This window comes from Glycomyces buryatensis (genome assembly GCF_004912275.1).
GTDB lineage: Bacteria > Actinomycetota > Actinomycetes > Mycobacteriales > Micromonosporaceae > Glycomyces > Glycomyces buryatensis.
In genome coordinates this window covers 1-57,671 of record NZ_STGY01000028.1, presented here as the reverse complement: position 1 = coordinate 57,671, position 57,671 = coordinate 1, and the positions used below count along the sequence as shown (strand labels likewise).

Annotated in this window: 40 protein-coding genes and 7 pseudogenes (1 of these 47 running past the window's edge); 24 read left to right on the top strand and 23 right to left on the bottom strand. The window is 67.1% G+C overall.

Annotated features, from left to right (window positions below):
- Together FAB82_RS07510 and FAB82_RS07505 are read right to left on the bottom strand one after the other, a co-directional pair.
- Nucleotides 1–790, bottom strand: the 5' portion of a protein-coding gene (locus FAB82_RS07510) for a tetratricopeptide repeat protein (RefSeq protein WP_136533927.1). Its footprint begins 569 nt before the window's first position; only the first 790 of its 1,359 coding nucleotides appear in the window; the start codon lies at nt 788–790; its stop codon lies beyond the left edge, outside the window.
- Nucleotides 777–2,120 carry an NB-ARC domain-containing protein gene (locus FAB82_RS07505; RefSeq protein WP_136533926.1) on the bottom strand — a complete coding sequence of 448 codons (1,344 nt, stop codon included), beginning with the start codon at nt 2,118–2,120 and terminating at the stop codon, nt 777–779. The genes FAB82_RS07510 and FAB82_RS07505 overlap by 14 nt, the downstream gene beginning before the upstream one ends.
- A 333-nt stretch (nt 2,121–2,453) precedes the next feature.
- On the opposite strand from FAB82_RS07505, the gene FAB82_RS07500 reads away from it, so the two are divergent.
- Nucleotides 2,454–3,908, top strand: coding sequence for a PQQ-dependent sugar dehydrogenase (locus tag FAB82_RS07500; protein ID WP_136533925.1), 1,455 nt, complete (start codon nt 2,454–2,456; stop codon nt 3,906–3,908).
- Between the two features lie 81 nt (nt 3,909–3,989).
- Here the strand turns inward: FAB82_RS07500 and FAB82_RS07495 are convergent, their stop codons facing one another.
- From FAB82_RS07495 to FAB82_RS07455, 9 genes are read right to left on the bottom strand one after another with little or no spacing between them, the layout of a single operon-like run.
- Nucleotides 3,990–4,649, bottom strand: a complete 660-nt coding sequence (locus FAB82_RS07495) for an HAD-IA family hydrolase (RefSeq protein WP_136533924.1) — start codon at nt 4,647–4,649, stop codon at nt 3,990–3,992.
- Nucleotides 4,624–5,496, bottom strand: a complete 873-nt coding sequence (locus FAB82_RS07490; RefSeq protein WP_136533923.1) for a sugar phosphate isomerase/epimerase family protein — start codon at nt 5,494–5,496, stop codon at nt 4,624–4,626. Before FAB82_RS07490 ends, FAB82_RS07495 begins: the two co-directional genes overlap by 26 nt.
- Entirely contained in the window at nt 5,496–6,251 is a 756-nt protein-coding gene (locus tag FAB82_RS07485) for an SDR family NAD(P)-dependent oxidoreductase (RefSeq protein ID WP_136533922.1), read from the bottom strand. Before FAB82_RS07485 ends, FAB82_RS07490 begins: the two co-directional genes overlap by 1 nt.
- Entirely contained in the window at nt 6,248–7,408 is a 1,161-nt protein-coding gene (locus tag FAB82_RS07480) for an alcohol dehydrogenase catalytic domain-containing protein (protein WP_168801471.1), read from the bottom strand. The genes FAB82_RS07485 and FAB82_RS07480 overlap by 4 nt, the downstream gene beginning before the upstream one ends.
- The gene (locus tag FAB82_RS07475) at nt 7,405–8,487 is read right to left on the bottom strand and encodes an ROK family protein (RefSeq protein WP_136533920.1); all 1,083 of its coding nucleotides are present in this window, start codon (nt 8,485–8,487) and stop codon (nt 7,405–7,407) included. Before FAB82_RS07475 ends, FAB82_RS07480 begins: the two co-directional genes overlap by 4 nt.
- 1 nt (nt 8,488) lies before the next feature.
- Nucleotides 8,489–9,700, bottom strand: coding sequence for a sedoheptulose 7-phosphate cyclase (locus FAB82_RS07470; protein WP_211116437.1), 1,212 nt, complete (start codon nt 9,698–9,700; stop codon nt 8,489–8,491).
- 52 nt (nt 9,701–9,752) lie between these two features.
- Entirely contained in the window at nt 9,753–10,934 is a 1,182-nt protein-coding gene (locus FAB82_RS07465; protein ID WP_136533919.1) for an MFS transporter, read from the bottom strand.
- A 19-nt stretch (nt 10,935–10,953) separates the two neighbouring features.
- Nucleotides 10,954–11,724, bottom strand: coding sequence for an SDR family NAD(P)-dependent oxidoreductase (locus FAB82_RS07460; protein WP_136533918.1), 771 nt, complete (start codon nt 11,722–11,724; stop codon nt 10,954–10,956).
- The gene (locus tag FAB82_RS07455) at nt 11,721–12,971 is read right to left on the bottom strand and encodes a glycosyltransferase (RefSeq protein WP_168801470.1); all 1,251 of its coding nucleotides are present in this window, start codon (nt 12,969–12,971) and stop codon (nt 11,721–11,723) included. The genes FAB82_RS07460 and FAB82_RS07455 overlap by 4 nt, the downstream gene beginning before the upstream one ends.
- Before the next feature lie 558 nt (nt 12,972–13,529).
- On the opposite strand from FAB82_RS07455, the gene FAB82_RS27900 reads away from it, so the two are divergent.
- Nucleotides 13,530–14,228 (top strand): hypothetical protein, encoded by a 699-nt coding sequence (locus FAB82_RS27900; protein ID WP_246039491.1) that lies wholly within the window; start codon nt 13,530–13,532, stop codon nt 14,226–14,228.
- Between the two features lie 128 nt (nt 14,229–14,356).
- Here the strand turns inward: FAB82_RS27900 and FAB82_RS28820 are convergent.
- Nucleotides 14,357–14,503 (bottom strand): annotated as a pseudogene (locus FAB82_RS28820) (helix-turn-helix domain-containing protein); the annotation flags it as partial.
- 103 nt (nt 14,504–14,606) lie between these two features.
- Between FAB82_RS28820 and FAB82_RS07445 the strand changes: the two are divergent.
- The gene (locus FAB82_RS07445) at nt 14,607–15,152 is read left to right on the top strand and encodes a glyoxalase superfamily protein (RefSeq protein ID WP_136533915.1); all 546 of its coding nucleotides are present in this window, start codon (nt 14,607–14,609) and stop codon (nt 15,150–15,152) included.
- Nucleotides 15,153–15,195: 43 nt separating this feature from the next.
- A pseudogene (locus FAB82_RS27895) lies at nt 15,196–15,411 on the top strand (helix-turn-helix domain-containing protein); the annotation flags it as partial.
- Between the two features lie 222 nt (nt 15,412–15,633).
- On the opposite strand, the gene lacZ reads toward FAB82_RS27895, so the two are convergent.
- From lacZ to FAB82_RS07425, 4 genes and pseudogenes are all read right to left on the bottom strand, one after another.
- The gene (lacZ, locus tag FAB82_RS07440) at nt 15,634–19,389 is read right to left on the bottom strand and encodes a beta-galactosidase, LacZ type (protein WP_136533914.1); all 3,756 of its coding nucleotides are present in this window, start codon (nt 19,387–19,389) and stop codon (nt 15,634–15,636) included.
- 18 nt (nt 19,390–19,407) lie between these two features.
- Nucleotides 19,408–22,260 carry a glycosyl hydrolase family 95 catalytic domain-containing protein gene (locus tag FAB82_RS07435; RefSeq protein ID WP_136533913.1) on the bottom strand — a complete coding sequence of 951 codons (2,853 nt, stop codon included), beginning with the start codon at nt 22,258–22,260 and terminating at the stop codon, nt 19,408–19,410.
- 129 nt (nt 22,261–22,389) lie between these two features.
- A pseudogene (locus FAB82_RS07430) lies at nt 22,390–23,412 on the bottom strand (CE1 family esterase); the annotation flags it as partial.
- 551 nt (nt 23,413–23,963) lie between these two features.
- Nucleotides 23,964–24,539 (bottom strand): DUF3558 family protein, encoded by a 576-nt coding sequence (locus FAB82_RS07425; RefSeq protein ID WP_168801468.1) that lies wholly within the window; start codon nt 24,537–24,539, stop codon nt 23,964–23,966.
- Nucleotides 24,540–24,720: 181 nt separating this feature from the next.
- On the opposite strand from FAB82_RS07425, the gene FAB82_RS07420 reads away from it, so the two are divergent.
- Entirely contained in the window at nt 24,721–25,845 is a 1,125-nt protein-coding gene (locus FAB82_RS07420) for a TolB-like translocation protein (RefSeq protein WP_136533911.1), read from the top strand.
- A gap of 271 nt (nt 25,846–26,116) precedes the next feature.
- On the opposite strand, the gene FAB82_RS07415 is transcribed toward FAB82_RS07420, so the two are convergent.
- The gene (locus FAB82_RS07415) at nt 26,117–27,088 is read right to left on the bottom strand and encodes an MFS transporter (protein WP_246039490.1); all 972 of its coding nucleotides are present in this window, start codon (nt 27,086–27,088) and stop codon (nt 26,117–26,119) included.
- A 291-nt stretch (nt 27,089–27,379) separates the two neighbouring features.
- Here FAB82_RS07415 and FAB82_RS07410 point away from each other — a divergent pair, with 291 nt between their 5' ends.
- Nucleotides 27,380–28,027, top strand: coding sequence for a DUF7019 family protein (locus tag FAB82_RS07410; protein ID WP_136533909.1), 648 nt, complete (start codon nt 27,380–27,382; stop codon nt 28,025–28,027).
- 1,150 nt (nt 28,028–29,177) lie between these two features.
- Here FAB82_RS07410 and FAB82_RS07405 read toward each other — a convergent pair.
- Nucleotides 29,178–29,546 carry a hypothetical protein gene (locus FAB82_RS07405; RefSeq protein ID WP_136533908.1) on the bottom strand — a complete coding sequence of 123 codons (369 nt, stop codon included), beginning with the start codon at nt 29,544–29,546 and terminating at the stop codon, nt 29,178–29,180.
- Nucleotides 29,547–29,831: 285 nt separating this feature from the next.
- On the opposite strand from FAB82_RS07405, the pseudogene FAB82_RS28815 reads away from it, so the two are divergent.
- Nucleotides 29,832–29,972: pseudogene (locus tag FAB82_RS28815) on the top strand (NUDIX domain-containing protein); the annotation flags it as partial.
- Between the two features lie 99 nt (nt 29,973–30,071).
- A pseudogene (locus tag FAB82_RS28810) lies at nt 30,072–30,995 on the top strand (ornithine cyclodeaminase family protein); the annotation flags it as partial.
- 267 nt (nt 30,996–31,262) lie between these two features.
- Here FAB82_RS28810 and FAB82_RS07395 read toward each other — a convergent pair.
- Complete coding sequence (locus FAB82_RS07395) at nt 31,263–31,880, bottom strand: DUF6928 family protein (RefSeq protein WP_136533906.1); 618 nt, start codon at nt 31,878–31,880, stop codon at nt 31,263–31,265.
- Nucleotides 31,881–32,006: 126 nt separating this feature from the next.
- Between FAB82_RS07395 and FAB82_RS07390 the strand changes: the two are divergent.
- Nucleotides 32,007–32,105 (top strand): annotated as a pseudogene (locus FAB82_RS07390) (ISAzo13-like element transposase-related protein); the annotation flags it as partial.
- A gap of 28 nt (nt 32,106–32,133) precedes the next feature.
- On the opposite strand, the gene FAB82_RS07385 reads toward FAB82_RS07390, so the two are convergent.
- The gene (locus FAB82_RS07385; protein WP_211116435.1) at nt 32,134–34,836 is read right to left on the bottom strand and encodes an AfsR/SARP family transcriptional regulator; all 2,703 of its coding nucleotides are present in this window, start codon (nt 34,834–34,836) and stop codon (nt 32,134–32,136) included.
- A gap of 411 nt (nt 34,837–35,247) precedes the next feature.
- On the opposite strand from FAB82_RS07385, the gene FAB82_RS07380 reads away from it, so the two are divergent.
- From FAB82_RS07380 to FAB82_RS07360, 5 genes and pseudogenes are all read left to right on the top strand, one after another.
- Nucleotides 35,248–35,973 (top strand): phosphotransferase, encoded by a 726-nt coding sequence (locus FAB82_RS07380; RefSeq protein WP_168801467.1) that lies wholly within the window; start codon nt 35,248–35,250, stop codon nt 35,971–35,973.
- A gap of 328 nt (nt 35,974–36,301) precedes the next feature.
- Nucleotides 36,302–39,097: an AMP-binding protein gene (locus FAB82_RS07375; RefSeq protein ID WP_136533903.1), complete on the top strand. Its 2,796-nt coding sequence runs from the start codon at nt 36,302–36,304 to the stop codon at nt 39,095–39,097.
- A gap of 401 nt (nt 39,098–39,498) precedes the next feature.
- Nucleotides 39,499–40,866 (top strand): hemolysin family protein, encoded by a 1,368-nt coding sequence (locus FAB82_RS07370; RefSeq protein WP_136533902.1) that lies wholly within the window; start codon nt 39,499–39,501, stop codon nt 40,864–40,866.
- A pseudogene (locus tag FAB82_RS07365) lies at nt 40,863–41,897 on the top strand (hemolysin family protein); the annotation flags it as partial. The gene FAB82_RS07370 and the pseudogene FAB82_RS07365, both read left to right, overlap by 4 nt.
- 337 nt (nt 41,898–42,234) lie before the next feature.
- Nucleotides 42,235–43,263: a sodium:calcium antiporter gene (locus tag FAB82_RS07360; protein WP_136533932.1), complete on the top strand. Its 1,029-nt coding sequence runs from the start codon at nt 42,235–42,237 to the stop codon at nt 43,261–43,263.
- Between the two features lie 170 nt (nt 43,264–43,433).
- Here FAB82_RS07360 and FAB82_RS07355 read toward each other — a convergent pair whose 3' ends face one another.
- The gene (locus tag FAB82_RS07355) at nt 43,434–44,657 is read right to left on the bottom strand and encodes an MFS transporter (protein ID WP_136533900.1); all 1,224 of its coding nucleotides are present in this window, start codon (nt 44,655–44,657) and stop codon (nt 43,434–43,436) included.
- Between the two features lie 171 nt (nt 44,658–44,828).
- Between FAB82_RS07355 and FAB82_RS07350 the strand changes: the two genes are divergently transcribed.
- Nucleotides 44,829–45,302 (top strand): GNAT family N-acetyltransferase, encoded by a 474-nt coding sequence (locus FAB82_RS07350; protein ID WP_136533899.1) that lies wholly within the window; start codon nt 44,829–44,831, stop codon nt 45,300–45,302.
- Here FAB82_RS07350 and FAB82_RS07345 read toward each other — a convergent pair.
- Entirely contained in the window at nt 45,225–46,163 is a 939-nt protein-coding gene (locus tag FAB82_RS07345; protein ID WP_136533898.1) for a LysR family transcriptional regulator, read from the bottom strand. The genes FAB82_RS07350 and FAB82_RS07345 overlap by 78 nt on opposite strands.
- Nucleotides 46,164–46,271: 108 nt before the next feature.
- Here FAB82_RS07345 and FAB82_RS07340 point away from each other — a divergent pair, with 108 nt between their 5' ends.
- The 9 genes from FAB82_RS07340 to FAB82_RS07300 all read left to right on the top strand — a co-directional run bounded on the left by FAB82_RS07340 (nt 46,272) and on the right by FAB82_RS07300 (nt 56,340).
- Nucleotides 46,272–47,126 (top strand): NmrA/HSCARG family protein, encoded by an 855-nt coding sequence (locus tag FAB82_RS07340; RefSeq protein ID WP_136533897.1) that lies wholly within the window; start codon nt 46,272–46,274, stop codon nt 47,124–47,126.
- A gap of 82 nt (nt 47,127–47,208) precedes the next feature.
- Complete coding sequence (locus FAB82_RS07335; RefSeq protein ID WP_136533896.1) at nt 47,209–47,988, top strand: alpha/beta fold hydrolase; 780 nt, start codon at nt 47,209–47,211, stop codon at nt 47,986–47,988.
- A gap of 156 nt (nt 47,989–48,144) precedes the next feature.
- Complete coding sequence (locus FAB82_RS07330; protein ID WP_136533895.1) at nt 48,145–48,819, top strand: type 1 glutamine amidotransferase domain-containing protein; 675 nt, start codon at nt 48,145–48,147, stop codon at nt 48,817–48,819.
- Between the two features lie 59 nt (nt 48,820–48,878).
- Nucleotides 48,879–49,565, top strand: a complete 687-nt coding sequence (locus tag FAB82_RS07325) for a phosphoribosylanthranilate isomerase (RefSeq protein ID WP_136533931.1) — start codon at nt 48,879–48,881, stop codon at nt 49,563–49,565.
- A 5-nt stretch (nt 49,566–49,570) separates the two neighbouring features.
- Complete coding sequence (gene upp / locus FAB82_RS07320) at nt 49,571–50,263, top strand: uracil phosphoribosyltransferase (protein WP_136533894.1); 693 nt, start codon at nt 49,571–49,573, stop codon at nt 50,261–50,263.
- A 123-nt stretch (nt 50,264–50,386) separates the two neighbouring features.
- Nucleotides 50,387–51,049: an NAD(P)H-dependent oxidoreductase gene (locus tag FAB82_RS07315; RefSeq protein WP_136533893.1), complete on the top strand. Its 663-nt coding sequence runs from the start codon at nt 50,387–50,389 to the stop codon at nt 51,047–51,049.
- 135 nt (nt 51,050–51,184) lie between these two features.
- The gene (locus FAB82_RS07310; protein WP_136533892.1) at nt 51,185–55,138 is read left to right on the top strand and encodes a non-ribosomal peptide synthetase family protein; all 3,954 of its coding nucleotides are present in this window, start codon (nt 51,185–51,187) and stop codon (nt 55,136–55,138) included.
- 15 nt (nt 55,139–55,153) lie between these two features.
- Nucleotides 55,154–55,402 (top strand): tautomerase family protein, encoded by a 249-nt coding sequence (locus FAB82_RS07305; RefSeq protein WP_136533891.1) that lies wholly within the window; start codon nt 55,154–55,156, stop codon nt 55,400–55,402.
- Nucleotides 55,399–56,340: a pseudouridine-5'-phosphate glycosidase gene (locus FAB82_RS07300; protein WP_211116432.1), complete on the top strand. Its 942-nt coding sequence runs from the start codon at nt 55,399–55,401 to the stop codon at nt 56,338–56,340. The genes FAB82_RS07305 and FAB82_RS07300 overlap by 4 nt, the downstream gene beginning before the upstream one ends.
- Nucleotides 56,341–56,624: 284 nt before the next feature.
- Here the strand turns inward: FAB82_RS07300 and FAB82_RS07295 are convergent.
- Nucleotides 56,625–57,671, bottom strand: a 1,047-nt coding sequence (locus FAB82_RS07295; RefSeq protein ID WP_168801466.1) for a ricin-type beta-trefoil lectin domain protein, incomplete at its 5' end; no start/stop codon positions are given.

Genomic DNA, 57,671 nt, shown 5'->3' with positions numbered 1-57,671 from the left:
CCAGATTCTCCACAGCGCGCTCGTATCGGCCATAGAGCGCGTGGATCTTCCCGAGGTAGTGGTACGCCTTGACACCCGGTCGTTCATGGCGGCTGCGCGAGAGGCGGTCCATGGCGGACAGCGCTTCGCTGAAGCAGCGCTGCGCGCCGCGTAGTCGTCCCTGCGCGAAGAGCAGGCCACCCCGGCACACCGCCAATTCGGGCAGAAGACGGGCGCCGGAGTCATCCGCCCCGACCAGTCGACCGCATTCGGTCAGTATCCGTTTCGCTCTGCGATTACAGCCGGTGTCCACTTGGAACTGGGCCAGGATTATGCCGACTTCAACGCGCTCCGGACTCGTCGGGCACAACGTGTAGGCCTCCTTTAGTACCTCTCCGCGTTCTGTCACGCGGCCGTCGACTCGGGAATAGACCTGCGCGGTCATGATTCTTGACCTGATCGGGTCTGGGTCATTGTCCGGATCGTCCAGCTCCTCGATCAGTGTGATCACGTCGTCTGATGGTCTGCCCGCCAGCGGTTCCGCGTCACCTGCGGGGTCTCCCACGACATAGAGGTACTTCAGTGCGTTCACCAGCCGCGACCTCAGCGCCTGGTCCAACTCCATACCGAAGTCGCGTGCGATGACGAACAGCTCCGCCAACTTGCCTGCGGTACATGACCCGGAGTGCTGCTCGGCGGCGAGCAGCGCTCGTTCAAGTCGCCGTACGGATTGCTTCCTGGAATGGTCGACGTATCCGTCGGTCCCGCCATCAACCTGCTCGGGCCAATTGTCCTGGTCATCGCCGTTCATATTTCTGCACCACACGGCGGCGGAAATCGTCGTACAGGAGGCTGTGGATCGAATACCGCTCGTTGGTACTCCCACCTTCGACCACCCCCAAGTCTCGTCCGACGTCGAGCGCGTGGCGGACCTGATCGCGGTCCAGCTCGCTCATGGCTTGGAGCTCGCCTGCGGTGTACTCGCCGCCTCGGACTCCTTCGAAGGCGAAGGCATCCATGATGCTGTGGGCTGCCTCAGGTCCGGCTCGGCTCTCGAGAGCTTTGAGCGCCAGGCCGAAGAGATGGTCTTTGACGGTCTTCCTGCCGCCCAGATCCCAGTTGAGGAGCTCCTCGACGCATTCGGCGAGCGAACGGTTCCCGGTGATGAACCGACGTACGACGAGCTTGATGAGCAGTGGATTCCCTTCAACCGTGCTTAGGACCGGTTCGAGCTGCGCGGCGTCCTTGGTGGTGGCCAACCGCTCGTCTCCCGCCCCGAGGTGACGGATCAGGTCGATCGCCGCTTTATTCTCTAGGCCGTGGAGCCTGAACGGGTGGATCAAGTTCGTCGGGACCACGGCGCGGCTGGTGACCAGTAGCTTGTGTGGATTCTTCGCGAACCCGAGGTTGTGCAGCCTCTCCGTGAAACGCCTCATGTCAGTGTCAATCTCGAGGTTGTCCAGCACCGTCAGCAGCCCGCCACCGAATCGCGGGTCGTTGATCGCGTCTCGCAGTTCGCTGCCCCAGGTTGCCGTGCTGGGCCCGAGATCGACGCCGAGCTGGTCCGCAAGGTCTCGTTGCGTCTGTGCCCACGACCGTCGGGTCAGGTTGTTTCCCTGGGAGGGCTCGTCCCGTACCTTCGTCCACAGAATGCTGTCAAAGGCCCCGTCGTGTGCGACCTTGTCGACCGCCTCGTAAGCCGTCGTTGTCTTGCCGATGCCGCCCCCACCCTGCAACGTGATGATCTTCGAGCTCGTGATCAGTGCATTCGACAGATCCTTGGTCATCTGCTGCCGGCCGAAGTAGCCGTCTGGGTCGTGGTCGACATGGGCCCGCTCGCGCCATGTCGGAGCGATAGGCGCTGGCTGACGGTGTTCGTTCGGTGCGGGTCGGTCGGTGGTGTCGGCCATGGCGATCCGGCGGACCTGGTCGAGGGTCGAAGTGACCTGCGGCCGATTCGGTGAGTCCCCCCAATAGCGGATGAACTCGAGGGTCGCCCACACGGCGGCTCCGGCCGCCAGCAGGGCGAGGACCACGAGGCGAGGTGCGTTCGTTGCTAGGTTGGTGAGCAGAGCGACGATGACCGCCATGATCGCTGACAGACCGGCCAGCAGAGCGTAGACAAACCGGCGCTTTCTCACCGCGACCCTCCTCCACTTGGAGTTTTGCTGATCGCACGATTCAGCGGCTTCCCATCGGACGCATCGTCCGCGTCGCAGCGTGTGCGTGATTGACCGCTGACGTCCTCCAAGACTATCCAAGAGCGTCAATCCGAACGGAACTCAACGACCAGGACGGGACCGCCCGCCGGGTCAAGAGTCCCTGAGGCTCCGGCAACCCGACTGACTCGGCCCAAGTCGCAGTTGACATCTGCTCAGACGCCTTGATCGAACGGCATTGTCTGAACTGGACACCGTGTACCTATGCCGCTTAGGCTTGCCAATGTATTGATATTCATCAATTAAGGAGCAATCATGCGACGCAAACTGGCGGCCGCGGCCGCAGCGCTCGCGATCGCGACGCTCGGCGTCGGTTCGGCGGTGGCACATGCCGATCCGGAGGAGCCCGGATCTGCGCAGCAGGTCGGGTTCGACTACAGCAGCGGGCAGGTCCTGGCACAGGGCCTGTCCATTCCCTGGGGGCTCGCGTTCCTCCCCGACGGGAGGGCCCTCGTCTCCGAACGCGACAGCGGCGAGATCCTCCTCTACAGCGGCTTCGACAATCCCGAGGTCATCGGACGTATCGAAGTCCCCCCGCCGGATGGGCCGTGGGACGAGCGCGGGCTGCTGGGCCTGGCCGTATCGCCGAACTACGAGGAGGACGGCTATGTCTACGCCTACCACTCCACCAACGAGGACAATCGGGTCGTGCGCTTCGCCATCGACGACTTCGCGCCCGAGCCGATCCTGACCGGTATCCCCTCGGCGCGCAACCACGACGGCGGCCGGCTCGCCTTCGGACCGGACGGGAAGCTGTACATCTCGACCGGCGACGCGGAGAACACCGCCAACGCGCAAGATCTCGAGAGCCTGGGCGGCAAGATCCTGCGGGCCAACCCGGACGGGTCGGTCCCCGACGACAACCCGTTCGAGGGCTCGCTGGTCTACAGCTACGGCCACCGCAACGTCCAAGGACTGGCCTGGGGCTCGGACGGCGAGATGTACGCCAGCGAGTTCGGCCAGAACACGTGGGACGAACTCAACCACATCGAGGCGGGCGCGAACTACGGCTGGCCCGAGGTCGAGGGGACCGGCGGCGATCCGGCGTTCACCGAACCGCTGATCACCTGGACGCCCGCCGAGGCCTCCCCTTCGGGGGTCGAGATCGTCGACGACGTCGCGTACATCGGCGCACTGCGCGGCCAGCGCCTGTGGACGGTGCCGGTGTCCGGCGGCGAGGCAGGCGAACCCGCGGCGGTGCTCGAGTACGAGATCGGCCGGATCCGGACGGTCGAGGTCGCCCCCGACGGCTGGCTGTGGCTCGCAACCTCGAACGGCTCGGGCGAAGACATCCTCGTCCGCTACCCGCCGCTCGACGGCGGTGGCGGCGGCGACCCGGTCCGTTACCAGGCCGAGGACGCGCCCGCGACCTGTGATGGCACGATCGACTCCAACCACGCCGGGTACACGAGTACGGGGTTCTGCAACTCCACGAACGCCGTCGGCGCGGCCGCGCAGTTCACCGTGAACGCCGCGAGTGCGGGTGCGGCGACGGTGGAGATCCGCTTCGCCAACGGCTCGACCGCCCGAGGGGCCGATGTGGTGGTCAACGGCTCCACGGTCGCGTCCACCTCGTTCGAGAACACCGGTGCGTGGTCTGCCTGGAGCACCAAGACGGTGACGGTGCCGCTGAACGCCGGGGACAACACCATCCGCCTGGTCGCGACCGGCTCGGGGGGTCTACCGAACATCGACTCCCTCGACGCCTAGCCATTGCCGTTCGGTGGGAGTGTCAGTGAGCTTGGGGTCGTGCGGCGATCCAGAGATATGGATGCGTGGTCGGCCCCGCTGTCAAAGCTTGTCGATGAGCCTCACCGACAGCCCTCTGCCTTCCCGCTGAATCCGCACTGGACGCAGATCCGGGATTCTGGTCAGGCCTTCGGCCGCCGGTCCGGCATAGTCGCCTACGACGATCGGGGCCGCGCCGCTGGCGCGGGCTGCCATCAGCCCCGCCTCAGCGTCCTCGAAGACCACCGCCGACGCAGGATCGACACCGAGAATCTGTGCGGCCGAACGGTATCCCTGTGGATCCGGCTTGCCGACAGTGACGTCGTCAGCCGATACGAGGATGCGCGGCATCGGCAGCCCTGCCGCGCCCATGCGTCGCTTCGTGAGTTCCCGATCCGCCGAGGTGACCACGGCCCACCGTTCAGGATCGAGGGTTTCGAGCAGTGCGCGGGCGCCCGGTACCTCGACGATTCCGTCGACGTCGTCAAGCTCTTCGGCCTGCAAGACCGCGGTTTCGGCCGCGACGTGCATGCCCTGGGTGGCGAACCTGGCTACGGTGGCCGCCGTGGGCCGACCGTGCGAGACGGCGAGGATGGATTCGGCGTCGAGCCCGTGCCGCTCCGCGAATCGCCTCCAGGTTCGCTCGACCACCTTCGTCGAATCGACCAGGGTGCCGTCCATGTCGAACAGGACGACCTCAGCTGACAGTGTCTCGTCGCTCATCGGCGCTTCCAATCGGTTGTCGCAGGCGTTCGGCTTGGTTACGTGCCCAGGCGATGTCGGCGCTCAGTCGAGCGTCGTCGCCGTCTCGATAGTCGTTCTCCAACAGCAGGAACCGCACGTCGAGCCGTTCGCGCGCCAGGGCGTCCATCGTGGATTCGAGGTGGCCGTCACCGCTGCCGAGCGGGGCGGTGTTGACCCCCGCCGGGCCGTCCTTGAGATGCACCTGGTCGGCCAGGTACGGGGCCAGATCGGCGATGATTCCGGCCGGGTCCACCCCTGCGGAGGCGAGGTTGTAGTTGTCCAGGACCAGGCGGAAGTTCGGCGCCGCGACGCGCTCGACGAGCTCGAGCGCCCGGCCCGGTCCCAGCGTGTTCTCGTTGGCCAGCAGCAGCCTTCGCGCCGATGCCTCCGCGGCGGCCCAGGACAGCACTTGCGCCGTCCGGTGCAGCGCCTCCGAGTCCTCGATGGCGCTGCGGCGGAAGCTCGGAAGGAAGACCAAAGGGCACCCGAGGGCCGCGGCGGCATCGAGCATGCGCACGACGAGCCGCTCGACCTCGGCAGCGGCCGCGCTGCGAACCGGTGCGGCCAAACCGATGTCGTTCAGGGCGTTCCCGGCGACCGCGAGGAGCGCGATACCGGTCTCGACCGATCGCCGCCGCAGCAGCTCCAAGTGCCGCGGTTGATCGAGCCAGGGGGCGCGGCCGGGCCCACCGAAGTCCAGTTGGACGCCTGCGACCCCGGTTCGGCTCGCCAGGTCCAGGAAGGCCGTGCCGACCGCGGGGGAGCGCCACGACACCAGTCCGATCGAGGGGGCGGTGCCCGGTTCGGCTTCCGTCAGGTCGCCCATCAGGCCAGGGCTCTCGACTGCGATTCCGGGCGGTGTTCGCGGGTCGAACGCCAGTCGCCCCGCGCGTCGACCATGAGGGCGTCGCCGTGCCGGCCGGCGCCGCGGGTGGCGAGGAGTTCGCTCGCCGCCGCGCCGAAATGCTCGGGCCGCATGTAATCGCCGTAATCGAAGTCGGCCGCTCGGCGGCGGCGAATGCCGGGCGTGTCCACCATGCCGGCGGGGAGCACCTGCACGATGCGGACCGCCTCCTCGTTCTCCTCCTGCGCCACCGATTCGAGCAGTGCGGCGGCGGCGGCCTTCGTCGCCGCGTACCCGGACCGCCCGGGGCCGCCGTTGTAGACCACCTCCGACGACACGCCCACGAACAAGCCGGGGGACGCCTGGCGAAGCGCGGGCAGCACCGCGGTGAGGGTGAGCCAGAGCCCGTTCAGGTTCACCTCCAGCTGGCGGCGCCATTCGGCCTCGTCCACCTCTCCTATCAGCGCGCGCCGGTCACCGTAGAAGACGGCCGAGTAGCAGACGGTGTCAAGGCCGTCGGCCGCCGATTCGCGCAGTCGCGCACGGGATTCGGCGGTGTCGGTCAGGTCCAGTGGTTCCCAGGAGAGCAGGTCGGCGCCCGCGCCGGCGGGTGCGGTGCGGCTCATGACGGTCGTCGTGGCCCCCGACCGGGCCCAGGCGTCGGCGATGCCGCGGCCGATGCCGGTCGACCCGCCCACGACCAGTGCCCGGGTCGGCTTGCTGCTGTGCTGTGTCATCGGTCCTCCCATGACGGTTCGGCTTCAGGTTGGATGCGGACGGCGAGTTTGACCAGCCGGGCGCCGTCGACGGTTCTGCCCCGGCCGTGCTGAACTCGGTCCATGATCCGGGCCGCTGCTTCGAGGCCGGTGGTATGCGTGACGAGGTCCCGGTATCGTTCCGGGGCTTCGGAAAGCTCTGCCGCCGCCGCGGTCAGATGGCGGTTGGCGACGCCGCGGTGCCCGGTCAGCCGGACGTTGAAGCCCTCCGACGTTCCGCACTCGGAGGCGCGGCCGGGATCGGGGCTGCCCGCATGATTGGCGGCGCGGATCGAGACCAGGTCGGCCCCGGGCAGGAGCGGGGTGCGGGCCCCGGGCGGCAGGCCGCCGATCAGGTCGATCATCGCCACCTCTGGAAGGTGTTTCAGGACCGACTCGAGGCATTCGATGGTCGCGTCGCGGGGAGTGGCGATCACGACCGCGCTCCGCCGACCGCCGACCGCCGCCGCCACGGCGGCGCCGCCGCCCTCGCGGGGACCGAGCACGGTAGCGGGACCGTAAGGCCGCGAACGGCTCCACTCGGCTCCGGCATCGGAGCGGTGCACCAGTACCGTCTCGACCTCGGGTCCGAGCCAGCGCGCCGCGGCGCGGACGGCGAGATGGCCCACGGTTCCCCCGCCGTACACCACCAATGTCTCCGGGGCGGCCGTTCGCAACAGGGCCAGCGAATACCGGATCACCGCCAGGGGTTCGAGCAGGGCGAACAGTTCGAGTTCCGGCAGCGGCTCGACCGGGAGGACCAGGCCTGCCCGCACCGCGGTGGCGGGGATGAGGACTCGTTCCTGGAGCATGCCGTCAACGTTGTGCCCCAAAAGGAACGAAGGGTCGTGTGGATGGGTCGGGTTCACTGCGACCAGGGTGCCGACGCCGAGATCCGCTGGGACCTCCGCGCCGGCGGCGATCACCCGCGCCACCCCCTCGTGCCCGATGACCGGGGCGGGGTCGTCGCGAAGCCCTTGCAGCATCTGGATATCGGTGCCGCACAGTCCGGCCAGGAGCGGCGCCACCACCAGCTCTCCCGGGCCGGGCCGGGGGGTCGGCACCTGCTCGACCGCCACCCCATCGGCCCGGCGGACCACGGCGGTGTGGGTGCGCGAGGGCGTCCCGGCCGCAGTCACGTCGATCGCTCCTCGGCCGAGACGCGCGCGGCGCCGGACAGGGCCGCCAGTCCTGCGCCGATGAGGCCGTTCGCCTCGTCCGCTCGGCAGAGGACCACGCGCTCCTCGATCCACTCGGGCGCGCGCTTCCCGGTCAGATACGGCCCGGCATTCAGTATCCGGTCGACCAGCGACCGGCGGTAATGATCGCCCAGTCCGGTGGCCACGCCACCGGTGAGCGCGACGCGGTCGATGGTCGGGTCGAGGCACAGTGCCGCGGTGAGCACCTCGGCGAGCGGCCGGGCGGCCGCCGCCAGCAGGGCCCCGGCCACCGCGTCTCCCGAGTCCAGGGCCCGGCGCAGCGCCGATTCGAAGCCGTCGCCGCGGTCGAGACCGGCGGACAGTGCCGAGCGTTTCCATCCTTCCGGGTTTCGCTCCCGCGTCACCTCGGCCATCCGCTGCAGTCCGGGGCCGGAGGAGAACGAGGCGACGTGGTCCGGTGCGCCGCAGTCGCAAGGCAGGTCCACCGCCTTCCCTTCGATCGCGGCCCGGGACGGCAGGTGCCCGATCTCGCCCTGCAGGCCGCAGCCGTCGACCGGGATCTCGCCGGTGGAGCGGTCGATGGTGCGACAGGCGATGCCGGTGCTGACGGTGGTCAGCAGCACCTTGCGGCGGTCGCGGCAGGCATCGGTGGAGGCATAGTGGAGCAGCGCCGCGGTGACGTCGTTGACGATGTGCCACTGGACATCCGGACGCCCCTGGCTGAGCGCGCCGCGGAGGTCGAAGGCATCGTCGTGCGGCCCCCACATTGGAGCCGAGGCGTAGACGGTGCCGGTGCGGTGGTCGAGCGCGGCCCCGAACGAGATGCCCGCGACCGCATCGGGCTCGATCGGGACGGCCTCGCACAGGTCCCTCACCAGCCGCACCCGCAGCTCCCCGACGGTGCTGCCGGGATGGAGGCGGAGAGTCGGCGAGGGCCGTTTCGAGTACTCGTGGAGGCGGTCGGGGTCGCGGGGACGCCATCGGCCCCGTCGTACATACGTGCCGCCGATGTCGAAGACGGTGACCGGACGGTCGGGCGGCGCCTCGATCGTCGGCATGTCAGGCGGTCTCCTCGCGGTGCTCTGCCGCCCATTGCGACACGAAATCCAGGCCGCGCTCGATCTCGTCGTCGGTCAGGTCGTTGACGAACCGCACCGAGCCGATGCCGGTGGTCAGCGGGATTCGCTGCATCCCGTCGCGGTGTTTGACCGCGTCGCGCAGCGCCTCGCTGACCAGTTCGGCGGTGAAGACCGCGTCGGTGACCGGCAGTCCCGCTGCGCACATCAATCGCAAGGCCCGATCGGTGTCCTCTTTGGAAAGCATGCCCCGGTTGTGCGCGAGCGCCACGCAGATCGCCATGTCGACGCCGACCGCCTCGCCGTGCAGCAGTGGGGGATCGGCTCGCAGTTCGAGCGACGGGCTGAAGGTGTGGCCGTAGTCGACCGACCGTTCGAGCACCGACTCCCACAGGTTGGGCTCGAGCTCGCTGAGCATGCCGGCGATCGCGCGGGCGATGATCTCGATGGACAGCGGATTGCGGTCGGCCATCATGCCGGCGTCGACCACCGGCATCGCGATCTCGAGGAGCTCGAACAGGTCGGCGTCCTTGACCAGTGCCATCTTGATGATCTCGGCCATGCCGTTGTTGATGTGGCGGGGCTCGACCGTCCGCAGGAACTCGGTGTCGATCAGGGTGGTGGTGGGGGCGCAGTAGGAGCCGAGCCGGTTCTTGTGGTGGCCGTGGTTGACGCCGGTCTTGACGCCGACGCCGGCGTCGACCTGCCCGATGAGGGTGGTGGGGATGCGGACGTAGGGAATGCCGCGCCGGTACAGGCTCGCGGCGAGCCCGACCACGTCCATGACCACGCCGCCGCCGATCGCGATGACCTTCTCGGTCCGCCTCAGGATGCCCATGGCGGACATGGCCTCGGTGATCGCCACCGCCTGTTCGAGGGTCTTGGCCGTCTCGTCGCCGGGGGCCGGCTGCCAGGCCGCCTCGATGTTCCAGGCGCCGAAGTAGTCCCTGAACCGGTCGCCGTACAGCTCGTCCACCACGTCGTCAACGACGACCAGGCAGCGGACCTTCCGTACGCCGTCGGCGCCGCAGGCTCTGGCGAGCGAGGAGTTGGACGGGTCCAGCAGACCCTGGACCATGCTGACCTGGTAGTCGACCGGCTGTTGGGCCTGGACGCTCCAGCTGTAGTCGGGAGGGTTCGGCATCGTGACGGTGGGAGGGAAGGGACGCATCGTGGTGGTGGCTGAGGTGGCCATACTGATCCTCCATCGAGGGTTCGATGTGGTTGGTGTGGACGAGAAGGGACGCTTATTCGGTCCCGGTGGAGGCTGCGACTCTGGAGCCTCCGATGAAGAGCGCGGTCAGGGTCAGGACCGCCGAGACGGCGGTGAGGCAGGCGAAGGCGATGCGCAGGTCGAACGCGCCGGCGAGCTGGCCGACGATCACCGGTCCGAGCAGCAGGCCGACATAGCCGATGGACGAGGTCGCGCCGATGCTCGCCCCGCGCCGCTCGGCGGCGGCGCGGCGCCCGACCAGGCCGTAGACCGTCGGGGCCGCGACCGAGATCGCCGCACCGGTGACGGCGAATCCGGCGAGTGCGAGCACCGGTGAAGTGGCGACGGCGATCACGACCGTGCCGACGCCCGAGACGGCACCGGCCGTGAGCAGTACGACCCGGTCGGACAGGCGGGTGGAGATCCAGTGGCCGGCAAGCCTGCCGAGGACCATCGAACCGGCGAAGATCGCCGGGGCCAGACCGGAGATCGCGGCGGGGGTCCCGACCTCGTCCTCGAGGAATACCGCGCTCCACTGCTGGACACCGCTCTCGACCAGCAGCGCCAGCGCCACGAGCAGGCCGAAGCCGAGCACGGCGCGGTCGATGCGCTTGCGCCCCTTAGCCGGGGGGCGTTCCCTGGTGACGAAGCGGGGCACGCGGTGAGCGGTGGCGGCGATGCCGACAATGGCGAGGAGACCGGCGGAGGCGAGCAGCATCCAGGGAGCGAGACCTATCGTCCTGGCGGCACCGGTGATCACCGCACCCGCCATGAGTCCGACGCTGAACAACGCGTGCGCGCGGTTCATCACCCGGACGTCCTGCTCGGCCTCCACCGTGGCGGCCATGCTGTTGATCACCACGTCGAATGCGCCGGAGCCGAGCCCGAACAGCAGCAGCGCGACCATGAGCATCGGCAGCGAACCCGCGAGTGCGGGCAGCGCGGCGACGACGGCGAACAGGACCGTCGCGGCGATGACGACGGGCCGGCCGAATCGGTCGAGCAGGCCCCCGGTGAGGAACATCGCCGGGGCGGCGGCGAGGGCCACGCACATCATCGCCGTGCCGAGGGCCCCGTCGCTCGCTCCGGTCTGGTCCTTGATCGCCGGAATCGAGGCGGCGTACAGGCCCCAGAGCATGCCGAAGACCGCGAAGCCGAGGAAGACGGTGGCGGGTTTCAACGAGGCGTGCGATCGCGGTTCCGTTGCGGTGGTCATGTTCGAGCTGGGCTCCGTTTCATCGGGCGGCGCGCACGAGCGCGGCGCCGCCGTCGACATTGATGGACTGACCGGTCAGGTGGGAGGCGTCCGGGGAGCACAGGAAGGCGATGACCGAGGCGACGTCCTCCGGTGTCTGCTCGCGACCGGTTCGCGTCGGCGATCCGGCTTGGCGAAGCGGGACCCTGTCGGCGACGACGCGATCGAATTCCTCGCGCGAGACCGCCTCCCACTGGCGGCTCCAGACGAAGCCGGGGCGAACCGTGTTCACCCGCACGGCGCGGTCGGCGAGCTGGACGGCCAATGAATTGCTCCAATGCTCCAGCGCGGCCTTCGCCGCACCGTACGCCGGCGAGATCACCCAAGGCATGATCGCCGCGATCGAACTGACATTGCAGACGGCGCCGCCCGGGATGAGCCGATCCGACAGGGCCGCGGTCACCCGGTAGACCATCGCGGCGTTGAGCTCGAAGATATCGTCCCAGACCGCGGGCGGCGGCCACGCCGTTTCGGCCACCTCGGCCACCGGCGGCTTGCGCTCGCCGCCGATGATGTTGACCAGCACCGACAGTTCGGAGGGCAGCTCTCCCACAATCGCCGTGAGTTCCTCCGGATTCCCGAGGTCGCAGCGGTGGAATCGGGCGCCTTCGGGCAGGTCCGCGGTCGGTTTCTCGACATCGACGACGATGGCGCTGTCGACGGTTCCCTTGCGCAGCAGCGTCTCGACCACGGCCCTTCCGATGGCGCCGCATCCTCCGGTGATCAGGGCGGTCGTCGCTTCGCTGCTCATGTCGTCTCCTGGAGGTTCAGCGTGGGGTGGACGAGGCGCCGGTAGTCGTGGACGAGCCGCGGCATCAAGAAGTTCGCCCTCGCGCCGGCCGCGGCCGCGAGGCCGAGTTCCCGGCGCCGCGCGGGCTTGCGCAGCAGTCCGGCGACGGCGTCGGCGAAGGCGGCATCGTCCTCAGCCGGGACCAGCAGCCCGGTCCGTCCGTGCCGGATCTGTGCCCGGATCCCACCGACGTCCGATGCCACGACGGCGCGCTCCTTGAGCATCGCCTCGGTGACGGTGAGACCGAATCCCTCCTGGAGGCTCTTCTGGGTGACGACGTCGGCGCGACGCTGCAATGCGTTCACCAGCAGCGCATTGCGTTCGGGATCCGCCATCGACATGGTCACCAGGTGGGCTCGGACTCGCAGTGCATCGGGCATGGCCTCCCTGACCCGCCGCACCTGGGACAGCACCGCCAGACCCTCGGGATCATCCGTGATCTCTCTCGGTTCGGGGCCGGCCAGCACCAGATGCGCTTCGGGAGGGAGCCGTTCGAGACTGCGCAATACCTCCGCCATTCCTTTCAGCGGATCCCAGCGGGACACCTGTAGCACCATCGGGGCCGATTCGGGAATGGGACCGTCCTGCTCTACGGCCGCTTCGGATTCGGCGTATTCGTGCCCGAGCAATCCGATGCCGGACAAGCGCGAGTCGACCTCCGAGTCGGACAGGTCCCTATTCTTCGGTGATTCCGGGGCGATGGCCGGCAATACGACGTGCCGTCTGCTCTCGGGAACCTGTGTCGGGGCGAATTCGGCCCGACTGGTGAGCACTGTGTCGACGTATTTCAGATAGGGCTCGAAGAATTGCCACACCGCCGAATGCGGCGTCGTCTCATCGGGTTTCGAACCGATATGGCAATGCCAGACGACCCGCATTCCGCGACTCGACAGCCCGGGGGCCAGGCCCAGCGTCTGCGGATCATGCAGGACGACCACATCGCCGGCCGCGAGGTGGTCGGCGAACCATTCGGCCTGCGGCCGGAGGGTCGTCCTGTACAGGCTCGCGAGGTCGTCGTCCTGGAGCAGTCCTGCGTCGCCGCTGCCGTGGAGGAGGTGGTGGATCCGCTTGGTCAGGTCGAAGAATTCGGAACTTCCCGAGATCACGCCCCATCCGACCGACAGTCCGGCTGATGCCTGCGACTCGACCAGGTGGGAAAGGAGTTCGGCCACGCCGCCGCCCTTCGCGGTGGCGTTGACATGAATCAATCGAGAAGTGTTCGATTGCAAGGGAAAGTGCACCCATGTGGGCACTGTTCTGTTCTTGGTCATGAACTCTCAAAGGTTTGTAGTCTGCTGTATGAAAATCCAGTGGCAGAGATGGGATGGGACTGTCGGTGGATTCTCCCGCGAACAACACCTTCGTTGAACTCGTGCCGGGAAACCCACCATAAATGATCGACTTGGCCCGCGCATGAAGACAAAATCCACCAACTTGGATATATGCGTGCAATGGGTTACGGACGGTAATTTTCCACATTGCACACGGGTCGACTGTGGCCGCATGGAGGCGATGTTCCGCCTGTGACTACCCTGGGTAATGTAGTGATTTGTACCACTATTGGGGTAAATCTCGACTTGCCTAGAACCCGCAACCTCGACTGCGAATAGTGGACACTCGCTGGTCATGCCCCGTGCTCTGATTGGAAAGAACGCGGACAACTTCCGGCAACGAGACGTAGCCTTGCCGACCGATGCCGGAGAACTGTCGCCGCGGGCACTGGTACAACAGGACTCCCGTGCGGCCCGCTCACGCCTGGAGGTTCCGTGTCCATCGTCGACCCCGACCATTCCGCCCTGCGAACGAACTACGCACAGCAGTGGACCGAGGGCTCCATCGCCTTCCGGGACGGCACCTTCCATCCCGATCCCATTCCGCGCGACGGCGAATCGCGCTTCGGGCTCAGCCTCGTGGTCCGGCTCGAAGGGCCCTTCGGCGAGCGGATCGCCGAAGAGTCCGCGGCCATCGCCGCTCTCTGCCGTGGCGCTCACCTGAACTACGCCCCGAGCGACCTGCATATGACGGTGCGCAGCGTGGAGGGCTTCCAGGACACGGTGCCGCAGCACCAGATCGACCACTACCTCGGCCAGCTCAAGCGCGCCGTCGAAGGGCTCGGCCCGATCGCGGCGAGCTTCAGGGGCCTCGGCGGCTCACGCGGCGGCCTCTACGTCCGCGGCTTCCCGAACCCGGCCCTGCTCGAACTGCGGCGCCGCCTGCGCGACGCCCGCGTCCCCTTCGGCAACCTCGGCCCCGCCGGAGGCGACGGCGACCGCTGCCGCGACAACGCGCACGTCTCCGTGCTGGTGCCGCGCGAGGCGGTCCCCGAACCGGAGGCCGCCGCCTACATCGACTCCCGCACCGACGTCGATTTCGGCTCGATTAGATGCAACGAGGTGTCGCTCGTGGTCTGGCGTCCCGACCTGCGAGCCGCCAACATCGAGGAAATCGAGAGCATCAGCTGGTGAGTCGGACTCGTGTCCATGCCATCCACCAGACTCCGGCCCTGAACCATTGGCTCTGCCTCCGGCGCGTCCGATGGGAACGCCCTGGCGACATCGACCGCGAAGGAGAGCCCGATGTCCGGGCGCTGAAAACTGAAGCCCACACGCCGCAGCAGCTTGCCCATGCCCTGTTCAGTGAAGGACACCCCGAACAACCGCTCGGCGCTTGACCTGGTCCGATCGGGCTCGTTATGCTGGGTGCGGCTGATGCGGCCGGCCGCCTGCGCCCTTCGGGGCATGGTGAACGCATCTCGATTCGCGCCGGTTCGGACCCTTCTCAGCGGCGAACCTGTCAGCAACGCAGGCACTGATCACGGCTTTCGCCTCAAGAAGGACGACATCATGCGCGATTTCCGCGACGCCAAGACCATGGCCAAGACCCTGCGCGCCGAGCTGAACCGCCACGGGCTGGCCGAGGTGACCCACAGCCAGAGCCTCGAAATCGTGGCGCGGCAGTTCGGGTTCGACGAATGGAACATCCTGGCCGCCAAGCTCAATGCGGCCGAGACCTCCCGCGCCGATGGCATCGCCTTGGAGGCGCCCACGCCGGTCCTGCGGATCTTCTCGGTGGAAAAGGCCAAGGAGTTCTACCTCGACTACCTCGGGTTCAACCTGGCCTGGGAGCACCGCTTCGAGGACGGCATGCCGCTGTACATGCAGGTCGTACGCGACCGCACAGTCCTGCACATGAGCGAGCATCACGGTGACGGCAGCCCTGGCGCGGTCGTCTTCGTCCCGATGACCGGACTCGAAGCCTTCCATCGAGAGCTCGGGGCGAAGGACTACCCCTATATGAACCCGGGTATCGAAGCGGTGCCGTGGGATGCCCGATCGATGACCGTCATCGATCCGTTCGGCAACACCCTGCGGTTCAACGAATACCAGTAGCGACCCTTACGGATACGTTTGGGACGCATGGGATTATGCCTGCGTGACAGGTGTGATCAGCGCGGCGGATGCGACGATGGTGGAGCTGTTCAGCGGGCTCGAACAGCGTCAGTTCGCAAAGCTCGTCCGCCAGCTCCGACGCGAAGGGGCCGACCCCGCTCGCAGGGGTCGGCCCTGGAAACCGGCTTTCGAGGACCGGTTGCTGCTGGTCACGGCCTACTGGCGCACCAACCTCACGATGCGCCAGCTCGCGGCCCTGGTGAACTCGCGGTGGAAGTCCCGTCGGTCCCGTTCGGCCATCGCCTTGCCGTGGAGACGGGCGGCGTCGCCGCTTCGGCCCACTCGGCGAATACGGCGAGGCGTCGGATCTGCATCCGACGCGGGGACACCACGGGTGCACCCAACTGCATCCCGGCGAGCATCTCGATGTGATGCAGCCCCGATGCCGAAGGCGGACCGAGCAGCGCGCCGGCCGGCCGTATCAGAGGCGTTGGAGGTTGAACAACTGGTTGGCGCCGCCGGTGCGGTTCCATTGGGAGATGCGGGCGCCGTCCGCAGTGGACTGGCTCCACACGTCCATGGCGAGGCCGCTCTGGCGGTTGACGAAGCTGACGGTGCCGCCGCCGTGGTCGACGACCTCCCACTGCTGGCTCGCCGCACCGGAGCTCGGCTGCTGGGTGATGTCGGCCCCGGTGCCGGTGCCCGACACCTGCAGGATCAGGCCGGAGTGGCGGGCCCGGATCCGCCAGAACCCGCCCCCGGCGTCCACGAAGTCGAACTGCTGGTTGGCGCCAGTGTGGACTGGCCACTGGACGAGCAAGGCGCCCGCCGCGGTCGAGCCGCCTTCGATGTCGGCCGCCTTCCCGCTGTGCTGCGCCACCAACCGGTAGTACACCCCCGGCTCCACCGGCCCGCCGCTGCCGCCGCCGGTCTCCGTGGGGCGGCGGGACAGCGCCATCGCCTGGCCGACGTCGGGCAGCGGCTTGAGCCGGTAGGTGTAGGAGTAGTCGCGGCTCGCGAACAGCTTGTACTGGTCGAGCGGCTGCGCGCCCCAGCTGTTGTCGCCGCCGACGCCCGTCTGCCGGTGGTTCAGCCGCAGGACGACCTCCTGGCGCCGAGTCAGCTGGTAGTCGTGGCGGACGTTGCCCGAAAGGTCCTCCGGGGTGACGTGGGAGGCGTTCACCTCGAGCAGCGGCTCACCGGCCGCGAGCAGGCCGCGTCCGGTGCCGTCGACCAGGGCGATCCACCGGACGTCGGTCTTGTTGCCGTTCTCCTGCGGCCGGATGTAGTCGGTCCACTGGTCCGTCACGGTGGAGGAATAGCGGCCGACGTCGGTGCCGGTGCGGCGGTCCCAGTGGTTCTCCTCGGGGCCGCGTCCGTAGTAGTGCATCTGCTCCAGCGCGCCGGGCAGGAGCAGGATCGTGCCGACCTCCGGGATGTAGGGCAGGCTCGATGAGCCGGGGTGGAGGGTGTTGTCCACTCTGATCTCGCCGTTGCCGTAGACCGTGTACGCAGTGGTGTACGTCGACTGCGTGGTGGTCGGCAGGGTGCCGGTGACGGTGATCCGGCGGGATCGGTCGGACGGCCGAGCGATGACGACGCCGGTCACGGTCCGGTTGCGCCCGGCGGCTCGCCAGGTGCCGTTGCGGGTCGGGTGGCCGTTGCCGCGATCGTTGTCCGTGGGGGCCCGCCAGAAGTTGGGGACCGGTCCGGAGTTCACCAGTCGCATCCCCATCGCCTCGTAAGAGATGATCTCGCCGGTCGACTTCGAGATGGCGACGGCGAAGCCGGTGCCGGTGACGGTGATCCGGTCACCGGTCTCGGAGTCGCTCAGCATCGGCACGTCCGGGAGCGGGACGGGTTCGACCGGCGGGCTGTCGAAGTCGACCGGGAGCTGCCGCGCGGCCACCTCGAATCCGGCGTCGGCCCAGGTGGTCGCGGTCTTGAGCGTGAACGACAGCTCGAGGAAGTGCTCAGTTCCGGGCGCGGGTTCGGCCGGGCGCTGGATCGGCACCCGGATCGTCTTGTCCGACAACGGGGGGATGTCGAGCTGCTGGGCGGTGAGGCCGCCGCTCTGGATCGCCTCGCCGTCGGCGATCAGGGCCCAGGCGCCGTCGAACTCGTTCACGTTGGCGAAGGCGTACTCGTTGGTGATCCGGACGTCGCCGGCGGCGACGTTGTCTCCGGCGGCCGCGTTGATCGCCTGGTAGACCCGTTTGACCTCGGCTGCCTTGCCGGTCGGCTTCCGCTCGGCGGAGACGATGCCGTTGGCGCAGAAGTTGCCGTCGTTGGGGTTGTCGCCCCAGTCGCCGCCATAGGCGAGGTAGGTCGCCCCGCCGCCGAGCGGGATCGGCCAGCGCAGGCTCTGGTCGGCAAAGTCCCAGATGTATCCGCCCTGCAGGACCGGATACTGGCGGATGACGTCCCAGTACTCCTTGAAGTTGCCGTTGGAGTTGCCCATCGCATGGGAGTACTCGACCAGGATGTAGGGCCTGGTGTCGCCGGTGTCCAGAGCGCGGTCCCGGATCCCGGCGGCGGTGTTGTACATCTGGGAGCGGATGTCGCTGACCGAGGACCGGTTGTCGCCCTCGTACTGGATGATCCGGGTCGGGTCGGCCGCTCTGATCCAGTCGCGCATCGCGACGAAGTTGGAGCCGCCGCCGGCCTCGTTGCCGAGGGACCACATGACGACCGACGGGTGGTTCTTGTCCCGGTGGACCATCTGGGCGGCCCGGTCGATGACCGGCGCGGTCCATGCCGAGTTGGATGCCGGGTAGTCGTCTCGGACGCCGTGGGTCTCGAGGTTGGCCTCGTCCATGACGTACATGCCGTACTCGTCGGCGAGGTCGTACCAGTCGGGGTGGTTCGGGTAGTGGGAGGTGCGGACCGCGTTGATGTTGAGCCGCTTCATCAGTGCGATGTCGTGGACCATGTCCTCGCGGGTCAGCGCCTGGCCGCGGTCGGGGTGCATCTCGTGCCGGTTGGTGCCGCGCAAGGACACCGGTTGGCCGTTGATCCGCATCAGGCCGTTGCGGATCGCGAACTCGCGGAATCCGATCCGCGCCGACACGGTCTGGGTGACCGCGCCCGAGGGGTCGCGCAGCCGCAGCACGGCCGTGTAGAGGTCGGGGTGCTCGGCAGACCAGAGCCTGGGGCCCTGGACGGCCTTGGAACCGCGCGCGGTCGCGTCCCGGCCCGGTTGGACGGAGCCGATGTCGACCTGGGTCGCCAGCGGCGCGGGCCAGACGGATTCGCCGTCCTTGTCATAGAGCAGGGTCTCGACCGTGTAGGTCCCCGATCGCTGGGCACCGCTGTTGCGGACGGCGACCGCGACCGCCAGGTCGGCGTTGGTGTAGCCGTCCCGCAGCGGCGTGTCGATCTTGAAGTCGCGCAGGTGGACCGTGGGGAGCGAATAGAGGAAGACCGGACGGAAGATGCCGGACAGGCGGATGAAGTCCTGGTCCTCCATCCAGTCGCCGTCGGGGAAGCGGTAGACCTCGACCGCGATCAGATTGGCGCCGGGCCGGACGTGGTCGGTGATGTCGAATTCGGACGGTGTGAAGGAGCCTTCGCGGTAACCGACCTTGGTGCCGTTGACCCACAGGTAGAAGCCGGATTTGACTCCCTCGAAGTGGAGGTGGACGCGGCGGCCCTGCCAGGCGGACGGCAACTCGAAGGTGCGGCGGTACTGACCGACCGGGTTGAACCGCGTTGGCGCGAAAGGCGGCTGGGCGTTCTCATGTTGGCCGTTGGCACCCCACCACGGGTAGGTGACGTTGGTGTAGATCGGGAAGTCGTAGCCGGCCGGCTGCCAGTTGGAGGGCACCGGCATGGTGTCCCAGTCGCCGTCGTCGCGATCGGTGCGCCAGAAGTCGGTGTCGCGGTCCGCGGGCCGGTCGGCGTGCTGGAACCGCCAGTCGCCGTTGAGGTCGAGTCGGTACGGCGAGTCGGTGCGGTCGGCTTTGAGCGCCTGCTGGAGGTCGGCGTACGGCATGAACGTCGCGTGGGCGGGCTGTGAGCCGACTTCGAAGATCCCGATGTTGTTGTTCCACTCGGGGTAGCCGTTGGGCGGGTCGGTCCACGCCGCCGTGACGTTCTCGACGTCGGCGGCCTCCTCGGGCCCCGCTGCGGCGGATTCGGCCGCCACTGGGATAGAAGCGCTCCCAAATGCGGCGAGACCGCTCCCGAGGATCGTTCGGCGGCGTGCGCGGGCGTGCCTGACGGGTTCATTGGACATGACGGCCTCCTATGGGCTTCAGGCGCGTTGGAGTTCGAAGCGCTGGTTGGTACTGCCGGTGTAGTTCCACTGGGAGACGCGGGCGCCGTCGGCGGTGGAGGCGCTCCAGACGTCCATGGCCAGTCCGCTTTGGCGATTGACCAGGCTGACGGTGCCGTCGCCGTGGTCGACGACCTCCCACTGCTGGCTCGCCGCACTCGAAGTGGGCTGCTGAGTGATATTGGCCCCGGTCCCGGTGCCGGCGACCTGGAGGACCAGTCCGGAGTGCCGGGCCCGGATCCGCCGGTACCCGCCCCCGACGTCCACGAAGTCGAACTGCTGATTCGCCCCACTGTGGAGCGACCACTGGATCAGGGCGGCACCGGCCCCGGTCGAGGCGCCCTCGATGTCGGCCGCCTTCCCGCTGTGCCGCGCCACCAACCGGTAGTTCACGCCGGGCTCCACCACCGATCCCCCGCCGAGGGAGGTGGCGTGGTAGGTGTGGCCGGATTCGCCGTCGAACTCGATCAGGTCCTTCTCGGGCCGGTCCGGGTCGATCGCTTCGCCGTCCGCCTCGTCGACCAGCTCGTAGTCGCCGGTGAACATGCGACTGCGGACGCTGACGGTGCCGTCGCGGTCGGGTGTGACGGTGAGTTCGTCGATCGAGCCGGCGCTCCAGGCGGCACCGATCGTGTAGCCGCCGCGCCCGCGCAGGCCCGACACGGACCCGGTCGGCCAGGCGGACGGCAGCGCGGGCAGCAGGTGCAGCTCGCCGTCGTGGCTCTGCAGCAGCATCTCGGCGATCCCTGAGGTCGCGCCGAAGTTCCCGTCGATCTGGAACGGCGGGTGCAGGTCGAACATGTTGGGCGCGAGCCGTTCCGGTGTCACCAGGAAACGGATCAGGTCATGCGCCCTGGTGCCTTCTTCCATGCGCGCCCAGTAGTTGATCTTCCAGGCCAGCGACCAGCCGGTGCCCGCGTCCCCGCGCAACTCCAACGTCCGGCGGGCCGCCTCGAACAGCTCGGGGGTACCGCGTCGGGTGATCTGATTGCTCGGGTGCAGGCCGTAGAGGTGCGAGACGTGCCGGTGATTCGTCTCGAGCTCGGTCCAGTCGTGAAGCCATTCCATGATGTTGCCGCGCGAGCCGATCCGCATCGGGGCCAGCCGGTCCCGCGCCGCCCGGACCTGGTCGCGGAAATCGGCGTCGATTCCCAGCACCTCGCTGGCGCTCGCGCAGCCGTCGAACAGATCCCGCAGGATCTGCGAGTCCATGGTGGGCCCGGCGCAGACGCTGACGCCGTCATGATGCGGTAGCTCCGGAGAGTTCGACGGGTTGGTGACCAGCCAGCCGAGGTTCGGCTCCTCCACCAGGGTCTCCAGGAAGAACTGGGCGGCGCCCTTCATCGCGGGATAGTTCGCCTCCAGGAATCCGCGGTCGCCGGTGAAGCGGTAGTGCTCCCAGATCTGGGTGGCGAGCCACGCCCCGCCGGTCGGCCACATGCCCCATACCGCCCCGTCGACGACCGAGGCGCCCCGCCAACCGTCGGTATTGTGGTGGGTCACCCAACCGCCCGCGCCATACTGCACGTCGGCGACCCGGGCTCCAGTGCGCGAGAGGTCATCGATCAGGTCGAAGACCGGTTCGAGGCACTCGGCGAGGTTCGTCGTTCCGGCCGGCCAGTAGTTCATCGGCAGGTTGGCGTTGATGGTGTACTTCGACTCCCACGCCGGGGTCATCGAGTCGTTCCAGATCCCCTGCAGGTTGGCCGGCTGGGTGCCGGGACGCGAGGAGGCGATCAGCAGGTAGCGGCCGTACTGGAACAGCAGGGCCGAGAACTGGGGATCGTCCGTCGTGTTGTGCCCGGAGATGCGGACATCGGTCGGCTGGTCGGCCGCGGCGGTCCGGCCGAGGTCGATTGTGGTGCGGTCGAACAGTTCCCGGTAGTCGGCCACATGCCGGGACCGGAGGTCCTCGTACGAGGCGTCGGTCGCGGCGTCGAGATGGCCCCAGGCGATCCCCTGGTAGTCGCCGTTCACGTTCTGGTAGTCGACGTAGCTCGTCCCGATCGAGATCAGCACCGTCACGGCGTCCGCATCGGACACCTGGAGCATGCCCCCGGAGGAACTCGCGGTGCCCCCTTCAACGATGGCCCGCGCCAGCGCGAGGAACCTGACCGACCCGGCGATGCCCCGGTGTTCGCCCGATATGCCGTCGAGGGCGACGGTCCGGGAGTCGGGGCTGGATGTCGACGCGTCCTGTGGAGTGTCGAACGAAGCGGTGAACGAGATCCGGCCTGAAGCGTCGGCAGTGAGTCGCATCGCGATGACCTGGTCGGGCGCGGTGGCGATGACCTCGCGCTGGTACCGCACGCCGTTCGCGAGGTAGCCGACGCCGGTGGTGGCGGTGGTCAGGTCGAGCCACCGCTCGTACTCGGAGACCTCGTCGATGCCGCCGAAGGCGAGGTCGAGGTTCCCGACGGGCTGGTAGGCGAGCTGGCCGGCGGGGTCGCCGAGCATGGTCTGGTCGATGAGGTTCTGCGCCTGACCCCCCTGGTCGGCGAAGACCAGTTGCCGGATCTGCTGGAGGGAGTCGGCCCCGGCCGGGTTGCTGTAATCGTGCGGGCCGCCCGCCCAGACCGTGTCCTCATTGAGCTGCAACCGCTCCGAGGTGGCGTCGCCGAACACCATCGCTCCGAGCCGGCCATTGCCCACCGGGAGGGCGCGCAGCCACTCGGTTCCCGCGGGCTCGTCGTACCACAGTGCCAGGTCACCGGCCGCCCGCACGGCCGACGGCGCCGCCGAGGCCGCACGCGGCGCCACCCACTGGAGCGGAGCCGCGAGAGCGCCTACCGCTCCGTATTTGATCACCTGTCTACGCCGTAGCACTGCCATATCGATCCTCCTATGTCGATCTCCCAGGCCAGGAAGCAATACCGCTGACCTGGGAGTTCTGGTCGGGTTGACAGGATTTGCACCTGTAACCCCTCGTCCCGAACTATGCGGCCCTCAAACTCAACCGAGGGTCCAGCGCTGGTTGGACCCGCCGTGGCAGTCCCACAGTTGTGCCTTGCTGCCGTTGTTCTGGGACTGGCCGGCCACCTCCAGGCACCGAGCCGACTGGGTGCCGAGGATCTCGGATTCACCGCCGCCCGGTTCGCCGGACTGGAACTGAGTGAAGAAGCTCCAGGTCACCCCCGAGGTCCAGGTCTGCCATCCGTCGCTGGTGGATCCGTCGATCGGACCGGGGGTGTGGCCGCCGTCGAACGCCGCCCACATGACCGGATACTCGGCCCGGCAACCCGAGTAGGAGGTGACGGTGTGCGTTCGACTGCCCGGGGCCGGCTCGGGCGGGTTCTGCGGGGTGCAGCCGTTGTTGGCGACGAACCTGTCGCGCAGCGAACGCCCCTGGGAGATATTGAGGACCGGGTCCGAGATGCCGTGGATGCCGAGGTAGGCGATGGGCTGCGTACCGCCGCTGCATCCGCTGAGCTGTCCGCCGGCATAGACCGCGACCGCTCGGAAGACCGTCGGCCTGGCGCAGGCGAGGGCGTAGCTCATGCCGCCGCCGTAGCTGAACCCGAGGGCGAAGCGCTGTTCGGTGTCGACGCAGAGGCCGGCCTCCACTCGCGCGATCATGTCATCGACGAAGGTGACGTCCCGACCTCCGGAATTGGCCCAGCCGTTGCCGATGCCTTGCGGCGCCACGAAGATCGCGCTGTTGTTCGACAGACGCTGCAGTCCGTAATAGGACCACAGCGCGCCGTCGGATCCGCCGGAGGAGACATCACCGGCCGTGCCACCGTTCCAGTGGAAAGCGAAGATCAGCGGGTAAGAGCGGCTGCTGTCGTAGTTGTCGGGGACCCGCAGGATGAACGAGCGGTTCGTACCACCGCTCTGGATCGTGTGTGTGCCGCTCGAAAGGGTCGGAGCGCTCCCACATCCGGCACTCGATGCGAGGGTGGTGACGTCCGAGGTCGGACTGGCGGCGGGCGGCTCGGCATGGGCCCCTGAAGCGCCGAGCGATCCGGCGACGGCGCAGGCCATGACGCCGATCAGCGCCAGCAGCCGATGGCGGGTGTTTCGGCGCCTTCGCTCGGATCGGTCGCGGCTCGAGAATGGTCTCACTGCTGCTTCTCCTTGCGTGCCACGAAGGTCAACACCTTCAATTGAAGTTCATCGATGCGATAGTGTCCTCATGGTACTTACATATGATGTATAACGTCAAGAGATCAGTGCAATCATGGATGAAATGTGCTTCATAGCCGCTACAGGTGTTCATCGGGGGTACAGTCATCTGATCTTTGGCGAAGGGTCGCGGCTCCCAGAGACGCGTGAAGGCCCCTGCCGGGTTCCGCAGGGGGCCTTCACGGTGCGGCTAGTCGTGATTAGCCAGTCGGTGATGATGGCGACGTGGACGGTGTCCAGGTAGTGGACGGCAAGTTTGTCGTGTCGGGTCGCGACGGGGCCCATGTGGGTGTGTGGAGGTACTTCATCGGCAATAGCCCAGCTGAAGCTCGGGACGGATCCCGGACGACACCGCGCCTCCCCGATTCGGGTCCAACGCTAGGACCACCGACGGGTCGACTACGGCGCGCTCATGCCGTTTCGAGGTGTGCGAGGACGAGTTCGGCGAAACTGGTTCCGAGCGGACACAGGGTCGACTGGTACTGCTCCTCGCCGATGGTCGTGATCATGAACGACTGGTCAGGACTGGTCGCGACGATGGTGAAGCAGATCGCCTGGAACTCTTCCTGGATGACTGTGTAGCCGTCGATCGCGGCGTCCGTGTCGCGGCCGTCCTTCCAGTCCTCTGCAACCGTCTCCGCGTCCTCCGAGAGGTGGATGGTGATTCCGGCGGAGACGCCGTCGCGCGTCTCCCAGTTGCAGGTCTTGCCCGAGTCGCCTTCGCTCTCTTCGGGATTGGTGAGGCCGAGGGCGAAGGCATCTATGTCGTTGATCGCGGTGCAGGGATCCCCCGCCAGTTCCTCTGATGTGACGAGCTCTGGCGACGGCGTCGCCTCGGGTTGGGTGGATCCGTCGAAGGGTGAGGTGGTGTCCGAGGCGGAGGACGAGCCCGAGCCGTCGGCGGTCGGGTCGTCTCCTGGGCCGTTCTCGTCGGAGCCGCATCCGGTGATTGCCAGTCCGAGCAGAGCGGCGGACACGATGCCCACCGCCCGACTGTTTCCACGGATCCCCTGCCGTGCAGATGAAAGGCGCATATCAGGAAGGTACGTCGGCAGCCACGGGACTGGTCCCGGCGTAAACCTCGACAATGCACCGTGAATACGAGTTCCGGGGACCGGTCCCGATGCCGGCGTTGTATATCTGGGTTCCCGTTCAGAGGAGGTCGTGGTGTCCCGGAAGCGCCTGTTTGTCGTCGCCGGCGTCGTCCTGCTCGCGGTCGTCGTGTCGGTGATCGTGGTCGTGGTGAGGTCGTCTGGCGACGGACCGGCGGATGCCGAATCATCGGAGCGTTCGAGCGTTTACGCCTACCGGCGGGCCGAGGTCAACGGCAGCTCACCGACCGGCATCGGAACCAGACTGGTCCTGATGGACGGCGACGACTTCATCGGTAGCGAAGCATTCCCGGGCGCTACGGCGCTCCAGTTCACGGTCGACGGTGCCTACGTGTTCACTCGCGCGCTCGGCCTGGACGAGATCGCCGCCATCTCGGTCAGCACTGGCGAGGTAGTCACGGTGCCATGCCAGGGGTGTGATGAGCACTTCGAGGAGTGTTCCTGCCCAGGGGTGGTGCCGGTCGGGGGCAGCAGGATTGCTTGGGTCGGCCCTGACGGCCGGCTCGTCTACGCCGATTTCGCGGCAGAGGAGCCGTCGCCGCAGGTGACGGAGACCGTGCTGCCGACCGAGGAAAGCTACCGCGACGACCTGGAGCACCCCTATCTGGTCGGAGGAACGGACAGCATCGCCGTCACCGCGTACCCGAGCGGATACTTCCCCCTCACCTCACCGCTCTTCCTGGTGCCGACGGAAGGCGAGCCGCAGCGGATCGAAGTGGACGGTCGGCTCAATATCACCGGGGCAGCGTTCAGCCCTGACGGCGCGCAGCTGGCCATCGTCGGATTTAGAAGCGGCTGCCCGACAGTGACGGTCGTCGACATGGACTCGGGCGTCGCAGGGGAAGCCACGCGTGTCACCGACAGCTGCAATTGGCGCGACATCTCACTCGACAGGGTGTGGTGGGACACCGACGGCACGCTCAACGCCTACTACCTACACGAGGACGAACCTGTCGGCGTGCACCGGCAACTGGTCGAGGGCGAATGGGTCGACGCGGCGGAGCCAGGCAACGTCCAAACCTTTCAGTTCAGTGGCGACACCGCGCTGACGATCACGCAGCTCGACGAAGAAGCCCACGCCAATCTCCTCGAACTAGTGGTCGGCGGGGAACCCGAGCGGATCGACCACAACGTCCACGCTGTCACCGTCGCACCGGAAGGCGCAGCCAACTTCCGCTGAATCCCGCGGGTGCACGAGCGCGGGCGCGCACCAGGTCTTCCAGGGAGCATCTTCCCTGCCTTGCAAAGGAATTCATCCAGGACGAGCGGTGGTCCCTCCAGCGTCGAGGTCCGGTCTTGTCAGAGCATGCGACCATGCTCCGCGCCGCGCTCCGCGACCGGGGCTTCCCCGCGCTGGCAGCCGTCGTGGAGGAGGAGACGTACGCGTCGGTCCCGGACCGCGATATTCGGACGAGCACCTCGGCGTCGAATCATGAACGAGTCCGATCGGCTCAACGAGGACGGTTCGCGCTGAGCGCGGGTGTGCTGCGGAAGGCCCGCATCGCGAAAATTCCGACCGCCGTGGCCGTGGCGGCCAACAGCAGGAGCCCGATCATGTAGTCGCTGCGGGCCTGATAGTCGGCGCCCATGATGAGCGGCGGGAAGTAGCCGCCGAGGCCGCCGGCGGCGCCGACGATCCCGGTGACGCCGCCGACGCGGGCCGGTTCGACCTTCTCGGCCACGAGCGCGAACACGCCGCCGGTGCCCAGGCCGAGGAACAGGGCCATGAGGACGAACGAGGTTCCGGCCGGGATCTCCAGCGGCGGCTCGAACGCGAGGACGACGGCCACGGCCGCCGCGCCGAAGAAGGAGACGAGGCAGACCTTGAGCGGGCCGACCTTGTCCGAGAGGATGCCGCCCGCGGGGGGCGCGACGACCGCGGCGAGGCTGAACCCGGCGGTGCGCAGGCCCGCTTCGGTCTGCGTCAGGTCGTAGGCGGCGACGAGCATGGTCGGCAGGTAGGTCGAGAAGGCGACGAACCCGCCGAAGGCCACGGCGTACAGCAGCGACATGTGCCAGGTGACCTTGAGCCCCGCGATCGCCTTGAACCGCGGCAGGGCCGGTTCGGTGTTCGGTCTCCACTGCGGGGCATTGCGCGCAAAGGACCAGCAGACCAGGCCCATCGCCGCCAGTGCCGCGCACATGAGCAGGTGCGTCGGCAGGAGGCCCAATCCGTCGACCAGGCGCGGGGTGAGGAACGCCGAGAGCGCGGTGCCGCCCATGCCGGCGCCGAAGATCCCGGTGGCGAAGCCGCGCTTCGAAGGCGGATACCAGGCGTTGACGAACGGGATGCCGACCGCGAACGAGGTTCCGGCGACGCCGAGGAGGTGGACTACCGCCAGACGGTCTCGGTGTGGTTCCGCAGCATCTGGATGCTGCGACCCTACGTGGTCTACCGATCCAGGGACCGCGAACCGGCCCACACGACCCGCCCGGTCCGTCGCGGTTGGAACTGAACGGGCCCACAGCCGATTCGGCGGTATGACAGTGCGCAGGCTGTGTGGTCTCCGATCTGAACCAGGCGCAGTCCAAAGGTGCTGCCTGGCGGGGGAGAGTTCGACTCAAGGAACTTGTAGTCCGGCTTCCTAAGCGCGGGGACAACCTCTTCTTCGAAGGCATCGCCGATCAGGCCCTGCTCGCAGAGGATCGAGGGGCCCGCCGAGGCGCCGATGCTGTCAGACTGGTCGAAGCAGTGTGTGATGCAGGGGGATTCGATGACATTCTTTCGTCGCGGGAGCAGCGCTCGGCCGCTTCGGTACTTTCTGTACATCTCTGAAACGAAGGTCGACAATCTGCTCCCACAGATCCCCCCGAAGTTCCTGCGGACTATGGGGTTCGAGGTCTCGGTCAATGCGATGGTGGCCAGCGCTGTCGTGAGGCGTGAACGCCCGGAGGAGCCTGTGGCACTGTCGACGCGAGTCTCGCTCCTGAGTGATTACATCGTGCAACACGAGCGGGTCGGGACGATCGAGGATCCTGCGCCGTACATTGGGGCAGTCAGTCGATTGCGGTTCGGGGTGGTGGCGGACTACGCGTCGGAACTTGCGTTCTTCGGGGGCGAGGTAGATGGCGTGAAACTCGGACTGATCGGCTCTTCCAGCAGCATGGTGGGTGCCGCCGATCCCATCGCCTCCGACAATGGCCTTGAGTACTACACCTTGCTATTTCTCAACGGTGTCGTCGATCAGGAAACCCTGTCCCCGGGTCGGGCCATGGGTATCTATGAACCGGGCAGAGCGATCGATCTTGCACTGCAACTGGTCCCTGCGCAGGAGCATCGGCTTGAATTTCTCGCGAAGACGATCCGGGTTGAGGACGGTCTGGTGTTGGCGACCCCGATCTATGTCGCTATGGCCGACTGACCACTCCGTACCGGCTTCCAGCGTTGGCGACCTGGACGACGATCAGGATAGGGCCTGTGGATCGCCGCTATCGCCCCTGCCTGCCGTACATTAGTGCAAGGTGTTGGCGTGGGCGGCAGGTGAGGAAGTGTTGGGTTTCGATGAATGCGGATTGGGTCCTGCTTGGATATCGGATTGCCCGCAAGGACAGCGGAAATCTGGCGGATCGGTGGGGGACTAGCTCGTTCCTGTCGGTGTCCGAGTGGATGATTGACATGTTTCCGAACGATACTGATTGGTATGCGCATGAGCAGGACGCGTTTGCCGCGCGGTCTCTTGCGCCAGAGGGATTCGAAATAATAGGTGTCGGATGTCAACGTTCTCGTCTAGAGTTTTTGGCTGGGAACTGGGCTGCGCCACCAGCGATCGAAGGAAGAATATATACGGAGAATTCTGATCCGATTCCCGCTGGTGCTCCAGTCCTAGGATATGAGCCGGTTGCGCTCTGGTATAGAACAGTCTTCAGCTGGCGTTACTTTGGCGGAATCGCAGTCGGGGATTTTCTGGAGGAGGCTCGACCGAAATTGACAGCGAACGGTCTGCTCGAATCGCCCTCTGAATCTCAAGAGGTTGCAGTTCGGATGAATGATCTTGTCGTTGAGGAAGGCTATCCATGGCTGTCCCTCATAGTTTTCAAACCCTGTTGATCCGAAGGCTGTTCCGGGGGACGACCGCGACGCGGTGCCGGTTCGTCTGCGCCTGAAAATTCACCCGATCGACGGTAAGGTATTTCGGATCGCTGTGCGTTGCAACCGGTTTCAAACTCGCTGGTCCTTGAGGTTGACAGCTTGGGATCATTCGTTCAACATTGCGGCTGACGAATCATTGCATCCTCAAGCAGTGCAAAGACTTGCGAGGGGAACAGAGCCTGTTACGTCCACATCCCGCGCAGGGATTGAACTCCGGCGAGTAGTTCCGGCGCTTCGGGTTCGGCAATGACTTCCCTTTCCAGCTCACCCAAACTCTGGTGGGCTCCCTGTCCGTGAATCCGAAGGCACCTCAGTAATTTTCTGACGGCTCCCTGTCAGTAGAACGAGCTCGAGGGGCGAAGCCTGAAACTCCGCTCCCCGAGCCGGTTTATTTATAGCTTGGTGCTAATTATGCTGATGTGTCAGATGTTCACGCATGGCAGCCCTACAGAGTTCCACTGCCCGCCGGTTCTTGACCAGCCTTCCGCGCAAACCGTGCCGCTGCCACGGGCCGACCAGCGCTTTGTGTCGCGACCAGCCGGCCAGTAGCCGTTTGCCGAGTGCTGCTTGGACAAGCCTGGTCCCCACACATCCAGATGGCCGTCCTGTACATCGGTGTGATTGAACTCAGCCCAAACCTGGTATCCCCCGCCGGTGTAGGCCGTGTAAACGCAGACGTTCTTGTTGCAGCCCGAAGGACCGTTCTCAGCCGCCTGTGCGGCGGCCGGCGCTGTGAGCATCAGGCCGAGCATGGCGAAGCCCGTCACAAGGATCTTGATGGTTTTTCGCATTGACTGTTTCCTTTCTTGCTGGTTTCGGAATCTTGAGATGGCCATAGGCAAACATGCTGGAGCTTCAAACATGCGTCAGATCGGACTCACGGAAGCTTCAGGCCTACGTGTCGACCCGCCGGCCCCGGATCGCGTTGGAGGTCAAGGGGAGAGCGCCGGAGGCGTTAATCCGCCAGTCCCATCAGCCCAGGGTCGAGGCCGAGGTCGACTTCGGTGATGTCCGGATCGATCTGACAGGGGCGCATATGAAGTGCTTCATATTCACGCTCCGTCGCCGAAGGCAACCTGTCGTGGCAGTTCCCGACAGGGAAGGTCGAACCAGAGGAAACGGCCGAAGCTGCGGCAGTCCGCGAAGTCGCTGAGGAAACGGGCGTGAGTGTCGAAGCAGGCCACGTGATCGGCGAACGCACACACCCGGCTACGGGCAGGAGCATGGTTTATGTCTCCTGCCGGTACGTTCACGAACAGGCGCGAGTGGTCGATGCCCGTGAAATCCGAACCCGCTTCCTGATCCAGACTGGCCTGGTGACCTTGATCCTTTCGCGTACCGATATCACCGCGGCTGTGCACCTCGACACGGTGTTTGACCTGTTGGCCAAGGGGTTTCGCAACGCCGATGCCCCCAGGCCGACACCGATGAGGATCCGCGCTGACATACCCGGGCCAGGAACTGTGACCTGTTTGATGCCCGGCCTCGTGCCAGGTATACCGGCCTACACCGTCAAGGTCAACGCGAAGTTCCCCCAGTCCGCACCCGCCCTCCGCGGCGTGGTCTGCCTGTACGACCTCGACACCGGTGAACTTCTCGCACTGCTGGATTCCGCCAGTGTCACCGCCTGGCGCACCGGACTGGCCGCCGCGCTCGCGACCCACACACTCGCCGCACCAACCGCAGCCGTACTCGGGTTCGTCGGTGCTGGTGCGCAGGCGCAAACCACCCTGGTCGGCTTGCGCCACCTGCGGCAATGGGACCAGATACTGGCCACTGACCTCCACCCCGAGCGCGCGGCCGATCTTCCCGCGGCAGTAGCGCCGGACGCGGAAACAGTCGCCGCGACTGCGGACGTGGTCATCCTGGCCACCTGGTCGCGCGCACCCCTGCTGCATTCGGCCCAAACGCGGCCAGGACAGCATCTGACCTCGCTCGGCGCCGACGAACCCGGCAAACTCGAACTGTCATCAGAACTGCTCACCACCAGCCGGGTCATCGTCGATCACCTCCCCTTGGCCATCACCAGCGGCGCGCTCGGCAGCGCAGGACTTGGTGCCGAGCACTGCGACGGCACGATCGGGCAGGCCCTTCGCGGCGAACTCCCCGCCACGGCATCTTCCGACCGGCCGACTGTTTACACCCCAGTGGGATTGCCCTGGCAGGACCTGGCACTGTCCTGGGCGGTCTATCAACATGCCCTCACCACCGCAACGGGCACCCGAATCGACCTGCTTGCATTAGGACGCCCGCACGTCGGGTTCGTCGACCGGCCACTGACTGTGGACGGTCGAACGCCACTGGTCGGCTTCTTCGGCAGATGCGACGGCGCGTTTCAGGTGATAGGTGGAGGTTCCAGCCATGTTGTCCAGCTCGAGGATAAGGGGAGTGGGGAGGGCGACGGCGTTCCTCCGGGCAGGAAGGCGAGGGGTCACCAATATGTTACGGCGCGTGAGCGAGCAACGTGTGTCCCAAGTCGGCGACCTGGAGCCGGGCGGTCCCGGTGCTCACTCGGCCAAGCGGAAGGCGGGCAGGACGATCGAGTCAGCGTCGATCGTGAACATGGATGAGGAACGTTCGATACCGAACCCGAAGAACGCCAACAGCGCTTCCTCCGCGAGGTCGAGCGGGTGGAACGGCAGCGGATAGTCGGGGGCGTGGGCAAGCCCGCGATCCCCGGCCCAGAACGGCGCCTCGAACGAGTACCGGGTCCCTATGTCCTCCATGATTCCGGAGTCGGCGGAAAGGCTGACCGAGCGTCGAAGTTCGCCGGCCTCCCAGACGGCAAACGCACCAAAGTCGACCACGCTGTGCATGAAGACGCCGTACGCGCTTCCGGTCGGCGAGACCGCTTTGATCCAAGTTCCGATCTCGCTCGGGCGATCGGGGCAGATCTCGTGGTATCCGATCAGCGCGAACTCCTCCCACGCCGCGACGCAGATCGTCCCCCGTTCGGGCCACACGCCCCCTTCGGTGAGCGCTCGCACGCCATTGGTTCTCACCGGTCCGCCGAGCACCGTACCGGCCAGCTCGGCCGACCGCGCCGGATCCGGTCGGAAATCCGTCTGCAGCACCGCCGACGGTAGTCCTTCACCAAGGTAGACAAGTCCGGCTTTCGCGCCCATCAGGGTTCCTTTCAACGGCTGGGACCAAACGATAGCGCCACGGCCTGACAGTGCTGGAAAATGACGTGCGGCTCAACATGTCATGCACTGCTAGCGTTGCAACGGCGTCAGACTCCTAACCGTGAGATCACCGCCGACGCCGGCGGCTCGAACGGCTGCCGGGTCAGGCTCTGGAAGACAGGTCTGGCCGCCTTCGCGGCCCGGGCCGGCATCGCGGTCACGGTGCTGCGCCGGCTCGCGGCAAGATCCGTGTCTACAGGTCGTCGAGTTTGGCCCGGAGGTCAGCGGCGTTGGCGTGCTCGAGGTCGATGAGGATGTCCAGCGACGCCTGCCAGGCCTTGCGGGCGGCGTCGGAGTCGCCTGTGGAGTGATGGAGATCCCCCAGGTGCGCGAGGGTGTCGGCCTCGTTGAAGCGGTCACCGAATTCTCGGTAGCTGTCGATGGCGCTCTGATACTGGGAGCGCGCTTCGGTGTGGTTGCCGAGTCCGTTGTGGATGTAGCCGAGGCTGTCGCAGACGCCGGCCCCCAAGGACCGGTAATCGAGTTCCAGGCACAGTTCGAGCGCCTGCTCGCAGAAGTCGAGCGCCTTGGCATGCTCACCGAGCAGGGCGAGTTGCCAACCGATCGAGTTCAGAGCGTTAGCCTCGCCGAGCCGGTGGCCCGCGGCCCGGTGCAGCTCCAGGGCTCGTCGGGAGTGCTCGAGCGCCTCATCGAGGTGCCCTTGTTCTTGCGCGAGAAAACCCAGATTGTTGTGTGCGGCCGCCTGCCCGATCGGATCACCGGCCAGGGCGGACAGCTCCAGGGCGTGGGTCAGATGTGAGCCGCTTTCCTCGAGCTGTCCGAGCTGGCTATGGGCCCAGGCCAGGGCGCGGTGGGAGTGGGCCTGCGCGGCTGGATTGCCCAGCCGCTGTGAGGCAGCCAAAGCGGCTTGTAGGATGCCGATCTGGCTGTGCCAGTGGCCCCGCAGGTAGAAGAATCGCTGGAGCGCCCATGCTGACTGCCAGACATGGACATCGAAGTCGTCATCGGCTTGGACCGCAGTCGCCATCATCGCGCGATGCTCGACTTCGAACCAGGTCATCGCTGCTTCCCGGTCGTCCAAAGGTTCACGGATGACGCCTTGGGATGTTTCGCCGAGAGGGATGTCGATCTCGGGGACGCCTGGTTCCACCAGGAGCGTGGCGACGTGCGAAGTGTGGACGTAATGGTCGAGCAGTCGATGCGCTGCCCGGTGCCGGTCAGCGCTACTTTCGTATCGGGTAGCCAATTCAGCGGCATAGGCACGCAGCAGGTCGTGGAAGGCGAAGCGGCCAGGTGCGAACTCGCTGAGCAGGTGCGCTCGGGCCAGTTCGGAGAGCCGTCGTCGAACTTGCCGCGGGGGGAGGCCGGCCAGGCTGGCCGCTGTCGGCACGGCGATGTCAGGGCCGGGGTGCAGACTCAACAGCCGGAACAGCCCGGCGACCTCATCGCTGAGTGTCCGATACGACCAGGAGAACACCCTCCGGACGTCCGCGACATGGTCGCCGCTGTCGAGCGCGTCCAAGCCGCCCTCCATTCCCCGCAGCTCGTCTGCCAGTGCCGCCAGCGACATCACTGGGTTCGCCTGTGCGCGGGCGGCCGCGACTGCCAGCGCCAACGGCAATCGCGCGCAGTGGGCGACGATCTGATCGGCTGCATCGAGATCGGCCTCGATCCGATCGACTCCGATCCGGGCCGCCAACATGAGCCGCGCCTCGGCCAAGGCGGGCAGGTCGAGACCGATCGGCCGCGCAGTCTCGGCGGCGACCAGACCAAGGAGCCGGTCGCGGCTGGTCACCAAGGCCATGCACCCTGGGCCAGTCGGCAACAGGGGCCTGACCTGGTCGCCATCGCGAGCGTTGTCCAACACCACCAGGACCCGTCGACCGGCGAGCAGACTGCGGTACAGCCCCACCAGGCCGTCCAGGCTCGACGGGAGGCGAGTCGGGGCGATGCCGAACGCCTCGAGAAAGGCCCGGACTGCTTCACCCGGCTCCATCACTTGCCCTCTCGGCCCGAAACCGCGCAGGTCCACATACAACTGCCCGTCGGGAAACCGGTCGGCGACCCGATGCGCCCAATGCAGCGCTAGGGAGGTCTTGCCGACACCGGCAGTCCCGGTGACCACTGCCGCTGCCGGCGCGTCCGCGGTGCCCTCGGCCAAACCGGACAGGGTTTGCAATTCGGCCTCGCGTCCGGTGAAGGCGTCAATGCCGACCGGCAGCTGCCGCGGGGTCACGGTCAGCTCGGCACGACCGGCCGAGGCCGGCCGGCGCTCAGCCAGCAGATCGGTATGGGCCTGCCGCAATTCAGGACCCGGATCGGCCCCGAGCTCGTCGGCAATCATGGCCCGAATCGCTTCATACCTCTCCAGCGCCTCGGCTGGACGACCACTGCCGTCGAGGGCCGCCAGTAGCCGTACCCACAAGGACTCCCGCAGCGGGTGCTCCGCGGTGAGTCGGGAAAGCTCGGCAACCAGCTCACCGTGTCGGCCCTCGGCGAGATCCAAATCGATCCTGCGCTCGAGCCCGGCGAGAAACAGCTCCCGCAGACGCGGCGCCTCGAAAAGCTCCAGTCGCTCCGAAGCGACCCCGTCGAATGGGTCGCCGCGCCACAGTGACAGCGCCCGGCACAACAGGTCACGCTCTTCATCGCCATCCCTATGACGCGCGGCCCGGTCCAGCAGGTGCTCGAACCGGATCGCATCCACGGCGTCTGGATCGACCTGCAACATCACCCCCGCCGCCTCGGTGTTGATCCACCTGTCGCCGATCGCCCTTCGCAGCCGCGCCAGGTAGGTCTGCACGCTCCGACGGGCGTTGGCGGGCAAACCCTCGCCGAACACCGCGCTCGCCAACTGGTCGACCGGTACGGTCCGACCGCCCGACATCGCCAACACTGCCAGGAGCGACCTGCGCCGGCCAGTCGTCAGTGCCACTTGGCGGCCGTCGACTCGTATATCCAATGGGCCCAGGAGACTCACAGTCAACGTTGGTGGAACTGATTCCACAACGCCCGTTTCTTCCTCGCTAAATGCCATGCGCCCCACCCGGAATAGCCGATTTCCCCTCCAATCATCAATACTACGGACAAAGTCACGCTGCTATCGGTTCCGGGCGGTGTGCCGAATACGTGCCGAAGTTTCGGTGGTGGCGATGCGGTTGGATCTGTTTGTGCAGGTGAGGCTATGTTCCGGAGTGGTGGCGCACCCGCTTTGGGCGCGAGGGAGTCGATGTGCCGTAGATATGACATAACTGGTACAGAAAGGTCATCCAAGATGCCAGCTGATCCGATCGAAGACGAAATGGCGCGAGGCCGGTTCGCCAACGTACGCCGCGAAGGTGATGCCGTGGTGCGACACCCCACCGTCAACAATTCGGGTTCCCGTGCACTGCTCCGACATTTCGAGGGCAAGGGATGCACGCTGACGCCCCGGATGCTCGAAGCATCCGAGCAGCACGAGCGGCTCTCCTATATTCCGGGCGTCACCGGCTATCCACCACTGACCGAAGCGCTGCGGTCAGAGGAAGCACTCGTCTCGGTGGCGCGAGCCGCCCGGACCGTTCACGACCTTTCGGTGTCCTTCCTCGATCGCGGGGCCTACGAATGGCATCCGCTTGAGACCTGCCGACCGGTCGGCGACTTGGAGATCATCGGACACGGTGATCTGGCCCCGTGGAACATCGTGTTCGAAGGCACCGAAGTGACCGGCATCATCGACTGGGACGCGGCCGGGCCGATGACCCGGTCTTGGGACATGGCTTACCTTGCGCACCAGTTCGTTCCGTTCCACTTGGGCGACGACATATCGAGCTGGGGGTGGGACAGCCCGCCGGATCGGCGTGCCCGGCTCGCCCTCCTGTGCAACGCCTACGGTGGACTCGACCCGGAGGACGTCGTCGACGACGCGATTCTGCGTCTCCAGTCGATCGGCATGTTCCTGCGGCAGCGCATCAGGGCCGGCGACCCGCAGTTCGATGTGCAGCGCCGCGAACGCCACGATCGAGGCTTCATGGCAGCCTCAGCGAATCTGGCGGCGCACCGAGATTCCCTGCTGGATCTGGAATCGAAGTGATCGTGGAGGACTCGATGCAGTCCGGCAAATCTGCGCAGTGGCCAACGACATCGGCCCGACGGGCATGCTTGAGGTACTGGTGCTGTCGTAGCTTCTGCCCGCGGATTGGGACTGGGTCCTCTGCCTGGACGTGGACACGATCACTCGGGCCAGCCTCACCGGGGAAGACGACGACCACACGAGCCTGGTGTTTCCCGGCCCTAACGCGCGGGTACTGATCGACTACGAGCTTGCCGCGCTCAGCCGATGCCGGGCACGCCACTTCAACCACGTGTAGGTGGGGATTCGGCGACCGCGCGCGTCACGATGCGGCGGCGAAGGAGCGGGAATGGCGGCTGCGGCGCAGGTGCCCGACACCGGCCAGGAGGACCGGCTGTTGGCGGTCGTCCGCGAGCTGGTGGCCGAGCGACATTCGCTCGAGCGTGCGGCCGGCGTCACGTTGTCCAGCGCTTTCGACCGTGATCTGGGTTTGGACAGTCTGGGTGTGACCGAGCTGGTGACGCGGCTGGAGGACGTGTTTGGCGTGGACCTGCCGCGCGAGGCGATCGCGGGGGCCGCGACGCCGCGAGACCTGCTGCACGCCGTGCGGGCGGCGCCGAGCCGGGCACGTCGGCACACCGGCGTCGAGCGGCATCCGGTCCCGCCGCGTACCTCACAGGTTCCCGAAGCGACGACCACGCTCATCGAGGCGCTGCGCTGGCATGCCCGCATCCACCCCGACCGGGTGCATCTGCGGATCTTGACAGGCGATGAACAGGAGCTGGTCAGCTACGGCGACCTGTGGCGGGACGCCACCGCCGCTGCGGCCGGTCTGCTCGCTCACGATCTGCGTCCGGGCGATGCGGCGGCGATCATGCTGCCCACGGGACGGGCGTACTTCAGCACGTTCGCCGGGGTCCTGCTCGCCGGGGGCGTCCCGGCGCCGATCTACCCGCCGACGCGGCCCGCGCAGCTGGAAGCGCATCTGCGCAGACAGGTCGGCATCCTGGACAACGCGCAGGCGCGGGTTCTTGTCAGCGACCCGCAAGCGGCCCGACTGGCCCGGCTGGTGCGCAGCCAGGCCGAGACGGTACGCCACGTGCTGACCCCGGAGCAGCTCACCGGCCCCGGGGAGGCCGTCGCGGCCGCACGTCATCCGGACGACCTCGCGCTGCTGCAGTACACCTCTGGCAGCACCGGCGACCCGAAAGGCGTCATGCTCACCCACCAGCACCTGCTGGCGAACATCCGCGCGATGGGGAAGACGGCGGCCGTGTCGTCCCAGGACGTGTTCGTCAGCTGGCTGCCGCTCTACCACGACATGGGTTTGATCGGCGCCTGGTTGGCCACGATGTATTTCGGGGTGCCGTTGGCGGTGATGTCGCCGCTGGACTTCCTGACCCGGCCCGACCGCTGGCTCTGGGCCTTGCACACGTACCGCGGCACCCTGTCCGCCGCCCCGAACTTCGCCTACGAGTTGTGCCTGCGCAAGACCACCGATGCCGAACTCGAAGGCCTTGATCTCAGCTCGGTGCGCATGCTCTGCAACGGCGCCGAGCCCGTGCAGCCGGACACGCTGGTCCGGTTCGCCGAGCGCTTCGCCAGCTACGGGCTCCGGCGCGAGGCCCTGGCCCCGGTGTACGGGCTGGCGGAGTCCTGCGTAGGGCTCGCCTTCCCTCCGATCGGCCGCGGGCCGGTGGTCGACCGCGTCAAGCGCGACGCCTTCCTTCGCTCCGGCCGCGCGGCCCCGGCCGCCGCCGGGGATCCCGACGCGCTGCGGTTCGCCGCGTGCGGCCGGGCCATCCCAGGGCACCAGATCCGGGTGGTCGACCCGGCGGGCAACCCGCTGGCCGACCGCCGGGAGGGCCGCATCGAGTTCCGCGGGCCCTCAGCCACCGGGGGGTACTTCCGGGACCCGACCGCGACCAGGGCACTCGTCCGGCGCGGCTGGCTGGACACCGGCGACCTCGGCTACCTCGACGGCGGCGAGCTGTATGTCACCGGCCGCATCAAGGACCTGATCATCCGCGCCGGGCGCAACCTGCACCCGGAGGAACTCGAAAGCGCTGTCGGCGACCTCCCCGGAATCCGCGCCGGCCGTGTCGCCGTGTTCGCCACCTCCGGCCGCGACACTACCGAGCGGCTCGTGGTGCTGGCCGAGACCCGACAGACCGAGCGTGACCGGCTCGCCGATCTGCGCGGCCGGATCACCGAGGTCAGTGTCGACCTGCTCGGCACGCCACCCGACGACATCGTGCTCGCGCCCCCCGGGACGGTGTTGAAGACCTCCAGTGGCAAGATCCGGCGCGGTGCCACCCGCGAGCACTACGAGCGCGGCAGGGGCGAACATCGCCCGCCGGTCTGGTGGCAACTGGCACGGTTCGCCGTGCACGGGCTGCTGCCGCGGCTGCGCCGCCTCGGCCGCATCGTCTCAACCTGGGCTTTCACCGCGTGGTGCTGGTCGCTGCTGGCCCTGGTCGGCGTGCCCACGCTGATCGCGCTCTCGGTGCTGCCCAGCCTGGAGGCCCGCCGCGCGGTTGCCCGAACCGCCGCCCGCACCCTCATGCATTTCACCGGAACCCCCATATCCGTTGACGGCGCCGACCACCTGGCTGCGACGCCGCACTGCGTGGTGGTCGCCAACCACGCCAGCTTCCTCGACGGCATCGTGATGACCGCAGCCCTGCCCGGCCAGTACACCTTCGTAGCCGGGGAGGTGTTCGAGCGCAAACCGCTCATCGGGTTCATCCTGCGCCGCACCGGCACCCGCTTCGTCGAGCGCGCCGAACACCAGCAGAGCGTGGCCGACACCCAGCGACTGGTCGAGGACATCCGCGCCGGAGAACGACTGGTGATATTCCCAGAGGGCAGCCTCTCCCCGATGGCGGCCCTGCGGCCGTTCCACATGGGCGCGTTCGTCCTCGCCGCACAGGCGCGCCGGCCCATCGTGACGGTCGCGATCTCCGGAACCCGGGCCATGCTGTGGCCCGGCCACGGCACCGTCATCCACAGCGGCGCGGTGCACCTCGTCGTCGGCGAACCCCTCCACTCCACGGACACTGGATGGGATGCCGCAGTCGCACTCGAACACACGGCCAGGGCCGCGATCGCCGCCCACTGCGACGAACCCGACCTGCGCGAATGATCAGTGGGTGACCGTGGGCCCGGAGGTGGTGGAACCGGTCCGCCGCAGCCTGCTTCGCGCGGCGAACCTTTGGGCATGATTCTTCATGCCCCTCGGCAATCGCGTGAACGTCCTCAAAGGAAGAACGACGGTCGGATTCGGCAGCCGCGTCCGGGGGTGCGCCCGTCGGTGAGTTGCCGGGGCCCGGGTCAGATTGAGGGGCGCAGGGGTGCAGGGGCGCTGGGGGTCTCGCGGTGGTCGGCCTGTTTCCGGCAGCGGCGATGTGATGCGGCTACCTTCTCGCGGTTGCCGTCGTCGCTTCCCGTTATGCTCGTCGGCATGGACGATTCTCCTAGCCACAAACCCTGGCCTGCCTCGGGCCAGCCATTGTCGGTCACGACGAAGCTGCTTCGGGGTGGGCGTTGAGTACGGAAGTCTGGGGCATCCTCGCCGGGGTCGTCTTGACCGTCGGCACTGGACTATTCGTCGCCTCCGAGTTCGCGCTGGTCAACCTCGACCGGGCCGAATTGGAGCGCCGTCACTTGCTCGGAGAGAAGGGCCTGGCCCCGACGATCCGTGCGTTGAAGGTGACCTCCACGCATCTGTCGAGTGCGCAGCTGGGTATCACCCTCACCACTCTGCTGGCCGGTTACACGTTCGAGCCCGCGATCAGCTCCCTCCTGCGCGACCCGCTCCTCGGCATCGGCGTCGCCGAAACCGCGGTGAGCGCGGTAGGCGCCATCGTCGGCGTCGCACTGGCGACCTTGTTCTCGATGATCTTCGGCGAACTGGTCCCGAAGAACTTCGCGCTCGCGGTCCCCCTGGCGACCGCCAGACTCGTCGTCCCGTTCCAGATCGGGTTCACGTTCGTATTCAAGCCGATCATCCTGTTCTTCAACGGGACCGCGAACCGGGTGATCCGGTCGATGGGCATTGAACCCAAGGAGGAGCTGTCCGGAGCGCGCAGCGCCGAGGAGCTTAGCTTCCTGATCCGCCGCTCGGCGACCGAAGGAGCACTCGACCGCGGCGAGGCCGCGATGCTGTACCGCACCCTGACCTTCTCCACCCATACCGCCGCCGAGGTCATGACCCCGCGCGTGCGAGCCGTGACGTTGGAGCGCACAGCGAGTGCGGCGGACGTGATCGCCGAGTCCGCCAAGACCGGCCATTCCCGCTTCCCCGTGCTCGGTGAGGATGTGGACGATGTCATCGGCGTCGCGCACGTCAAGACCGCTTATGGTGTTGCGTTCGACCAGCGCCACGCCGTGCCGGTGACCGAGCTGATGTCCGATCCCTTGAAGGTCCCCGAGGCCGCCGGGGTCGGCTCGCTCCTGGGCACGCTGCGCGGCCGCGGCTTTCAGATCGCCGTGGTCGTCGACGAGCACGGCGGCACCGCCGGCATAGTCACCCTCGAAGACCTCGTGGAGGAACTGCTCGGAGAGGTCCACGATGAGCACGATCAGCGCCAGACGCTGGTCGTGAAACAGTCCAATTCGGTGCTGTTCAGCGGATCCCTGCGACCGGACGAGCTGTGGGACCGCGCGGGCATCCGCATCCCCGAGGGCGAGGAGTACGAGACCGTCGCCGGCTACGTCCTCGATGCGCTCGAGCGCATCCCCGCGCTCGGCGAGGAAGTGCGGTTGGAGTACGGCGTGCTCCGCGTGGACCGGTTGAGCGGCTCCCGGATCGACCGCCTGCGGTATCTGCCTGACGATCCCGCGACGGACCCGGCCTTCGGCGGGACGCGCGAGCGCATCCTCGATGAGTTCGAGAAGGAGACGAACCGATGAGCGAGTACCTTCCCGGACTGGTCTGGCTGGTGGTGCTGCTGGTCGTCAACGCGTTCTTCGTCGGCGCCGAGTTCGCGGTCATCTCCGCCCGCCGTTCCCAGATCGAGCCGCGCGCCGCGGAGGGGAGCCGGGCGGCGAAGACGACCCTGTGGGCGATGGAGCACGCGACCCTCATGCTGGCGACGAGCCAGTTGGGTATCACGGTGTGCTCGCTGGTCATCCTGAATGTGTCCGAACCGGCCATCCACCACCTGCTCGAGTACCCGCTGGGGTGGACCGGACTCACGCCCGGCATGGTCACCGGGATCGCGTTCGCGGTGGCGTTGCTGCTGGTGACGTTCCTGCACGTCGTGTTCGGCGAGATGATCCCGAAGAACCTCGCGTTCTCCGTCCCGGACCGGGCGGCGCTCATCCTCGCTCCGCCGCTGGTGGTCGTCTCCCGCATCGTCAGGCCGCTGATCTGGACTCTGAATGCGATCGCCAACGGGGTGCTCAGGCTCTTTCGGGTCGAACCCAAGGACGAGGCCCAGAGCACCTACACGATCGACGAGGTAGCGACCATCGTCGAGGAGTCGACCCGCGAGGGCACCCTGGTGGACGACTCCGGGACCGTGACGGCGGCGTTCGAGTTCACCGAGAAGACCGTTGCCGACGTCGAAGTGCCCCTCGGCGAACTGGTCCTGCTGCCGGAGCACGTCACGCCGCGCGATGTGCAGCAGGCGGTCGCGCGCAGCGGCTACTCCCGCTATGTCATCGATGACGCTGAGAGGACACCGCACTCCTACCTGCATCTCAAGGACGTGCTCGACCTCTCGGGTCCTGACTCGATCGACCGACCGGTCCCGGCCGACCGCATCCGCGGCCTCCCGGTCGTCGCCGTCGGCGCCGAACTCGAGCACGCCCTTGCCCAGATCCGGACTCATGACGCTCACGTCGCGCGAGTGACGGGCGACGATGGGGCCACGACAGGGGTGCTGTTCCTCGAAGACATCGTCGAAGAACTCATCGGCGAAGTCCAGGACGCCGCCAGCCGCTCCTTACGGGACGAGATCACACGCGGGCTCGGGCGACTCAGGTCCGAGCCCGCGCCACTGCCGGCGCGGTCGGCCATTCGCTTGAGTCCCTTTCGGAACAGTAGACCTGGTGAATCCGCTTGGAGCGGAAAGCCTTACATCGCAGCTGAAACGATCACGCGGTCGGAGAAGTGTTCGCGCTCGCAGCGGGTCGGTGTGAACCGAGCGTTTCGGATGTGAAGTCGTGCAAGCAGTTCGAGGGTCGTGCCGCGTGAGGTGATCGTGCTTGCGGTCCGGACTTGGGTGAACTGCTGCGCCCGGGGCCGAGGTGCTTCACGCTGGCGGTGTGGGTGGGTTGCTGTTCGGCGTCTGGCCGGTGGCGGGGGCGGTGGCGGTCTTTGTGACCGCGGCGTGCCTGACGGCGGTGTTCGGGGTGCGGTTGGTCGCTCTCGGCGATACCTTGGCCGACCGCACCGGTTGGGGAGAGGCGTTCTTCGGAGCGGTGTTCTTCGGCCTCGCCACGTCCCTGTCGGGCATCATGATGACGGCGGTGAGCGCGGCGAATGGTCTGCCGGAGCTGGCTTACGGCAACGCTGTAGGCGGGATCGCCGCACAGACGTTGGCCATCGTAATCGCCGACGCCGTCTACCGGCGCGTCAATCTCGAGCATGCCGCCGCTTCAGAGGAGAACCTGCTGTTCGGTTGCCTGCTGATCGTGCTGCTGGCCTCGGGGCTGCTGGCCTCCTTCAGTCCCGAAGTCACTGTGTTCGGATTCCACCCGGCCTCGCTGGTGATGGTCGCGTTCTACTGGGGCGGGCTCCAGTTGATCCGTGGGAGGCACCAGCCGATGTGGAGGGCGGTCACGACCCGAGAGACCCGCCCCGATGTCCAAGCCGAACACGACGCCTTCGCCGGCCGCGCGGCCGCCTGGCTGTGGTCGAGGTTCGCTCTGACCGCCGCGGGCGTCGTGGTCAGCGGTTGGGCGGTGGCACGTGCCGGGGAGAGCCTGGTCGCCTCAACGGGAATGGAGGCTGGGTTCGTCGGCGGGGTATTGATGGGGGTGGTCAACGCGTTGCCCGAGACGGTCGCGGCGATCGCCGCGGTGCGTCGGGGCGCATTGACCCTCGCGGTCGCCGCCGTCATCGGTGGGAACTGCCTGGATGCGCTCAACCTCGTCATCGGCGACCTGGCGTTCCGTGACGGTTCACTGTTCCACCACGCCACGGGCGACCAGTTGTTCTTGACCACCGCGGCTCTGCTGATGACCGCGGTTCTGCTCGGCGGGCTGCTGGTGCGCCAGCGGCGAGGGTGGTGGCGACTCGGGTTCGACGGAGTGGTGCTGGCCGCCATCTATCTCAGCGCCGTGCTCGTCCTCGCCTTCTGACCGCCGATGTCACGGCGGCACCGACGGAGCGTCCATAACGGAGAGTTCGCCGTGGCTTCGTATTCGCCGAGAAGGGCCAGAAGACGGCTCGCCCGCCTCGAACGAGTTTTCAAGGCGGGTGAGAACGGTGTCTAGTTGAGGGTTTGGGCGCTGCGTATCGGCCGTTCCTTTTACTCGTTCGATCGGGCACTGCGGAAAGAGGCGGCGACGAGTAGTCCGAGACCGGCCAGAATGGCGCCCAGAACACAGGTGCCGACCCATTGGGAGTGGGCCCAGATCACGGACACGGCCGCTCCTCCGGCGGCGCCGCCGGCGAAGAACAGCGTCATGAACACGGCGTTGATCCGACTGCGCGCGGTCGGCCGCAGCTCGTAGCAGGTGCTTTGCGCCGCATTGAGCATGGCCGTGTGCCCCACGTTGATCAGGATGATTCCGGCGATGAGCCAGGCGATCTGCCCACTCTGCGCCGGAAGCATCACGACCCAAGCAGTGGTCGACAGCAGCAGACCGGTCACCAGAACGGTCTTGGCGTGCCCCTGGTCGACGAATCGCCCGGCCATGGGCATCGACAACGGGCCGATGAAGCCGATGAGGCCGATCAGGCCGATGAATGCAGGGTTCCAGCTGTACGGCTCGTCGTCCAGCAGCAGCGTGATGGTCGTCAGATGGATGATGTACGAGGCCATCGACAGCATGGCTGCCAGAATGGGCCGCCTGAGGGCGGGCAGCTCGACCAGCAGTGTCACTGTGGACCGCATCAGGCTCGTCAAGCTCGTGTCATTCCCCTGCTGGGCGTCGTCCTTGGGTGGCAGTAGCCGGAAGACGACGAAGGCGACGATCACCAGCATGACAGCGGTGGACCAGTAGACGGCCCGCCATCCGGCGGCCTCGGCGACGATTCCGGCGAAGGCCCGGCCCCCGATGCCGCCCGCGAGGACCCCGGCCATGACGATGCCGATATTGCGGGCCCGACTGTCCGGTGTGCTCAGTTCGGCGACGAAGGGGACCAAGATCTGAGCGCCGACCGAGGTGACGGCGACCAGTCCCGTGGCCGCGAGCAGCACCGACCCGTTGGTGGCCGATCCCGCCAGTGCCAGGAGCAGTCCGGTGGCGATCAGCAGGACGGCCGAGAGTCCTCGGCGTGAATACCTGTCTCCCAAGGGAACCAGGAAAAACAGCCCCAGTGCGTATCCGATCTGCGCCACCGCGACGGTCAAGGTGGCGTTGGTGGTGGTCATGTGCAGCTCGGATTGCAGCAGTCCGAGCAGCGGTTGGGCGAAGTAGTTGCCGGCCACCGATAGTCCCGCCGCCACCGCCATGATCAGCAGGATGAGCCTGGTCAGTGTTCTGGGCGAGGTGTCCGTTGGGGCCTGGGCTTGGGCAGAACCTGTCATGCCCTAATCATTGGCGCTAACTCGCTATGAGTCCAATTCATTCTGATCATAGGAAGGATCTCGTATCGTGATTGATAGATTTCGGTGGCGTCGCATGGGCGGTCCGAGCTGGTCGATCGCGACTTGTGGCTACGCTGGATCGGCCAGGCTATCAAGGGAAAGGACGCTGTGGTGACCGAGGACTATGCGTGGAGCGACAGCCTCGACGGCGTCGACCTCGACGAGTTGTCGCAGTTGTACCGCATCGCACCGCTGGGAGACAAACCGCCCGCTCACCTCGCAACCGTCTTCGGCAACAGCAGATTCACCGTCTTCGTCTACAAGGGCGGCGAACTCGTCGGCGCGGGCCGGTCCCTGGCGGACGGCGCCGACTGCGCCTACATAGCCGACGTGGCGGTCCACCCCGATCACCAGGGGCGGGGCCTGGGATCCGCCGTCATCCGCAGGCTGGTCGATGCCGTCAGAGGCCACAAGAAGATCATCCTTTACGCGGCCCCCGGCACCGAGGACTTCTACAGCAGGCTCGGCTTCCTGCGCATGAACACGGCGATGGCGATCTGGCGGCACTCAGCGCGCGCGGTCGACGTCGGCCTGCTCGCCCCCGCGGCCGACCACGCCGGGGGCGCGGAGCCCCGGGACCGTTAAACCGAGGAGTGACAGGAAGGCGCTCGAGGCGGGCGTGCAGCCCTCGCTGCGCCAGATCACGTGCTCGATCCGGGCCGGCGCGTCCGTGACCTCGACCGTGATCAGTCCGGTGAGTTGCGGGACGTACGCCGAGGGGAACATGGCGATGCCGAGCCCCTCGGCGACGAGTCGGGCCATGAAATCCGATGTGGTCACTTCAAAGGCGACCTCGCGGAGGACCCCGGCGGCCTCGAACGCCTGATCGGACTGGATGCGCCCCGCCGTCCCGGCGGGCAGGTCCACGAACACCTCGGACGCGAGCTGATCGAGGGAGACCGATTCCTCGCCGGCCAGGGGGTGGTCCGGTGCGACCACGGTGACCAGCCGGTCGCGGGCCAGTACCCGCGAGCTGACGCCTTCGAGGAGGAAATTGGTCGGCAGGCCGAGGAAGGCCACCTCGATGGACCCCTCCTTGACCTGTTCGACCAGTTCGTCGCTGGCACCGACGCGCAACCCGATGTGGACCTGCGGGTGCCGCCGCCGGAACTCCCGCAGTGCCCGGGGAATGTCGACCGCGGCGACGGTGGGGATCAGCCCGACCGAGAGCCGGCCCCGCACCTCGCCGACCGCCGCGGCGACATAGGCGCGGGCCCGCTCGGCCGCCTCCAGGCACTCTCGGGCCGAGGGCAGGAACGCCTCGCCGGCCGGGGTCAACCTCACCTTGCGGCTGGTGCGTTCGAAGAGCTTGGCGCCCAGCTCCCGCTCCAGACGTGCGACCTGGTGGCTGAGCGCGGATTGAACGACCAGGCATCGTTCGGCGGCACGGGTGAAGTTGTTCGTCTCGGCGATGGCGACGACGTAACGCATCTGCTGCAGGTCCACGGTTCAATCTTCTATCGAGATCGACTGCATGACAAATCTGCATTGGACTCATAGATCAACATCCTCAATACTGGCGCTACAGGCCCAGGAAATAGAAAGGACGTTCGAGTGTCGAACGAAAGGAACGTGTTGGTCACCGGTGCCACCGGAGGTCAGGGCGGCGCCGTCGCACGCAGCCTGCTCGACCGCGGTCAGGCGGTGCGCGCGTTGGTCCGCGACCCGGAGAAACCCGCGTCCCAGGACCTGAAGGCGCTGGGAGCGGAACTGGTCGTCGGAGATCTGGACGATCCCGCGTCGCTGCGGGAGGCGACACGGGGCGTGCACGGCGTCTTCAGTGTGCAGGCCGCGGACTTGCCCAACCCCGACCCGGAAGCCGAGATCCGGCAGGGCAAGAACATCGCCGACGCGGCCGCGGCCGCCGGCGTCGCGCACCTGGTCTACAGCTCCGTCGGCGCGGTCGGGCGCGATTCCAAGGTCACCCATTTCGACACCAAGGCGGAGATCGAGGCGCACCTCGCCGCGCTCGACGTTCCGTCCACGGTGCTCAGGCCGGTGTTCTTCATGGAGAACTGGTCCTACCTGCTGCCCCAGGCGCAGAACGGCGAACGGGTCGGCTCGCTCGCGCTGAACGCGGACACCTCGCTCCAGATGATCGCCCTGTCCGACATCGGGCGGATCACCGCGGACGTGTTCGCGACACCCGGAGAGTTCATCGGCAAGCAGATCGAGATCGCCGGCGACGAATTGACCGTGCGAGAGATCGCCGCGGCGTTCACCCGCGTCGACGGCATCCCGACGAGCTTCACCCGCCAGCCGATCGAGGAGCTGCGGTCCTTTTCGGAGGAGCTGGCGAACATGTTCGCCTGGCTGGACGACAGCGGCTACCAGGCCGACATTCCCTCGCTCCGCGAACGGCACCAGAGCCTGCTGACTCTGGACGCATGGCTGAGGAAGCACTGGTAGGGCAGCATCACACCCGCCGACCGCATCCGATATTCCGACCGATTCGCTCCCCAACACCCAACTCTGAAGGAGACAGTCAGTTATGCCTACGATTCCTGTGGGAACCTCGCGCGTGCAGTACACGGTCACCGGGTCCGGCCCGACCCTGATGCTCGTGCACGGGGTCGGCAAGGGCGGCCAGAGCGCATTCGGCCACCTGGTGGACGAGTTCGCCAAGGGTCACACCGTGATCCTGGCCGACCTGTCCGGCAGTGAGGCCGCCGAGGACGACGGCGGCGCGCTCACCATCGAGCAGCAGGCCGCGGAGGTCGCCGCCATCATCGACGACTCCGGGTTCGGCCCGGTCGACCTGGTGGGCTTCTCCCTCGGCGGCGCGGTCGTGGCCGCCGCCGCGGCCCTGTACCCGGAGAAGGTGCGGCGCCTGGTCCCGTTGGGCGGCTTGGTCAAGGCCGACGCCTACATGAAGAACCTGGTCGGCCTGACGCTGAGTCAGAAGCACGACCCGCTCGCGTTCGGCCGCGTGCTGACGACCACCGCGTTCAGCCCGGCGTTCATCAACACCCTCCCCAGCCTCGAAGAGGTCGACAAGATGGGGGCGGAACTGAGCCCGTCCAGCGGCCGGATCCGGCAGCTGGAGCTGCTGATCGAGACCGACATCAGCGACATCGTCGGCAAGGTCCAGGCCCCGACCCTGGTCGTCGCCGCCAACCCGGACGGCGCCGTCCCCACGCACCACTCCCGTGAACTCCACGCGGCCATCCCGAACGCCGAATACGTCGAACTCGACAGCGGCCACATGATGCTGTTCGAGAAGCCCGAGGAGTCCGTGAAGCTCATCAACGACTTCATCGGACAGAACTGACACCCGCGCCTCGTCATGGGGCGCATTTCGGGCGCGGCCCGGCCTGCGAGCCTGCTCTGATTCACGGCTCGCAAGCGACGCAGAGGGGCCGCGCCCGGCTTCGATCCGCCCGGCCCCGCGCGGTGATCCGGCGGGGCCACACACAGGGAGACCAGCATGACCAAGGTACTGATGGCAATCAGCAGCCACGATGTCCTGGGCGACACCGGCAACTCCACCGGCTACAGCGTCTCGGAGGCGGCACACCCTTATTACGTCTTCACCGCCGCGGGATTCGAAGTCGACTTCGTGTCCGTCAAGGGCGGCACCCCGCCGCCGGTGGTCTTCGACGGCGAGGAGGACGATCCGGAGATCGTGAAGTTCCTGGCCGAGGATGCGGTGCAGGCCAAGCTCGCCGCCACCCGTCCCGCCTCCCAGGTCGAGTCGGATGACTATGCGGCGATCTTCTACGTCGGCGGCCACGGGGCCATGTGGGACTTCCCCGCGTCACCGGACCTGGCCCGGATCGCCGCCGGGATCTACGAGCGGGGAGGCCTGGTCTCGGCGGTCTGCCACGGCCCGGCCGCCCTGGTCGACCTCCGCCTGTCGGACGGCTCGCTCCTCGTGGCGGGCAAGCAGGTCGCCTCCTTCACCAATGAGGAGGAGGACTCCGTGGGCCTCGTCGACGCCATGCCGTTCCTGCTGGAGGACCGGCTGAAGGAACGTGGGGCCCTGCACACCAAGGCGCCGAACTACGTCGGCCACACCGCGAAGGACGGACGCCTCCTCACCGGCCAGAACCCCGCGTCCGCGGCCCCGCTGGCAAAACTGATCGTCGCCGAACTCTCCTAATCGCACCCGAACCGCGGCGCGGACCTCCCGCCGCCGCATTACAGGAAGAGGCAATGCTCATGCATGGACTGATCCAGGTCGCCGGCATCATCGACCAGGCAGAGGCCGACCTCATCATCGAGGAAGGGGCCGACTGGCTCGGGTTCGCGCTGCGGCTCCCCAAGAAGAACGAGGACCTGTCCGAAGCGGACGCCGCCGCGATCGTCAAGGCGATCCAGCCGGAGCACAAGGGCGTCATCATCACCTACCTCACCGACGCCGACGAGATCAAGGGATTCTGCACCGACATGGGAGTCGGCGCGATCCAACTCCACGGCGACGTGACCCCCGAGCAGCTGCGCCGGCTGCGGACCATCGCCCCGGACCTCTACGTCCTCAAGAGCCTGGTGGTCAAGTCGGACAATATCGACGAGCTGTCCAAGATCGTCGAGTCCAGTTCGGAGTGGGTCGACATGTTCATCACCGACAGCTTCAACCCGGCCACCGGTGCCAAGGGCGCCACGGGTCTCCTGCACGACTGGAACGTCAGCGCCGAACTGGTGCGGATCTCGCCGCGTCCGCTGATGATGGCCGGCGGACTGAACCCGGACAATGTCGCGGACGCGATCGAGCAGGTGCGCCCCGCCGCCGTCGACGCCCACACCGGACTGGAGGACTCCACCGGCCGCAAGGACCGGCTCAAGGTGCGCAAGTTCGTCCAGGAGGCCCGCCGGGCCTTCGCCCGGACCGCGGACGAGCAGGGGTGAGACCCATGGTCACCGAGATCGCAAAGTCTACTGAGGATGTCGTCCAGCTGCTTCCGCAGACCAGGCGGCTCCGAGCCCTGCACACCATCATCCGCGACCGCGATGCCGACCGGCAGGACTTCGTCGGCTACGCCGGCCAGATCATCCGGCAGCTGGTCGAGGCCGGAATGGAGCTGTTTCCCTTCGAGTCGGTCGACGTGGAGACTCCGGTCGGTCAGACGTATCGCGGTCTGCGCGTCAGCCCGCGAGTCTGCGGCGTGTCGATCGCGCGCGCCGGCGAAAGCATGGAAACGGAGCTGAGCACGATCGCTCCGGGGGTGCGGATCGGGAAGATCCTGATCCAGCGCGACAAGCAGACCAAGCTGCCGCACCTGTACTACTCGGCACTGCCGGTCGACATCGCGAGCCGCCACGTGCTGCTGCTGGACCCGATGCTCGCGACCGGCGGGACCGCGTTGGCCGCCATCGAGGTCCTGGTCGACGCGGGCGTGCCGGAGGAGCACATCGTCTTCGTCAACGTGCTGTCGGCGCCGGAGGGCATCCGGGCCGTTCAGAACCGGTACCCGCACGTCCGGATGGTGACCTCCTCCATCGAGAACGGGCTCAACGAGAACGCTTATATGCAGCCCGGCATCGGCGACTTCGGCGACCGGTACTTCGGCACCGACGCGACGCCCGACGATCACCCTCCCGTCTAGCGACCGCCGACTACCATTCCCACTGTGGCAGCGTCGCCACCGTGAGTACCCCCTTGAGGGCCCCTCGGCCATCCCCGCCGAGGACGAGCCCGCGCTCCAAGCTCACCAAAGGTCGTGTCACCAATGGCAGATGACAACGTCGCCAGGATCGCCATCGTCTACTATTCCGCCACCGGAAACGTCCACAAGCTGGCCACCGCCGCGGCCGAGGCGGCCGAGAAGACCGGTGCCGAAACCCGGCTCCGCCGGGTCGCCGAATACCTCGACGAACCCCTCACCACTGAGTTCACCGAGTGGACGCAGGCGTGGGAGGAGCACACCGAGGCCGCCCGACACGTGCCGACCGCGAGCATCGACGACCTCGACTGGGCCGACGCCATCCTGATGGGCGGACCGGGACGGTTCGGCCTCATCCCCGCGCCGCTCAAGCACTTCATCGAGTCGGCCTGGCCGCTGAACGCGCGCGGCGGGCTGGCGAACAAGGTCATGTCGTCGTTCACCTCGACCGGCGCCCCGCACGGCGGGCAGGAGAGCACCATTCTGTCGCTGAACCAGGTCTTCTACCACTGGGGCGGCGTCATCGTCGCGCCGGGAATGACCGCCGACGACCCGCTGGCGAAGGGCAATGGCAACCCCTACGGGACCAGCTCGGTCTCCGGCCCCCAGGCGATCCCCGGTCGCCTCGCCGAGAACGTCACTGAAAGCGATCTGGCGGGCATCCGACACCAGACCGCCAGGGTCATCACGATCGCCACCGCCCTGTCCAAGGGACTCGCGGCAGCCTGAGCCGCGCCGGCGCTGAACACCCACCGCGCCGCAGAGCACGACGCCGGCAACGACGCCGGTCAGCAACCAGGAAACCCACAGGTGAATCCGCTGCTCGCTGACCCCGCCCAAGGCGGGCCGCGGGAGGGAGTACCAATGTCCTTCAATAGCGTTGCATCACAACACCCACCACGCATCCCCGTGCAGACCGGCCTGCCCGATCTGCTTCACGAACAAGCTCGGCTGCGACCCGATGACACCGCGGTCGAATCCGGCGACGGCGACCTGACCTACGGCGACCTCGTGTCCCGCTCATCAGAGCTGGCAGGCCTCCTGAATCATCTGGGCGTCGGCGCCGACGACCGCGTCGGCCTCTTCGCCGAACCGTCCCTGGACCTGATGATCGGCGTGTGGGGCATCCTCTTCTCCGGAGGGGCCTATCTGCCGCTCTCGCCGGACTACCCGCAGGACCGGATCCGGTACATGATCCAGGACAGCGGCCTCGACGTCATCGTCACTCAACAGCACCTCGTAGACGACCTGCGGACCTTCGCTCCACAAGCGACGAGGATCGTCACCCTGGACGAGGCCGAAGGGTTCCCGGGGGCGCGGCCTTCGGGGCCGGGGTCGAGCGACCTGGCCTATGTCATCTACACCTCCGGCAGCACCGGCAAGCCCAAGGGTGTGATGATCGAACACCGCAGCATCGTGTCGCAGATGCGCTGGATGCGCGCCTGCGGTCATCTCGGCGACCACAGCAGGGTGCTCCAGAAGACGCCGGTGAGCTTCGACGCGGCGCAGTGGGAGATCCTGGCCCCCGCGGTGGGGGCCCAGGTCGTGATGGGCGCGCCGGGCGTCTACCGCGACGTCGAAGCGCTCATCGCGGCGATCGACGAGCACCGGGTGACCACGCTCCAATGTGTGCCGACACTGCTGGAGGCGCTGACGGAAACCGCCGAGTTCAGCCGGTGCACCAGCCTGCGGCAGGTGTTCTCCGGAGGCGAGGCACTGCCGCGGCGGCTCGCGGCGGCCTACTTCGACGCCCTGCCGTGGTCGTCGCTGGTCAACCTCTACGGGCCCACCGAATGCACCATCAACGCGACGTCGTTCCTCACCAATCCCACTTCGCTCGACGAGGACCAGGCGACCGTCCCGATCGGCGTGCCGGCCGACAACACCCAATGCTTCATCCTCGACGCGAACCTGGCGCCGACGGACATCGGGGAGACCGGCGAACTCTACATAGGAGGCATCCAGGTCGCGCGCGGTTACCTCAACCGGCCCGACCAGACCGAGGAGCGATTCGTCCCCTCGCCGTTCGTACCCACGCAGCGGCTGTACCGGACCGGCGACCTGGCGTCCTGGAATCCCGACGGCACCATCTCCTTCTCCGGCCGAGCGGACAACCAGGTCAAGCTGCGCGGCCACCGCATCGAGCTGGAGGAGATCGCCCGGACGATCGAGGAGCACACCTGGGTGAAGCGGGCCGCGGCGATCGTCGCCGACGACGACCGGACCGGGTCGCAGAACCTGGTGGCCTGCGTCGAGCTGAACCCGAAGGAAGCCGCCCTGATGGACCAGGGCAGCCACGGAGAACACCATCAGTCCAAATCGAACAAGCTCCAGGTCAAGACCCAGTTGTCCGATCCGGGCGTCAGGGACCCCGAGGAGCTGCGCGGCAGGACGGCGATCGCGCTGCCCGGCAACCGGGAGACCGAACGGCAGCGTCGGACCGCCTTCGGCCGCAAGACCTACCGCTTCTACGAAGGAGGCGACGTCACCCGCGGCGACCTCCTGACACTGCTCGCCACGCGTCCGCTCGACGCCCGCCCCCGCGGGCTCGGGGAGCTGACCCTCGACGAACTCGGGCGCCTCCTGCGGTGGTTCGGCCAATACCGGAGCGACGAGCGGCTGCTGCCGAAGTACACCTACGCCTCTCCCGGCTCGCTCTACGCGACGCAGCTGTACCTGGAGACCACCGGCGCGGCGGGGCTGGATCCGGGAATGTACTACTACCACCCGGTCGACCACGCCCTGGTGCGAATCGGCGATGCGGCGGCGGACCCGGACCGACCGCTGTCGGTCCACTTCATCGGCAAGCGGCGGGCGATAGAGCCGGTGTACAAGAACAACATCCGGGAAGTGCTGGAGTTCGAGACCGGGCACATGCTGGGCGTGTTCGAGGAGGTGCTGCCCGAATACGGGCTGAACATCCGGCCCGTGGGATACCGACCGTCCGCGAAGGAGCGCACCGACGTCGCAGACGAGGACTACTACCTGGGCACCTTCGAGATCGGCCCCGCGGGCGGCGAGCCCCGCCCGGACCTCACCGAGATCTACGTGCAGATCCACCCCGGACGCGTCGACGGGATGCGGCCGGGCCAGTACCGGTACTCCGGTGGCGATCTGGTGCGCGTGTCCGACGAGATCGTGCAGGCCAAGCACGTCATCGCCATCAACCAGCAGGTCTACGACCGCGCCTCCTTCGGCATCACCGCCGTCAGCCGGGAGACCCGCGGGTGGCTGGAGTACATCGGCCTGGGCGCCAAACTGCATCACCTCCAGCGCAACGGCATCCAGATCGGCCTGATGTCCTCGGGGTACAGCTCGAAAACCGGTCACCCGCTCCCGGCCGCGCGCCGGATGGACGACATCCTGTCCTCGCTCGGCATCGCGCCGGGACCCTCCTACTTCTGCATCGGCGGCAAGGTGACCGACGAGCAGATAGGCAGCGAGGGCATGCGCGAGGACACCGTCCACATGCACGGACCCGCCGAGTTGATCAAGGACGAGCTGGCCCGCACGCTGCCCCACTTCATGATCCCGAGCCAGGTACTGGTGCTGGACGCCCTGCCGCTGACCGCGAACGGCAAGATCGACCACAAAGCCCTGGCCGCCTCCGACCGGGTGAGGTCGGTGGGGACCGGCGTTCCGCATGTGGCCCCCGCGACCCGCGCCGAGCGCTGGCTCGCCCACCAGTGGGGCGAGGCGCTGCGCTACGAACATGTGTCGGTCGAGGACGAGTTCTTCGCCTCCGGTGGGAACTCGCTGATCGCGGTCATGCTCGTCAACCGGATCAACCGGGAGTTCGGGACGAGGCTTCCGCTCCAGGTGGTCTTCGAATCTCCGAAACTGCGAGACCTGGCCTCTCGCATCGAAAACGACACCGACGAACCCTCCTCGCGAATGGTGCCCTTGCACCTCCCCAAGGCCGGCAGCCCGGTGTTCTGCTGGCCGGGCTTGGGCGGCTATCCGATGAACCTGCGCCTCCTGGCGCGCGAGGCGTCCCCGGACCGGCCCTTCTACGGGGTGCAGGCCCAAGGCATCAACCCCGGCGAGGTCCCCCTGCCGACGATCCGGGAGATGGCCGCCGCGGACGTCTCGGAGATCCGCCGCATCCAACCCGAAGGCCCTTACTCGCTGTGGGGCTATTCCTTCGGGGCGCGGGTCGCATTCGAGACGGCCTGGCAGTTGGAGCAGCGCGGCGAACAGGTGGAGCACCTGCTGCTGATCTGCCCCGGCAACCCGAGGACGCGCCTGGACGACGGAAGGCTCCACGGCCGCGAGGCCTCGTATTCGAACCCGGCGTACGTGTCGATCCTGTTCTCGGTCTTCTCCGGGGTCGTCGAAGGCCCCGCGGTGGAGCGGTGCCTGAAGGAAGCCCGGGACGAGGTGGGCTTCGTGTCATACGTCCACGAGCTGTACCCGGACCTCGACGAGCCGTGGATCCGGCGGATCACTCGGATCGTGGAGGAGACGTTCGAATTCGAGTACACCTTCCGCGAGCTGACCGAGCGCCGCCTGAACGCACCCGTCGTCCTGCTCAAGGCCACGGGTGACGACTACTCGTTCCTCGAAGGCCGCTCGGGCTACTCCGCCGCCCCGCCGGTGACGGTCGACTTGGAAGGCGACCACTACAGCGTGCTGAAGGAGCACGGCGTGGCCGAGCTGGCCACGGCGATCCGCGAAACGCTCGACCGGATCCCGTCCCCTCGCCTCGCGCCCGGCCCGGTCCCGCGGGCGTCGCGGGTGCCACGGCCGAGAACCGGGCTCTTGGACGGAGGAACGGTGCCATACACGATCATCCGCCCACCCTCGCCGTCAGCGTAGAGAAAGGAGCGGCCCGTGCCGCACGTCAATATCAAGCACTTCCCGCGGGACTTCACCGCGGAGCAGCGGGAGCGACTGTCCGAGGCGGTCACGACGGTGGTCGCGAAGCACCTCGACACCCCGCGAGGAGCCGTCTCCATCGCCCTGGAACCGGTGCCAGAGGCCGAATGGAGCGACACGGTCGTCGTCCCCGAGATCACGGGGCGCGAGCACCTGCTGATCAAGACGCCGAACTACCTAGGCAACCCACAGGAGAACGCGTGAACCAGCACGGCAGCGGCATTCCGCTGGACTTCAGCGAAGAGGTCTCCGAGGCCCTACAGGCCGGAAACCCGGTGGTGGGCCTGGAGTCGAACGTCATCACCCACGGCCTGCCCTACCCGAACAACCTCAGCGCCGCCAAGCAGGTCGAGGAGGCCGTCAGGTCCTCAGGATCGGTTCCGGCGACCATCGGCATCGATTCCGGGCGCATCATCATCGGAATGAGCGATACGGACATCGAGCGTTTCGCCTCCGCGTCCGGAATCCCCAAGGTCAGCAGCAGGGACCTGCCGGTCATTCTGGCGCAAGGGGGCATGGGCGCCACGACCGTGGCCTCCTCCCTGGTCTGCGCGGAGCTGGCGGGAATCCCGTTCTTCTCGTCGGCGGGCATCGGCGGCGTGCACCGGGACGCGGAGACCACGATGGACATCTCGTCGGACCTGATCCAGTTCACCCGATCCAAGGTGGCGGTCGTCTGCGCCGGCGCCAAGAACATCCTCGACCTCAAGCTGACCATGGAGTATCTGGAGACCCACTGCGTCCCCCTGATCTCCTATCAGTCGGACGACTTCCCCGCGTTCTACTGCGCCTCCAGCGGCATCCGCAGCCCCCACCGGATAGATGACGAGGAGGTCATCGCCCGCGTCGTCGAGAACCACTGGGCGACCGGCAGCAACAGCAGCGTCCTCATCACCACCCCACCCCGCGAGGAGGACGCGGTCGACCGCGACGAAGCCGAGGCAGCGGTCGCCGCGGCGCTGGCCGACGCCGAAAAGGAGGGAATCCGGGGTAATGCGATCACCAAGTATCTGATGCGCGCTGTCGACAAGCTGACTGGTGGACGCACCGGAGAGGCCAATATGGCAGTGCTCATCAGCACCGCCGAGGTCGGCGGTCGTCTCGCTGCCGCGCACGCCAAGCACCTCCGCGCCGCGCTATGAGCGACCCGTCTGTCGGCATGGGACCGAAGACGGAGCGATCTTGGTCCGTCGTATTGCGGTGATAGGGGAACCTTGACAGCTTGACGTGTATCAAGGATGTTGGACACGGATCCTGATTTGAGAGGATCCGTGTCCAACATCCTTGATACACGTCATTGTGGATATCGGGCGCGATGTGCGGCTCGATACACGACACCGCTGCGGACCGCATCAGGAAGTTCTGCACCACATCGCGGTGCCGCCCACGCCCAAGGCCGCAGTAGTCGGTGCCTATGCGGTCGGGTCTATCGGAGGGTCCAGCGTTGGTTGTCGCCGCCGTGGCAGGTCCAGAGGATGATCTGGGTGCCGTTGGCGGTACCTGCGCCGTTGGCGTCGAGGCAGAGTCCGTTGTGGACGTTGGTGATTGAGCCGTTCGAGTTCACGGTCCAGCGCTGGTTCGCGCCGCCCGAGCAGTCCCAGGTCACCGCCTTGGTGCCGTTGGTCGTACCCCAGCCCGACGCGTCGAGGCACTTGCCGCCGACCTTCAGTTCGCCCGCGGAGGTGCGGGCGAACAGCTGGCCGGAGCGCTGCGAGCAGTCCCACAGCTGCGCCTGCGACCCGTTCGTCGAGGAGTTCGGGACGTCCAGGCAGCGGTTCGACGCCGCACCGACGATCGCGGTCGAGTCGGACGGTTGGCCCGAGCCGAGGCCGCTCATGATGGCATCGACGATCCCCGGTTGGGTCACCGCATAAGAGTTTCGGTCGAACAGCCCGTGCCCGTACTGCCCGTTGTAGCCGTTGTCCCAGTAGATGGGGGCGGCTCCATACTCCTTGGCGGTGGCCGCAAAGGTGTGCGCGTAGTCCACGCGGTACTGACTGTTTGTCGAGTCGTGCGATGACTTGTCGATCGAGCCGTACTCGCCGACGACGACCGGGTATCCGTGCGCGACGAATGCCTCGTGGGTCTTCTGCAACTGCCCCTCCATGAAGTCCTCCTGCCCCCAGGTGGACGTTTGTGACGGATCGGTCGCGCCCGACCCCCATTGGGTGATGTTGCCGTTCTCCTCCCCGGCGAAGTCCCACGGATCGTAGTAGTGCACCGAGATCATGATCCGCTGCTCGTCGCTGGGAATATCGGGGGATCGGTGGTCGTCGGTCGGAATCTCGAAGCCGTAGTCCCCGGTGGTGTAGTCGATGTTCGTGTTCCAGCCGGGGACGAGCAGCCACCGCGAACCGTTGTTGCCGCCGGTCTGCCGCACGGTGTCGACGAAGATCTGGTTGTAGCTGTTGATGTTCGAATAGCACGGCTGCGTGGGCTCGCCGAACTGCCCGTCGAACTCCTCGTTCATGGA

Coding starts and splice junctions, on each gene's coding strand:
- FAB82_RS07500 (WP_136533925.1), top strand. CDS start 2,454: ATGCGACGCAAACTGGCGGCCGCGGCCGCAGCGCTCGCGATCGCGACG.
- FAB82_RS07495 (WP_136533924.1), bottom strand. CDS start 4,649: ATGAGCGACGAGACACTGTCAGCTGAGGTCGTCCTGTTCGACATGGAC.
- FAB82_RS07490 (WP_136533923.1), bottom strand. CDS start 5,496: ATGGGCGACCTGACGGAAGCCGAACCGGGCACCGCCCCCTCGATCGGA.
- FAB82_RS07485 (WP_136533922.1), bottom strand. CDS start 6,251: ATGACACAGCACAGCAGCAAGCCGACCCGGGCACTGGTCGTGGGCGGG.
- FAB82_RS07475 (WP_136533920.1), bottom strand. CDS start 8,487: ATGCCGACGATCGAGGCGCCGCCCGACCGTCCGGTCACCGTCTTCGAC.
- FAB82_RS07470 (WP_211116437.1), bottom strand. CDS start 9,700: ATGGCCACCTCAGCCACCACCACGATGCGTCCCTTCCCTCCCACCGTC.
- FAB82_RS07465 (WP_136533919.1), bottom strand. CDS start 10,934: ATGACCACCGCAACGGAACCGCGATCGCACGCCTCGTTGAAACCCGCC.
- FAB82_RS07460 (WP_136533918.1), bottom strand. CDS start 11,724: ATGAGCAGCGAAGCGACGACCGCCCTGATCACCGGAGGATGCGGCGCC.
- FAB82_RS07445 (WP_136533915.1), top strand. CDS start 14,607: ATGCGCGATTTCCGCGACGCCAAGACCATGGCCAAGACCCTGCGCGCC.
- lacZ (WP_136533914.1), bottom strand. CDS start 19,389: ATGTCCAATGAACCCGTCAGGCACGCCCGCGCACGCCGCCGAACGATC.
- FAB82_RS07435 (WP_136533913.1), bottom strand. CDS start 22,260: ATGGCAGTGCTACGGCGTAGACAGGTGATCAAATACGGAGCGGTAGGC.
- FAB82_RS07410 (WP_136533909.1), top strand. CDS start 27,380: ATGACATTCTTTCGTCGCGGGAGCAGCGCTCGGCCGCTTCGGTACTTT.
- FAB82_RS07405 (WP_136533908.1), bottom strand. CDS start 29,546: ATGCGAAAAACCATCAAGATCCTTGTGACGGGCTTCGCCATGCTCGGC.
- FAB82_RS07395 (WP_136533906.1), bottom strand. CDS start 31,880: ATGGGCGCGAAAGCCGGACTTGTCTACCTTGGTGAAGGACTACCGTCG.
- FAB82_RS07375 (WP_136533903.1), top strand. CDS start 36,302: ATGGCGGCTGCGGCGCAGGTGCCCGACACCGGCCAGGAGGACCGGCTG.
- FAB82_RS07355 (WP_136533900.1), bottom strand. CDS start 44,657: ATGACAGGTTCTGCCCAAGCCCAGGCCCCAACGGACACCTCGCCCAGA.
- FAB82_RS07335 (WP_136533896.1), top strand. CDS start 47,209: ATGCCTACGATTCCTGTGGGAACCTCGCGCGTGCAGTACACGGTCACC.
- FAB82_RS07330 (WP_136533895.1), top strand. CDS start 48,145: ATGACCAAGGTACTGATGGCAATCAGCAGCCACGATGTCCTGGGCGAC.
- FAB82_RS07325 (WP_136533931.1), top strand. CDS start 48,879: ATGCATGGACTGATCCAGGTCGCCGGCATCATCGACCAGGCAGAGGCC.
- upp (WP_136533894.1), top strand. CDS start 49,571: ATGGTCACCGAGATCGCAAAGTCTACTGAGGATGTCGTCCAGCTGCTT.
- FAB82_RS07315 (WP_136533893.1), top strand. CDS start 50,387: ATGGCAGATGACAACGTCGCCAGGATCGCCATCGTCTACTATTCCGCC.
- FAB82_RS07310 (WP_136533892.1), top strand. CDS start 51,185: ATGTCCTTCAATAGCGTTGCATCACAACACCCACCACGCATCCCCGTG.